Source organism: Vibrio sp. 10N.286.52.C3, assembly GCF_041468865.1.
In the GTDB taxonomy this organism is placed as follows: Bacteria; Pseudomonadota; Gammaproteobacteria; order Enterobacterales; family Vibrionaceae; genus Vibrio; species Vibrio crassostreae_C.
The window spans coordinates 1-57,003 of the sequence record NZ_JBFRJM010000064.1; the positions used below are offsets into that span (position 1 = coordinate 1).

Here is a 57,003-nt window from a genome sequence, read left to right on the forward strand (position 1 = left end):
CACATTTCAGGACGGGACAGACAAATAAAAAAGGGCTGATGCTTTCACATCAACCCTTCCATTATTTGCTTTATAACTCTATGAATCGTACTCGATTATAGACCTGCAGCGGCAAATACTTGGTTAACAATCTCTTGAGCTTCTGCTTCGATTGCTTTTAGGTGCTCTTCACCTTTAAAGCTTTCACAGTAGATCTTGTAGATGTCTTCAGTGCCTGATGGACGAGCAGCGAACCAACCGTTCTCAGTTGTCACTTTAAGGCCACCAATCGCAGCGCCATTACCAGGAGCATGCGTTAAACGAGCAGTAATCGCATCGCCAGCAAGCGTTTCAGCAGAAACCATCTCTGGAGAGAGCTTTTTCAGCACGTCTTTTTGTGCGCCATTTGCTACCGCTTGAATACGGTTGTACTTAGATTCACCGTGTTTAGCAGCCAGCTCTTCGTAGTACTCTTGTGGGTTCTTACCTGTAACGGCTGTGATCTCAGCCGCAAGTAGGCAAAGAATTAGACCATCTTTATCTGTTGACCAAGGCGTACCGTCTTTACGTAAGAAAGATGCACCTGCACTCTCTTCACCACCGAAACCAAACTGACCGTTGTAAAGGCCATCAACGAACCATTTGAAACCAACTGGCACTTCACAAAGTTCACGACCTAAGTCTGCTACTACACGGTCGATCAATGCGCTTGATACCAAAGTTTTACCAACAGCAACCTCTTTACCCCAACCTTCACGGTTACGGTATAGGTAATCGATACAAACCGCTAGGAAGTGGTTTGGGTTCATTAGGCCTTTAGGCGTAACAATGCCGTGGCGATCGTAATCAGGGTCGTTACCAAACGCTAGTGCGTATTCATCTTTAAGTGCAAGCAAACCTGCCATTGCGTATGGAGAAGAACAGTCCATACGAACTACGCCATCTTTATCTAGAGACATGAATTGGAATGAAGGGTCAACCGCTTCACTTACCAGAGTAAGATCTAGATTGTACGCTTTACCAATTTGACGCCAGTAATCAATACCGCTGCCACCCAGTGGATCAACACCAATCTTGATGTTTGCTTTCTGGATCGCTTCCATATCCACGACGTTAACCAAATCAGCGACGTATGGCGCGACTAGGTCAACTTCTTTTACTAGCTCAGACTGTTTAGCCTGTGCGATAGGCGTACGCTTAACACCTTGCATTTGCTCAGCAATGATCACGTTCGCACGGTCTTCAATCGCTTGAGTCAGTTCAGCTTCAGCTGGGCCACCGTGTGTCGGGTTGTATTTAATACCGCCGTCTTGAGGTGGGTTATGTGAAGGCGTGATAACAATGCCGTCGGCTTTTTTGTCATTCACTAGGTTGTGCGTAAGAATCGCGTGCGAGATACCAGGTGTTGGAGTAAAGCCGTTGTTTTCTTGAATAATAACTTCAACACCGTTCGCTACAAGCACTTCGATAACCGTAGAGAACGCAGGCTCAGATAGAGCGTGAGTATCTTTACCTAAGAAAAGAGGGCCAGTTGTACCTTGCTCGGCACGAACTTCAGCAACCGCTTGTGCAATTGCTAGAATGTGGTTTTCGTTAAATGTTGATTTGTCTGCTGTACCGCGGTGACCTGAAGTACCGAAAAGTACTTTATGATCTGGGTTCGTAGCATCCGGTTGCTGTAAGAAATAGTTAGCAACTAAAGCCGGGATATTATGAAGATCTTCCTGCTGAGCTTTCTGCCCAGCACGAGGGTGCATAGCCATTTTTCGACATCCTTATATATAAAATTTTAAAACAAAAAAACCTCATAATATCTTCTTATCCATGGATATTATGAGGTTTAAATCAGATTTCGTTAAATTGAACCTGTTACTTTTTCTATCAATTCTGCTTGGAAATTCATGCGGCTCATAAGCTGCTCAACCATCTGTCTTTTTCGGCTTGTATTGTTATTAGTAATAACCCAAAAAGGACTTTGTGGAATAGCTTTAGGCTTAGTCGTGTTGCCGTTTGCTAGCAACGTCGCTTCGTTATCTGCAAAGTAAACGCGCTTACGGCCTTTTACTTGAGTTGCTTCTGAAAAGCTTAAAGGGTCGATTTTATGCAGTGTTGATAACACAAGCATGAAACGATCAATGGCTTTCTTTAGTGATGCAAACTCATCTGATATTAGTAGTGAGCGCATTTCTTTAACGCCATCGAACTTCTCTGGAGTAAAGCCTACCTCTTTGCTAACAACGATACCTTTTGGCTCAACGATCTCTTCGATCGGAGCCATGCCTTGGCTATCAACCTGTAACAAGCGGCGCAGAATATCTGAAGCGCTTTCGCCAATACGTTCTGTCTGACCCGCAATAAAACGGTATAGGTCCTCATCAACCTCAATTGTTTTCATTCGCTTTTCACAATCTCAATGTTTAAACTCTGGGGGATTATAGCGAGATCCGCGCGGATACTCTACGTCAAACCCACCATGAATAAGATAAAAATGTCAGTACAGCTCAACTATAAAATTGAAGGTGAGGGTCACACCATTGTTTTGATCCATGGATTATTCGGTAATCTGGACAACCTTGGCTTGCTCGCTAGGGATCTAAAAGCCGATCATCAGGTACTTAGTATCGATCTCCGCAACCACGGTCAATCCTTCCATAGTGACACTCATAACTATCAAGCGATGGCACAAGACGTGGCTCAACTGCTGCATGATCTTAAGTCAGAAGACGTCACTGTGATTGGTCACTCGATGGGTGGCAAAGTAGCGATGGCACTGACACAACATCTTGCGCTGCATAAATTGATTGTCTTGGATATGGCTCCGGTCGCGTACACTCAGAGTCGCCACGACAACGTATTCGCAGGCCTGCAAGCCGTGATAGAAGAAGAGCCGACTTCACGCTCAGATGCACTCAAGGTTCTCGCAAAACATATCGAGATCGATGGCGTTCGCCAGTTTTTAACCAAATCTTTGTTCAAAACAGAGCAAGGCATCATGGAATGGCGCTTCAATGTTGCTTCGTTATTGAGCAACTACCCACATATTATTGGTTGGGAACCGATCGAGAAAACCTCGGTCAAAACCTTGCTCATTAAAGGTGGGGATTCAGATTACCTCACCGCAGAACATCAAGCAGCCGTTCAGCAGCAATTTTCTAACGCAAAAGCGCATGTCATTGCCAACACAGGTCACTGGCTGCATGCTGAAAAACCAGCAGAAGTACTTAGAGCAATTAGAAAATTCATCGCTTAACTGCGCTTTTTCGTGCAGATAAATGAGAGCTGTGTAATTACTGCAGATTAACTTTATCTCACAACAGTGATATAGTGCGCCCAAGCAAAATTGGTATATAAGGTTCCCATGCTTTACGACTACATGAACATCATCGAATCTGTTGGTTTAGATCTCCTGTTTGCCGCGATTTTCTTTTTAATCGGTATGGCAATTAAGGACGTTCTCAAGCAGGGAAATGTTCCTCCATTTGGTCGTCGCATCGTATGGTTAGTACTTTTCCTTGGCTGTGCGGGTTTTATCGCCAAAGGGATAATCCAACTAAGCTGGGAAGGAACTGGGATCTAACGATTCTCTTCCGAACTTTATTACACCGACAACAGACAAAATGAAAGGTAATGATTCTATGGCAAGTGTAGGTCTCTTCTTTGGTAGCGATACAGGTAACACTGAAGCTGTTGCTAAGATGATTCAAAAGCAATTGAGCAAACAGCTCGTTCACGTTCAAGACATTGCAAAAAGCAGCAAAGAAGATATCGATAACTTCGATCTACTGCTGCTTGGTATCCCTACGTGGTACTACGGCGAAGCACAATGTGATTGGGATGACTTTTTCCCAGAGCTAGAAGCTATTGATTTCTCAACTAAGCTTGTTGCTATCTTTGGTTGTGGCGACCAAGAAGATTACGCAGAATACTTCTGTGATGCTATGGGTACTATCCGTGACATCGTTGAAGCGAAAGGCGGTACTATCCTAGGTCACACATCAACTGAAGGCTACGAATTCGAAGCATCGAAAGGTTTAGTTGAAGGCGATGACAGCCAATTCGTTGGTCTATGTATCGATGAAGACCGTCAACCTGAGCTAACTGATGAGCGCGTATCTAACTGGGTTAAACAAATCCACGAAGAGATGTGCCTAGCAGAGCTAGAAGACTAATTCTCTAGTGGTTGTTAATTGTTACAGTTAATAACCATTATGTAGATATGAAAAAACCTCCTTATAGGAGGTTTTTTGCTATTTAAAATCTATTAATTAGCACTCAGCCTCTAATGCTTCATCATCATCTCTAAATTGCGGCTTCTTTCTTACATAGAGGGTGCGTTGAATTTCTGAAACCACATTACCCTGCTTATCTTTCACGTGAATAATAAATTCGGGGAAACACTTTTCACCGAGTTGCGTCTGACGATAGATATCGTCAAGCTGCCCTTGCCTTATCTCAAAATCTGCATACAAGTCCGATTGCCCCGGCTTGATGAAGTTAATGCTCGCTTCTTTATCCCAAACATAATATCGTTGACCTAAAATTCCCATTAACATCAATGAGTAAACGGGATCGGTAAGAGAAAAGATACTGCCGCCATATTGAGTACGATTGGCGTTCTTATTCCACCAGCGTAGCTTAAGTACTGTCTTAACAACCCTAAAGTCAGTGCTAATGTGGGCTATTCGAATACCCGCTCCCCAAAAGGGAGGCCAAATATTAAGAGCAAATTTTACAATGTTGGGTTTATATATTTTTGCGAGTTGCTTATTCATAACAACATTCCATGTTCATATCAGAAACACCGTCACCTTGACTGGTCGTACCTCCACTATAAGTGAGATACTTCCAATTTACAAAACAGATTGTGATGTCAGTAAGTAACCCTTTGAAGTTCGTGGTTTATTGTTATGCCTGACTAAACTATAATGGTATTAATATTGAATTCTGTTAATTGCTGCAGATCATCAACAGGAAAGTATATGTCAGACAATAATCAAGCGCTAAAAGATGCAGGTCTTAAAGTGACCCTTCCACGGCTCAAAATTTTAGAAGTATTACAACAGCCAGACTGCCAACATATTAGTGCTGAAGATTTATATAAGAAGCTGATCGACCTAGGTGAAGAAATCGGTCTTGCAACCGTTTATCGAGTACTTAACCAATTCGATGACGCTGGCATTGTAACTCGTCACCACTTCGAAGGCGGCAAGTCTGTATTTGAACTTTCTACACAGCACCACCACGACCACCTTGTATGTTTAGATTGTGGCGAAGTGATCGAATTCTCTGATGACATCATCGAAGAAAGACAGAAAGAGATTGCTCAGCGTTACAACGTGCAACTAACAAACCACAGTTTGTACTTGTACGGCAAAAGCATTAACGGAGATTGCAAAGGCAATCCAGACGCGCATAAAGCGAAGTAGTAATACAGAACGCTGGCTTAGGCCGGCGTTTTTTATATAGGGCATCATAAAGTATCCATGAAAAGAATCCCGCTAGTTAAGGCTTTTACTTTAATTGAGATGTTGGTTGTTGTAGTGATTATTGCAGTGCTTGCTATTGTTGCCCTTCCCCGTTTTCTTAACATTCAAACCGATGGCCGTATCGCTCTGTTTGACGCTGCTCAATCTCAATTTCAAACTGCGATCACGTTTGCTCACAGTAAATGGCTGGTCAGCGGCGGCGGCAACGCTGAAATGAATGACATGCCAGGTTTTGGGGAAGACGGAGACGGCAATGCTCAATTGGACATAAATGACGTCGGCTACCCACTCGGCGTCGATAAAGGCAACCCTATGGGGCAGCCTTACAACATAGGTCAAGGTGACCAAGGGTGTGTGTCAATATGGAATGCCATTATGACAACCGACCTGACCGCTACTACAGACCCGAACCAGTCCAACAATTTTGATTTTATTACCCGCCGTCAAAACCATAGTTTTGTTGCCAAAGACGGTACTCCTCAAAACAAACTCGCGCTTTGCTACTTCATCTACACTGGAGTCGATTTCGACAGCGATCCTGGTAATGCAGGTTATGTTTTCTGGTACAACTCACGCACGGGTGAAGTAACCCAACAAGACCCTAATAATCCCTAAAACTCTGGCTCTAGTGCTTAAAACGCTAGTTGGTCACTAGAAACACCTTGGTAATCAAATTTAAGACACAAAAAAACCGGCTCTAAGCCGGTTTTTTATTGGGTCGTTTTTAACAAACTAAATACTCAAGCATTAAGCTTCAGTTTTACCCCATGTGTCACGTAGACCAACCGTGCGGTTGAAGACTAGTGCATCTGCTTTAGAGTCTTTCGAATCCACACAGAAGTAACCTGTACGTTCAAACTGGTACGCTTGCTCTGCCACACCTTCTGCTAAGCTAGGTTCAACAAAACCATTTAGCGTAACAAGAGATTCAGGGTTTAGCGTTGCAGCGAAGTCATCAGCAGCGGCTGGGTTTGGCACTGTGAATAGACGATCGTACAAACGAATCTCAGCAGGCAGTGCTTTATCAGCAGATACCCAGTGGATAACGCCTTTCACTTTGCGGCCATCTGCAGGGTTCTTACCCAATGTTTCATTGTCGTAAGAACAGAAGATAGTCGTAATGTTGCCTTCTGCATCTTTTTCGATACGTTCAGCTTTGATCACGTAAGCACCACGCAGGCGAACTTCTTTACCTAGAACCAAACGCTTGTACTTTTTGTTTGCTTCTTCACGGAAGTCGTCACGTTCGATCCAAACTTCGCGTGTAAATGGAACTTCACGAGTACCCATTTCTGGCTTGTTCGGGTGGTTTGCAACCGTTAGCGTTTCTACTGTATCTGCTTCGTAGTTTTCGATAACGATCTTAACTGGATCCAGAACAGCCATTGCACGAGGTGCATTTTCGTTCAGATCATCACGGATGCAAGATTCAAGTGAACCGAACTCAATCATGTTCTCTTGCTTAGTTACACCAATACGCTTACAGAATTCACGAATCGAGCTTGAAGTAAAACCACGACGACGTAGGCCAGAAATAGTAGGCATGCGTGGGTCATCCCAACCTTGAACTAGGTTTTCAACCACAAGTTGGTTCAGCTTACGCTTAGACATCACTGTATATTCAAGATTCAGGCGGCTAAACTCGTACTGACGAGGTTGGCAGTCAATCGTGATGTTATCTAGAACCCAATCATACAAACGACGGTTATCTTGGAATTCAAGCGTACAGATAGAGTGCGTAATACCTTCCAGCGCATCAGAGATACAGTGAGTAAAGTCGTACATTGGGTAAATGCACCACTTGTCAGCCGTTTGATGGTGGTGAGCAAAACGAACACGGTAGATAACAGGATCGCGCATAACCATGAACGAAGAGCTCATGTCGATCTTAGCACGTAGACACGCTTTACCTTCTTCAAAGCCACCGTCACGCATTTTTTCAAACAACGCTAGGTTCTCTTCAGGGCTGCGGTCACGGTATGGGCTCGCTTTACCAGGCTCTTTTAGCGTGCCACGGTACTCACGGATTTGATCAGGACTTAGCTCGTCAACATACGCTAAGCCTTTATTAATTAATTCCACAGCATAAGCGTAAAGCGTATCGAAGTAGTTTGATGAGTAACAAATATCACCAGACCATTCGAAGCCTAACCAGCTTACATCATTCTTAATTGACTCAACGTATTCAACGTCTTCTTTTTCAGGGTTTGTATCATCGAAACGAAGATTACATTGTCCCTGGTAGTCCTGAGCAATACCAAAGTTCAAGCAAATAGATTTAGCGTGACCAATGTGCAGGTAGCCATTTGGCTCCGGCGGGAAACGAGTATGCACGCTACTGTGTGTACCATCCGCTAAATCTTTATCAATAATTTGGCGAATGAAATTCGATGGACGAGCCTCAGCTTCACTCATCTATAGCACCTCTATGTATTTAGTATTGTCAGAGAAAGTTATCTTTCGTCCCCAAGAAAACGGTCGCTTATAGCGCCAGTCAAAGATAGAAAGATCATTGTTGCTAATCATCCACAATTCTTAGCCTTTGCACAATAAGAACCGTCCGTTAATTGCGATTATTTCTGCTATTCGATGAAGAATAGAACGAACCGTGTTCGCTGGTCTTAAACTGCAGGCACAAAAAAGCCTCCCATGTGGGAGGCTTTCAATTTGACACTTACTTAAGAGTAACTTTACGTCTTAACTAAGTACTTCCCTTACTGTGGAAGTTTTACATCAGATAGGTCTTCGCCTGCACCAATAGCTTTCATTTCGCCAGCTACGATTTCAGCTAGTGGGCCTAGGATAACCTGTAGGTTGTTTTCACCTAGTTTAACCACACCTTTAGCACCAAGTTTCTTAAGAACAACTTCATCTGCAACAGAGCGGTCTTTAAGAGTTAGACGTAGACGAGTGATACAAGCGTCGATTGAAGTTAGGTTGTCGTGACCACCTAGAGCTTTCAGGTATTGACGTGCAAGGTCGCCCTTTGGTGCGTCGCCAGCAGGAGCTGCAACAGCTTCGTCATCATCTTCACGACCTGGCGATTTCAAGTTGAAAGCGCGGATTGCGAAAGAGAAAGTGAAGAAGTATAGAGCACCGAAGCCAAGACCGATTAGTAGTAGTACGAATGGTTTAGTTGCTAGACCCCAGTTCAATACGAAGTCGATAAGACCAGCAGAGAAACCGAAACCGTGCAGAGTACCAAACATGTTAGCAACTACTAGAGACAAACCTGTAAATACAGCGTGCATTGCGTATAGAGCAGGAGCTAGGAATACGAACATGAATTCTAGCGGCTCTGTGATACCTGTTAGGAATGAACAGAATGCAACTGAGAATAGTGCGCCACCAACTTGGCTACGTTTTTCAGCAGGAGCAGCTAGGTACATTGCAAGTGCAGCACCTGGTAGACCGAACATCATTACTGGGAAGAAACCGTTCATGAATACGCCAGCGCCTTTATCGCCGCCGAAGAAACGGTGTAGGTCGCCAGATTTAACTGTTTCAGTTACTTCTTTAACAGTTGCAACAATTTCTGGGTTAACTGAGTTAGCAAATTCAAATGTGTACTCTTGACCAACAACTAAAGTTTTAGCTAGAGCAGGGTCAACACAAAGTTGAGAGAAGCCTTCTGCAGCAACTACGATCTCTTGACAAGAGCCCATACCGAACCAGAAGTACGAGTTCAGTACATGGTGTAGACCTACTGGGATAAGTGCACGGTTAAGAGTACCGTAAACAAATTGACCGATAGCGCCAGACGTTGAAACTGCGTGAGCAAGTGCATCTAGACCAGATTGAACAGCAGGCCATACAACACCAAAGATTGCGCCAGCAACTAGAGCAAATAGACCAGCCATAATAGGAACTAGACGTTTGCCAGAGAAGAATGCTAGCCACTCTGGAAGACGAGTCGCGTGGAATGCATTGTAAGAGTGACCTGCGATGATACCTGCAAAGATACCGCCGAAGAATGACATATTTACACTAGCATCGATGTTTGTTGCGGTTGCTGTCAGAACAAAGTAAGCAACTGCACCAGCAAGACCTGCTGCGCCGTTACCGTCTTTAGAAAGACCAATAGCTATACCCAAACCAAACAATAATGGTAGTTGACTGAAGATTGCGTTACCAGCAGATGCCATGAATGCGATATCGAGTAAGTCTGGTTGACCCAGACGTAGCAGCAATGCCGCAATCGGAAGCGTTGCGATTGGTAGCATTAACGCCTTACCAAGCTTCTGCGCATATCCTAGAATATTCACCAGTTGTTTCCCCCTATAGGATTTTTTAGAATTCGTTTGAGAAACTTATTTTAGTCGCTCAATTTAGTCCTATTCAGTGTATTCAATTAATTTTGCTCCGCAAATTAAAACCTTACCATTTGTGATCCTAATCACCAGTTTTTACCAAATCCAGAGGTTTTTGCTAGCGAGATCATAAAACTTATTTTATCATTCAAAAAAATGAACATTTATGGATAAAATCCAAATCTAATCATTAGGCAAAAAGATGGTAACTCCGGGCTTATAGAGCACCGTGAATAATCATTATTGATGGACCTAAATGTATAATAAAAATCAATTGTTCATATGTTTTTCAACAACTTAAATCGCTTCTCATTTTGAAGCCGTTTGCCCATAAAAGATAAATCGTTACGTAAATGATGCTCGCAAACTAAGTCCGCATTTAGGTAACGAACGAATTTAAAAGATCTCACGAAATAAGGATTAGCTGACTATGTACGCGCTAAGTAACTGTAAAATTTACACTGGTAGTGATGTTCTAACCGATCATGCTGTTGTAATCGAAAACGAACTGATCAAAAAAGTCTGTCCTATCTCTGAATTGCCAGAAGGAATCGAGCTTCGCGACCTAGACGGAGCAAACCTAAGCCCAGGTTTCATTGACCTACAACTGAATGGTTGTGGCGGTGTAATGCTTAACGATGAGATCACTGCAGAAACCATGCAGATCATGCACAAAGCAAACCTGAAATCTGGCTGTACTAGCTTCCTACCAACGCTTATCACCTCTTCAGACGAAGATATGCGTGCGGTTATTACGGCAGCTCGTGAATACCATAACCAGTACCAAAACCAATCTTTAGGTCTGCACCTTGAAGGCCCTTACCTAAACGTTGCGAAAAAAGGCATCCATAGCGTCGATCACATTCGTAAATCTGACAACGAAATGATTGAGCTTATCTGTGAGAACCGTGACCTTGTTGCAAAAGTAACATTGGCTCCAGAGCTTAACGACCCTGAACACATCGAACGCCTGCACAAAGCTGGCGTTGTCGTTTCTATCGGCCACACCAACGCAACTTACGCAGAAGCGCGTCAAGGTTTCGAATCTGGTATCACGTTCGCCACTCACCTGTTCAATGCAATGACGCCGATGGTTGGTCGTGAGCCTGGCGTTGTTGGCGCGATTTACGATACTCCTGAGGTTTACGCTGGCATTATTGCCGACGGCTTCCACGTTGATTACGCAAACATCAGAATTGCGCATAAAATCAAGGGAGAAAAGTTGGTATTAGTGACGGATGCCACAGCTCCTGCAGGTGCTGACATGGAATACTTTATTTTTGTCGGTAAGAAAGTATATTACCGTGATGGTAAGTGTGTTGATGAAAACGGCACACTAGGCGGCTCAGCTCTGACTATGATTGAAGCAGTTCAGAATACAGTTGAGCACGCTGGTATCGCTTTAGACGAAGCTCTTCGCATGGCTACGCTATACCCAGCTACGGCTATCGGTGTAGAAAGCAAGCTAGGTCGAATCAAAAAAGGCATGGTTGCAAACCTAGCTGTATTTGACCGAGACTTTAACGTTAAAGCGACTGTTGTTAACGGACAATACGAGCACAATTAAGTATGAATGGCGGACAAATAGGTAACGTAGACTTAGTTAAACAACTAAACAGTGCGGCGGTATACCGACTTATAGACCAACAGGGGCCTATCAGTCGTATACAAGTGGCTGATGTAAGCCAACTCGCACCGGCAAGTGTTACAAAAATTACCCGCCAACTTTTAGAGCGCGGCCTAATTAAAGAGGTTGCGCAGCAAGCGTCTACTGGCGGTAGACGCGCTATCTCCCTAACCACAGAAGTAGAGCCTTTTCATTCTGTTGCTGTGCGTTTGGGTCGAGACTACATTCAAATAAGCCTGCATGACCTTGGTGGTCGTGAATTGGCTTTCCAACAGCAAGACCTGAATTATTCAGACCAATCAGACCTTACCCAAGGCTTGGTCAATAACCTCAAAGCTTTCATTGCTGAGCATCAACCAAAGATCGATCAACTGATTGCTATTGGTGTCACGCTTCCAGGCTTGGTTAACCCAACGACCGGTGTTGTTGAGTACATGCCGAATACCGACATCGATAACCTCGCATTAAGCGACATTATTCGCGATACATTCCATGTTGCTTGTTTTGTTGGTAACGATGTTCGTGGAATGGCGCTTGCTGAGCACTACTTCGGTGCAAGTAAAGATAGCCAAGATTCTATTTTGGTCAGTGTTCACCGTGGTACAGGTGCAGGTATTATCGTTAATGGTCAGGTTTTCCTAGGTCATAACCGTAATGTGGGTGAAATTGGTCATATCCAAATTGATCCGCTAGGCGAGCAATGCCAATGTGGTAACTTCGGCTGTCTTGAAACAGTAGCGGCAAACCCAGCTATCGTTGAACGCGTGCAGAAGCTGATTAAACAAGGCTATGAGTCTTCTTTAACAGAGCTTGAGCATATTACGATTCAAGACGTTTGTGACCACGCGATTAATGGTGATGAGCTAGCCAAGCAAAGCTTAGTTCGAGTAGGAAACCAGTTAGGTAAGGCTATCGCGATGACGATTAACTTATTTAACCCTCAAAAAGTTATCATTGCTGGTGATATTACCAAGGCACAAGAGATTGTTTTTCCTGCAATTAAGCGCAATGTAGAGAATCAGTCGTTAACGACTTTCCATAGCGGCCTGCCTATTGTAGCATCACAGATCGATAAACATCCTACGATGGGAGCTTTTGCTATGATTAAGCGCGCCATGCTTAACGGCGTGTTACTGCAGAAGCTTCTCGAAGACTAGAGAAAACAATTCTGATTTTCCGCGGGCCGTGTTTGTATAAACACGGCCCGTTTTTTTAAGCTAGGGAACTACAACAACAAGTTATGGAACTTATATTAATATCCACTGCGTTTATCGCAGGATTTATTGCTTTAAAGTGTCACCTTCCCCCATTAGTTGGTTTTTTGGTTGCAGGCTTTGGGCTTTTTGCCTTTGGCTTTGAAACCAATGACACCATCATTACTTTAGCTGACCTTGGTGTCACGCTGCTTCTATTTACTATCGGCTTAAAGCTCGATATCAAAACCCTACTCTCTAAAGAGATCTGGGCTGGCGCGACAATCCACAACCTTTTGTCCACTCTGTTTTTCGCCGTCGCCCTGTTTGGCTTTAAGTTCTTAGGTATTTCATCGCTAGCTGCCATGTCGGTAGAACAGATCGTTCTGCTCGGTTTTGCTCTTTCATTCTCTAGTACTGTATTTGCGGTTAAGACTCTGCAAGAGAAAGGCGAAATGAATGCGACCTACGGAACGTTAGCGATTGGTATCTTGGTCATGCAGGATATCTTCGCCGTAGTATTCTTAACGGCTTCTACGGGCAAAATACCTGAGTGGTATGCAATTGCTCTGTTTGCCCTACCCTTATTACGCCCACTGTTCTACAAAGTGCTCGATTGGGTTGGTCACGGTGAGATGCTGGTTCTTTCCGGCATCTTCTTCGCATTAGTCGTCGGTGCTGGTTTATTCCATTTGGTTGGTGTGAAACCAGATTTGGGGGCTCTTGTTCTAGGTATGTTACTTGCTGGTCACCCAAAAGCCTCTGAATTATCAAAGTCGCTGTTTAACCTTAAAGAACTTTTCCTTGTCTGTTTCTTCTTGAATATTGGTCTGTCAGAGCAACCAACCATTCAAGGCTTTATGCTCGCAATCTTGTTCTTGCTGATGCTGCCAGTGAAAGGTGTTCTCTACTTCTTGGTACTCAACCGCTTCAAGTTCCGTGTTCGAACGTCTCTACTTGCCTCGCTATCACTGTTTAACTATAGCGAGTTTGGCCTCATCGTTGGTGGTCTCGCCTTCAAGATGGGTTGGATGTCGGGTGATATCTTAGTTGCCGTTGCCATTGCAGTTTCACTGTCTTTTCTAATCGCTGCTCCTTTAAACCGAGCTGGTCATAAGCTTTATCAGCAGTCAGGTAAATGGCTAAAAGAGCATGCGTCAGAAAAGCTTCACCGACGTGATAAGCGAATTGACCCTGGTCGTGCCCAAGTGCTTATTCTAGGTATGGGCCGAATTGGTACCGGTGCTTATGACGAATTACGTACTCGCTATGGCAAGGTCAGCCTAGGTGTAGAAGTGCGTGAAGAAGCCGCGCACAACCACAGAAGCCAAGGCAGAAACGTGATTTCTGGCGACGCGACTGACCCAGATTTCTGGGAGCGAATTCTAGATACAGCAAACGTAAAGCTGGTGATTTTGGCAATGCCTCACCACCAAGGTAATCAAACCGCTTTAGAACAATTAAAGTCACGTAACTTTAAAGGCCAAATTGCGGCTATTGCTGAATATCCCGATCAACTCGAAACACTGAAAGAGAATGGCGTTGATGCGGCATTTAACATTTACAGCGAGGCTGGTAGTGGTTTTGCTCGCCACGTTTGCGAACAGTTAAATCCAAATATCAATAAAATCTAGTATTAGACAGTGTTCAACTAAACCTCTCAAAACTGCCTATTTTTCGCACTTTTGAGAGGTTTTTGTTTAAAAAACCAACCGCAATTAAACATCACACACCAAAAGCACATAAAAATTAGATAATTTCTAACAGAACACCCTTTATATTATTTTTTTGCTCACATCCGGTTGCTTTTTTTAGCCAGAATGGCAAATTGAATGCAGTTGATTTGGAAATTATTTAAAAGGAAGTTCTATGTGTTCAGTATTTGGCATTCTCGACATTAAAAGTGATGCCGCAGCACTTCGCCCTATTGCTTTAGAAATGTCTAAGAAGCTTCGTCACCGTGGTCCAGACTGGTCTGGTATCTATGCTGGTGAAAAAGCAATCCTTGCTCATGAACGTCTTGCTATTGTTGGCTTGAACAGTGGTGCTCAACCACTATACAGTCAAGACAAAAAGCACATTCTTGCAGTAAACGGTGAAATTTATAACCACAAAGAACTTCGTGCACGCTATGAAGATAAGTACCAGTTCCAGACTGATTCTGACTGTGAAGTTATCCTAGCGCTATACCAAGAGATGGGTGCAGACCTTCTAGAAGAGCTTAACGGTATTTTCGCATTCGTTTTATACGACGAAGAGAAAGACGAGTACCTAGTGGGCCGCGACCATATTGGTATCATCCCGCTTTACCAAGGTTACGATGAGCACGGCAACTACTACGTGGCTTCAGAGATGAAAGCATTGGTTGAAGTATGTAAGACGATCAGTGAATTCCCTCCAGGTAGCTTCTACTCTTCGAAAGATGCTGAACCTCAACGCTACTACATCCGCGATTGGAACGAGTACGCTGCGGTACAAGGCAACAGCACAAGCAAAGAAGAACTGACTGAAGCGCTAGAAGCAGCCGTTAAACGTCAACTAATGACTGACGTTCCTTACGGTGTACTTCTATCTGGTGGCCTGGATTCATCAATTACTTCAGCAGTTGCAAAACGCTTTGCGGCAATGCGTATCGAAGATGATGAGCAATCTGAAGCTTGGTGGCCACAACTGCACTCGTTCGCTGTTGGTCTTGAAGGCGCACCAGACCTTATCGCTGCTCGTGAAGTTGCGGACAAGATCGGAACTGTGCACCATGAGATGACTTACACTATTCAGGAAGGCCTAGACGCAATCCGTGACGTTATCTACCATATCGAAACTTACGATGTAACGACGATTCGTGCATCAACGCCAATGTACTTGCTGGCTCGTAAGATCAAAGCGATGGGCATCAAGATGGTACTTTCAGGTGAAGGTGCTGATGAAATCTTTGGTGGTTACCTGTACTTCCATAAAGCGCCAAACGCGAAAGAGTTCCACGAAGAGACAGTACGTAAACTGCTTGCTCTAAGCATGTTCGACTGTGCTCGTGCAAACAAATCGCTAGCGGCATGGGGTGTTGAAGGCCGTGTACCATTCTTGGATAAAGAGTTCATCGATGTCGCAATGCGTCTGAACCCTGAAGATAAGATGTGCGGTAACGGTAAGATGGAGAAACACATCCTGCGTGAGTGTTTTGAAGACTACCTACCAGATTCAATCGCATGGCGTCAAAAAGAGCAGTTCTCTGATGGTGTTGGCTACGATTGGATTGATACATTGAAAGCAACGGCTGAAGCAAAAGTAACGGATCAACAAATGGAAGCTGCTAAGTTCCGTTTCCCTTACAACACGCCAACAACCAAAGAAGGTTATGCTTACCGTGAAATCTTTGAGGAGCTATTCCCTCTAGAATCTGCGGCAGAGTGTGTACCTGGTGGTCCTTCAGTTGCTTGTTCATCAGCGAAAGCGATTGAGTGGGATGATTCATTCAAAAACTGTGTCGACCCATCAGGCCGTGCAGTACAAGCCGTTCACAACGATGCTTACAACGCTTAGAGCGTTTTGAACAAATCCTAAAGACTAAAAAAGGCGCATTATGCGCCTTTTGTTTTAAGCCTATTTTTATTACTGCAGTTATGCGCGAGCTTGTAGTGCTTCGTTCTCAATACTGATTGGAACGACTTGGCTGATCATTTTCACCAGCATAATCGATCGAGCCTCACCGTCTTTCTGATCGAAAATAGCTTCAACCCCAGCAAATTGGCCACTCTGAATCTTAACTACCTGTCCAGATTCAAACTCAACACAACAATCTTCCACTTCGTTACTGCAGCACTTCTCAAACTCTTTAAGTTCAAACACCAAGTCTCCTTGGACCTCGTGCGGCAGTGAACCGAACTTAATAAAGTCCACAACGCCACGTGTTGAACGAACGGTCGTGAAGCTAGGACCTTGCTCATAGTCGAAGCGAACAAAGATGTAAGACGGAAACAGCGGTTCTTTGACCTGCTTTTCTTTCCCTCTCACCACCTTTTCGACTTCTATTTGAGGGTAAAAGCACTCTACCCCCTGATTCTCTAAGTGCTGCTGAGCGCGTTTTTGATCACCACGCTTACAGTAAAGCAAATACCAACGTTTCATTTGACTAGCCATTTTATATTTTTAGATATTTTACCACATGCCTAAAACGGTTAAATCACCATTAATAAAATGAATCGTTGCTAACGAAAAATAATGCGTAGCAGACCAATTTATCAACAAAAAGTTATAGGTGTCGGAGTGGTTAAGCATTGTACAGAGATCATTTAGAGATCAAAAGACTCATTGTTGTAAGCATATGTATGCCCCACCTAATGCGCATGCCACTCCCTTAAAACTCAAAATGATACACCAGAGCAATATATCTAAAGATTTTAATTCAACACAACTTTAATGAAGGTTATTAACCAACCAACTCAAATCTGGAAAATTAGTTTGCAGCACATCTAAAATGGGCAACATTAAAAATAAAGATATTTAATATCAACATCTTAGTTAAACCAAGTTGTCGTGACCATAAAATAAGTCTATTGCAGACTTTTATCCCACTGTGTATACATGAATGACTATAAAATCTTTTAATACCTAAAATTAGTAAAACTTATGCCAAGCAACCACAACATCTTTGGCCACCCTAGAGGCCTATTTCTACTTTTTAGCACAGAGCTATGGGAACGTTTCTCTTACTATGCGATGCGTGCCATCCTTGTCTTATTTTTGACTGACACTACCCTCAACGGTGGACTGGGTTGGTCAACGAAAGACGCACTCGATCTCTACGGTATTTACACCGGCTTAGTCTACATCACACCATTAATTGGTGGCTGGATTGCCGATAACTACCTAGGTCAGCGTAAATCAATTATGATTGGCGGTGTATTGATGGCACTTGGCCAATTTACAATGGCTCTACCTAACGGCTTCATCGGTTTAGACCAAGTGAACGCGCTGTACCTTGGTTTAGCACTGCTAATCAGTGGTAACGGTATGTTTAAGCCGAACATCTCAACCATGGTTGGCGATCTGTACCAAGAAGGCGATAACCGCCGTGACGGTGCTTTCACCATTTTCTACATGGGCATCAACTTAGGTGCGCTGCTTGGTGGCTTAATTTCAGGTGCTGCTGTCGATTCATTCGGTTGGAAAGCAGGTTTCCTAGCCGCTGGTATTGGTATGGTTATTAGCTTGATCATGCAAGTGACAATGGCTCAGTCTTGGTTGGGCAACATCGGTTCTGTACCTGCTGCTGCAAGAGCGAAAGCACTAAACAAATCTAAAGAAAAAGCGCCACTGACCAAAGAAGAGTTCGACAGACTAAAAGTGATTCTTATCATGGGTCTGTTCGTGATTGTTTTCTGGGCGGGCTTTGAACAAGCTGGCGGCCTAATGAACATCTACACTCAACAATATACTGACCGTATGATTGGTGGCTTTGAAGTTCCTGCTGCGTGGTTCCAATCTTTGAACCCATTCTTCATCATTACACTTGCTCCAATCATTGCTGCGTTCTGGGTGAAACTGGGTAAGCGTGAACCCAACTCTCCTGTTAAGTTTGCAATGGCATTGTTCTTCTTAGCACTGGGCTTTGTGTGCATGATGGGCGCGGTAATGGAGCAAGGCGGTGACCTAACCGTGAAAACATCAATGCTATGGCTAGTCGGTGCTTTTTTCTTCCATACCCTTGGTGAGCTTTGTCTATCGCCTATTGGCCTGTCGTTGGTCACTAAGTTAGCTCCGCTTCGCCTAGCATCATTGATGATGGGTGCATGGTTTGGCTTCAATGCGGTGGCAAACTACGTGGCAGGCCTGGTCGGTTCTCACGTTGGTGAGCTTGGTGCTATGTCAATCTTCAGTGGTATTGCTATCACAGCAACGGTGAGTGCCATATTACTGCTGCTTTGTGCTGGTAAGCTTGTATCATGGATGCATGGTGTAGAAACCAACATGACGCTTGAAGCAGAACCAAAAGCAGAAACTTCGGTCGCTTAATAGCTAGATCGATTTCAAGAAGAAACATCAAGATCAAAAAGGGCTGCTCAATGAGCAGCCCTTTTGTTATCTATTCAATCGCCATATCAGTTAGCGATGAAGCGCCACTAGTTCAGCCATCATGTCGATGTGTGAGTCTCTGTCGTTCAGACACATAATGTAGCTAAAGTCCGAACCACCAGCGTCAATGAACGTCTCTTTACACTGGTCTGAAATCTCTTCCAACGTTTCCAAACAGTCAACCGAAAAGGCAGGCGCCATGATGTCGATCTTCTTGATGCCTTTACTCGGCAGTGACTCAAGTGTCTCGTCAGTGTATGGCTTCAACCACTCTTCTCGACCAAATCGCGATTGGTATGTCATGGTGATATCGTCCGCTAACAAACCTAACTCTGCCGCAAGCAGCTTTGTTGTCGCTTCACAATGCTGAGGGTAGATATCGCCTTCATCAGCCAGTCGCTTCGGAATACCGTGGAAAGAACACACTAAATGATCGGCTCTGCCATTTTTATCCCAATGACTGCGGACGCTTTCAGCCAATGCTTTTGCATAGCTTGGGTGCGCGTAGTAGTCGCGAATAAAGCGATAGCTCGGGATAACTGGCATCTGCTTAAAGGCTTTGGTCAAACCATCAGAAACCGCTGCTGTGGTTGTGCCAGAGTACTGCGGATACAGAGGCAGTACGATGATGTCCTCAACGCCCTGCTCCATCAGTTGCTCAACACCAGTCTTTAGGCTTGGGTTGCCATAGGTCATACCCAGTGCAACAGGCATCTCTAGTTTTTTCTGGAGCTTTTCAGCTTGTCTTTGAGAGTACACAAGCAGTGGTGAGCCCTCATCCATCCAGACAGACTGATACAGCTTAGCAACTTTAGGCGAGCGAATCGGTAAAATCACGCCATGTAATATAGGACACCAAAGCCAACGCGTTAGGTTTACAACTCGCTTATCGTGTAAGAATTCACTCAAAAATCGACGAACGCCAGCGGGGGTCGCCGCATCTGGCGTTCCTAAGTTCACCAGTAAAACGCCCTGCTTTTTATTATTTTCCATAGATACCTGAGACCAATATGTGATTTTCTGGAAAGTAATATACTAATCTGCATAAGTTTAAGATCATTGCGCCTCAATGAAAGTCTGAATAATCATTCTTCATATGAGATACACAACATCCACTCTCAATTGCTAGCCACTGCCATCGGGTCTGAACCGTTCTGAATCATGTGCAATCAAGTTATATAGATTGGTATCGTACTAAAAATTGAAACAAAAAAGCGACCCTTAAGGTCGCTTCCAATATATCAAATTCTAAAACTGGCTGTTAGCCAATTATGCTAGTGCTTTCTCAAGTTCTGCACTAACTTCAGCAACTTGCTTAGTACCGTCAAACTTAAGGTACTGAGTGTTACCTGCTTCAGCTTCTTTACCGTAGTAAGAGATTAGCGGAGCTGTTTGATCGTGGTATACACCTAGACGTGCACGAACTGTTTCTTCTTTGTCGTCATCACGTACCACTAGGTCTTCACCCGTTACGTCATCTTTACCTTCTTCTTTAGGCGGATTGTACACAGTGTGGTATGTACGACCAGAAGGAAGGTGAGCACGACGACCAGCCATACGCTCAACAATCACATCGTCAGCTACGTCAAATTCAACAACGTAATCAACAGCGATGCCCATTTCTTTTAGGCCATCAGCTTGTGGGATTGTGCGTGGGAAACCGTCTAGTAGGAAACCTTTCTCACAGTCATCTTGAGCGATACGCTCTTTGATAAGACCAAGGATAATTTCATCAGAAACTAGCTGACCAGCGTCGATTACTGATTTTGCTTGCTTACCAAGCTCAGTACCCGCTTTGATAGCAGCACGTAGCATGTCACCAGTTGAAATTTGAGGGATACCAAATTTGTTCATGATGAAGTTAGCTTGAGTACCTTTACCCGCGCCAGGAGCACCTAGAAGAATGATGCGCATGTTTAATCCTCTTATAAAATTATGATTTATACCGAAGCTCACTATCCCTCCATTCTTGCTCATTTTTAGGATGAACAGAAAGCGTTAAGTAACCATTGAGGCTAAGCAAAACTGTGAACAGAAGCAAAACGGTAAGTTTCGGTATAACGTTTAAAAATCATACAACTGGAGATAGTCGCTTCTTAGCCCCAGCTGATTAGGTCGAGCATTCTATCACATTAATATTCAATTTGGCTGAATTTACGACTAAAGAATGCATCGACAACATTTGTTGTGACGATAACGGTGACGTTGACCACGTTAGGTCAATTTTCAACGACGTTCATAAAAAAAAGCCCGCATTTGCGAGCTTTTTATTGTAATTGTTGGCTTAACCTAAAGTCGAAAGACTAACGCTTTGTTAGTAGCTCGTTGATTGCACCCAAGAATTGTGACGGATCTTCCATTGAGCCCTTTTCAGCCAGCATCGCTTGACCAAGTAGCAACTCAACCCAACGACCAAACGCTTGCTCGTCTGCTTCGTCAGCCATCTGTTTAACCAGTGCGTGCTCAGGGTTAATCTCGAAGATGTACTTCACTTCCGGTGCCGCTTGACCCGCAGCTTCAAGAAGCTTCGCCATTTGCGTGCCCATTTCGAAGTCGTCAGTCACAACAACCGCAGGTGTTGTTGCTAGCTTGAAGGTCGTACGAACTTCTTTAACACGACCACCTAGGTAAGATTGAGTGCGCTCTACAACAGATTTGAACTCTTCTTCTGTCTCTTTTTGCTTCTCTTTCTCTTCTTCACCTTCAAACTTGCTTAGGTCTAAGCCTGCTTTAGTGATCGATTGGAACTGTTTACCGTCGAAGTCAGTCAGGTAGTTCATTACGTACTCATCAATACGATCGTACATTAGAACCACTTCAATACCTTTAGCTTTGAACTGCTCCAAGTGTGGGCTGTTCTTAGCGGCAGCGTAGCTATCTGCTGTCAGGTAGTAAATCTTATCTTGGCCTTCTTTCATGCGCTCAACGTAAGATTCTAGGCTGATGGTTTGTTCAGCAGAATCCACTTCCGTTGACGAGAAACGAAGTAGACCAGCGATCTTCTCTTTGTTCGCCATATCTTCAGCCGGGCCTTCTTTCAATACTAGGCCGAACTCTTTCCAAAACTCTAGGTACTTATCATTGTCATTCTTCGCCATGCGCTCAAGCATAGTCAGTACACGCTTGGTACATGCGCCACGAAGAGACTGAGTTACCTTGTTGTCTTGCAGGATTTCACGAGACACGTTCAATGGCAGATCGTTTGAGTCAATCAAGCCACGAACGAAACGCATGTAAGATGGCATGAACTGCTCTGCGTCATCCATGATGAATACACGCTGCACGTAAAGTTTCAAGCCACTCTTGTGGTCACGGTTCATCATGTCCCAAGGTGCTTTCGCTGGGATGTAAAGCAGGCTTGTGTAATCGTTCTTACCTTCAACCTTGTTGTGGCTCCAGGTTAGTGGATCAGCAAAGTCGTGAGATACGTGTTTGTAAAACTCTTGGTACTCTTCTTTCTCGATATCAGACTTGTTACGAGTCCAAAGTGCTTGCGCCTTGTTGATCTGTTCCCAATGTTTCTCTTCGGTGTCTTTACCTTCGTCATCTTTCACTGCTGTGAAGATAGAAACAGGAATGCCGATGTGGTCAGAATATTTACCAATCACTTCACGCAGACGCCACTCATTTAAGAACTCTTTACCGTCTTCACGCATGTGCAGAACGATGTCAGTACCACGAGACTCTTTAGTGATGTCTTCGATTGTGTAATCGCCTTCACCTGCAGAGTGCCACTGAACAGCTTCATTGTTCGGCAGGCCAGCTGCACGTGTGCGAACCGTTACCGCGTCTGCGACGATGAATGCAGAATAGAAACCCACACCAAATTGACCAATCAGTTGAGAGTCTTTGCTTTGGTCTTCAGACAGCTTTGAGAAAAAATCTGCAGTGCCTGACTTAGCAATCGTACCTAAATGCTCAATAACGTTGTCGCGGCTCATACCGATACCGTTATCAGAAATGGTTAACGTGTTTGCTTCCGCGTTGAAAGAAAGTTTTACACCTAGATCTGCATCACCTTGGTAAAGGTCACCGTTCGATAGAGCTTGAAAACGAAGCTTATCAGCCGCGTCAGATGCGTTAGAGATCAGCTCACGTAGAAAGATTTCTTTATTTGAATACAGTGAGTGAATCATTAGATGAAGTAGTTGTTTTACTTCAGATTGAAAGCCACGAGTCTCTTTATTTTGCGTTGCCGTTTCGCTCATTTTTACTCCAAAACATCTATACTTTATGTTGAATAATCATAGGGGCGTAACACTTGATGCCACTCTTCTGTTCATTAACATGAGGATGACAAATGTAAATTCAAGGTCAAAAATCATAAAAACACTGTTTTTTTTATCTGTTTTTATTATCCTTGAGCCTGATAAATATAAAAGAACATAAAATAAGCCATGATTTGGTGAAGAATTAACGGAACTTCACCTGAGATTTGTCTATTTCGCCCCCCAAAACAATCCAAAATAGAAGAATTCAATGAGTAATATCGGCACAAAGTTTATTCTCGCACAACGGTTCGTATTCGACCCAAACAGCAATTCACTTGTCGATCAAATGAGCGACGGTGAAGTCGTACGTCTTGGTAGCAATGAAAGCCGCATTCTCTTGATGCTGTCAGAAAGGCCTAATGAAGTTATCACTCGTAATGAATTGCATGAGTATGTTTGGCGAGACCAAGGCTTTGAGGTGGATGACTCAAGCTTAACGCAAGCCGTATCGACTCTGAGAAAGATGCTCAAAGACTCGACTAAATCTCCTGAATTCGTAAAGACAGTACCGAAGCGCGGTTACCAATTTATTGCGACCGTTGAGCGCTCTGCGCCACTGTCATCAAATGATCAGCCAGTAGCCGCTGAAATTGCAGAAAATGACGTTGAACCTATCCTAACGTTTGCAACGCCTGCAGCGACTGAACAAGCAATCACTGACACATTTGAACCTGAGCCAATTACAAAAGTTCAACAAACTAAAGTGGCAGTAGAACCAGCAACCGCTCCTGTTGTAGCTCCGGCTAAAAGCACCAATAAATGGTTAACATTTTGGTTACTGCTTGCCGCTTTCATCATGCCGATTCTCGTTTTAACGTTTACTACCCCGGTGGAGTCCGAGTTCACGGTTTTGACTGAAGTGGATGGTGTAAAGGTTCAATCACCGGTTAACCACCCAGACCTCAGCAGTTGGCTGCCAGCAATAGAAAAGTGTGTATTAAGTTACAACACGAGTCACACTGGTGTGTTAAAGCCGGCTGAAGTGATCGCTACAGGAGGACAAACCAATAACCTTGCCCTCAATTACATTCACCCGCAAGATTACTCGAGCGAAAATGTAACCCTAAGAATTTACGCAAACCAGTCGGATGTAAACGACATTTGTAACGGTGGTAAGTAACATGAAATTAAAAGTATCGATTATCTTACTGGTTCTATCGGCATTTTTGAGTGGTTGGCTATATTGGAGCAGCAATGCAAAAGTAGAGCGCTTGCTCACTCAGCATGAATGGCAGTCGAGAATGGTGACGCTGATTAGCGATAACAAGCAAGCTGACTCAATAGGCCCACTTCGTAGAGTTGAACTATCATCGAATGCGAAATACCTACCAAATGGTACATATTTAAGAATGTCAGTGGTTAGACTTTACGGTAATCAAACTGAGCCTGCGAATGTCATCAACATCTCTGAAACGGGTCAGTGGGATATTAACGATAACTACTTACTGATTTCGCCAACGGAGTTTAAAGATGTGACCTCGGCTCAGCGCCAAGACTTTTCAGAAGAACAGCTAGAGCTGATCACTCAAGTCATTAAGATGGACGCAGAGCAAAGCCGCCGCATAGATATTGTTAACCCGAAGGCACTGCTACTGACTAGCTTAAATCATGGTTCTACCGTATTGTTTTCAAACTAAGATTGGATCGCTATTTACTGTTTATGAATAGCTGAATACCATGAAACGGTAAACCAATAGAAAAAAGGGGCATGAAGCCCCTTTTTTGTTAGCCGTTGGTATCAAATTACGGATGTAGCATTTTAAGGATTAACCATGAAAACGGAACAACCTAATCTGGCGCCAGCGAAAGAGACAGCAACAAAAGCCACAATCGCGATACACTATTGCCGTCAATGCAATTGGATGCTTCGCTCTAGTTGGTTATGCCAAGAGCTACTGCATACCTTCAGCGAAGAAATTGAACAAGTGAGCTTACACCCAGACACAGGAGGCAGGTTCGAAATCTTTTGTAATGGTGTGCAGATTTGGGAAAGAAAAGCAGATGACGGTTTTCCAGAGGCGAAAGTTCTGAAGCAAAGAGTACGAAACATCATTGCTCCAGACAGAGATCTCGGCCACGTGGACTCAAAATAAGCCTTTCACAGCCGATCCAATGATTTAAAGCTGACCACTCACGAGAACATCACCTTCAAGGCTAATGACTTTGAAGGTATTGTTTTCATAGATGCCATAGCTTGCCGCGTGTCCCTCTCGTGGGAATGTCACCGAGCTAGGGTTAAAGATAAAGATGTCATCTTGGTATTCGGCGACAGGAATATGGGTATGACCGTGTGCAATGATATCGCCCGCCTTCAACGCAGGGCGTTTATTGGTGTTGTACAAATGGCCATGCGTTAGGAAGATACGCTGGCCTGATTCTAATAGCACCCACGAGTAATCCATCATCATTGGAAAAGACAACAACATCTGATCCACTTCGCTATCGCAGTTACCACGAACAGCAATGATCTCTTGAGAAAACGCATTCAACTTATCTGCAACCGCCGGCGGGTTATACCCTTCTGGGATCGGGTTTCTTGGTCCATGATTCAGAATGTCACCCAATAGAACTAAATATTGCGCACCAGACGCTTGGTAGAGTTCTAATACCTTTTCTGTTGCTGGCAGCGAACCGTGTAGGTCTGAAGCAAAAAATAATTTCACACGTACTTCTCCATAAAATTTATGAGCCTATTGTACGTATCTAAATGCTACACGTCATCTCTCGCCATACCGTTGATCACGATATTATTGTAACTAACCATACCGACTATCTTGTTATCACGAACTACTGGCGCACGACTGATACCAAAGCGTTCAAACAGGCGAGCGCAATACTTTACGTTCATCTCAGCAGACACGCTTAGCGCTGGCTTGGTCATGATCTCATAAACATTGGTTCGCTTTGGAGATCGGTTCTTAGCCAGTACTTTCTTGGCAATGTCATTCATCAATACGATGCCGTATTCGTCATCTTCGTGGCGTTTATCGACAATGATTGCCTTCACTTTGTGCTTTTTAGCCATCTCTATCGCTTCTAACACCGTGGTTAGCCCATCGATAATCACATACGTATTGGCCATGACATCGCCTACTCGGATCTTTTCACTGGTACTCATAGCTCATCCTCCACAACCTTTGTTAACGTCTCGACTTGATGCGCAACCCCGACTGCGTCTTCGATATCGATCTGCACCGCTATACCTTGTCCTGACTCCTGGTCAAACTCACCGACTTCGCCAATAGTTTCAAGAATATGCCTCGCTAAGTGTTCCTCAACCACAAACAGCAACACATCTTTTTGTACCTCTAGCGTTAGGCCAAAGAAGGTGGTTTTTTGGTTTAAGCCTTGCCCTCTGGCGTTGTTAATCACCGTTGCTCCAGTCGCGCCCGCATCACGCGCGGCATCGAGCACAGTGTCGGTCTTGCTCTCTTCTACAAACGCTAAGATAAGTTTAAAGCGCATCTTTGCTCTCCTTAGAGGTGTGTAAACGGTTTAACCATTGTGTTATTTGGGCATAGCCCATCACTGAAATGATGGGAAATAAGCTGGCAAAGGCGATCAACCCAAAGCCATCAATAACAGGGTTTCTTCCTGGTACGGTTGAAGCGAGTCCAAGCCCGAGCGCCGTCACTAAAGGGACTGTCACCGTTGATGTAGTGACGCCACCCGAATCGTAGGCCAATGGAATAATGAGTTTTGGGGCGTAAAAGGTTTGAATGACCACGACGACATAACCAAAAATGATGTAGTAGTGGATCGGGTCACCCGCAACGATACGGTAGCTGCCCAGTGATATACCGATAGCAACGCCCAATGCCACGGCGATCCTCAGCCCATTGACGCTGATACTGCCACCGGAAACTTGGTTCGCCTTAATCGCTACAGCAATCAAAGAGGGCTCGGCTATCGTGGTGCTGAAACCAATACAAAACGCGAAAAGATAGACCCAGTAATAATCAAACCAAGCCAAAGCAAGACCAGAACTGATCTTAAACTCAGTCAAAAAACTTGGCTCGGTGAGTTGCATTGCCATCGTCTCCCCTAGAGGGAATAACGCGAGTTCCAATCCCATCAAAAAGAGTGATAAGCCAAGAATGACGTAGAAGAAACCGATCAGCACTTTGGCTAGGTTATTGACTGGCTTTCGTAATACCGCCAACTGAAAACCGAAGATGATGATCGCAATCGGGATCACATCCATCACAGTGCCGAGAAAGGTGTCGATAAATTGTTGAACACTGATCATGTCACCACCATCCCGTACACCATGACAAACATCATCGGCAGCAACGAAGCAAACGCGATCAACCCAAAACCATCTATCATCGGATTACGCCCTTTAATTGCCGAGGCTAAACCCACCCCTAACGCAGTTACTAATGGGACGGTGATCGTCGATGTCGTTACTCCACCAGAGTCATACGCAATTCCAATGATGTTTTCCGGAGCAAATGCAGTGAGCACGACCACTCCAATATATCCACCGATGATCATGTACTGGATTGGCCAACCTTTTAAGATTCTCAGCACACCGAGTAAAATAGCGATACCGACTGACAGTGCCACAGTAAAGCGCAGGCCATTGGCATACTGCTCCATTTCATCTAACGTATTGGGGATTACACCTCCCTCAGCTGCCACTTCTGCGGCTTCGGCAGCGACTGCGGTTAACGCTGGCTCGGCTATGGTGGTACCAAAACCCAAACAAAAAGCGAAGATCAATAACCAGAACACACTCCCCTTTCTGGCAAATGCTTGAGCCATCGATTCGCCGATTGGAAACAACCCCATTTCAAGGCCAAAGATAAAGAAAGTGAGTCCAAAAACGACGAGCACTAAGCCAGTCAGAATAGATAAAAGATGAGGAAGTGGCTCTTGTAAGACAGCAAGCTGGAAGAAAGCGATTACCGCCACGATTGGCAATAGATCCCTCAGGCTACCTAACATGGATCGAAACAAAGCAAGCACCGCCGTCATCGCAATTCCTTGTCGCTGATTATGAATTAATAATAATCATGGCAAATCCTTATCATTGCTTATGTGACAAATATTACGCAGTTGGTAACATATCCGAGTAAAGTGCATAAGTGTGATGACGGTACACATCCTGACTTGATGAATTTAATTTCACTCCTTTGTAAATTGAAAAAGGCGTAATTTGGGCATCACACGATTGAAACCTTATGATCGTTATAGTGATTTTTTCGTATTGATTGGCGACTAAAAACAAGCCATGTCTATAATTATGTTTAATAGGGAGATTGGTATGAAGATATTGTTAACGGGTGGTACTGGATTTATTGGCTCTGAATTGGTCAAGAGTTGGAACACTGACGACGTGACATTGCTGACGCGGAGTCCTGAAAATGCGAAGCAAAACCTAAATCACCTCAACCAGAACAACCTTCATTACATTCAATCCCTTGATGAGCTCAGTGATCTCAATGACTTTGATGTGGTGGTCAACCTCGCGGGTGAGCCGATTGCCGATAAGCGTTGGAGTACAGAACAAAAAGAGAGGATCTGTAACAGCCGCTGGCACATCACTGAAAAGCTGGTCGAATTAATTCATGCCAGTAGCAACCCGCCACACGCTTTTATTAGCGGTTCAGCCGTGGGTTACTATGGCGATCAACAGCAGCACCCGTTTGACGAGTCACTGCAAGTAGAAGATGAAAGCTTTCCTCATAAAGTCTGTGCCCACTGGGAAGAGATAGCCAAGAGAGCACAATCAGAAAGCACACGCGTGATACTACTGCGAACAGGGGTTGTACTTGGCGAGAATGGCGGCGCACTCAAGAAGATGCTATTGCCTTATAAACTCGGCGTCGGTGGTCCAATAGGTTCAGGTGAGCAGTACATGCCATGGATTCACATTCTCGATATGGTGAGAGCCATCAATCACTTGTTGTCTATCCCTCACGCTCAAGGGGAATTCAATATGTGTGCCCCTCACCCTGTGACCAACAAACTGTTCAGCAGCACGTTAGCGAAACAATTAGGCCGACCGAATTTCTTATTCACGCCGAAATGGGCAATGTCGATTCTCATGGGGGAATCATCTTGTTTGCTATTTGACAGCATTCGCTCCAAGCCGAAGAAACTCACTGAGATGGGATTCATCTTTAGTTACTCAAGAATCGAGCCAGCACTAAAAAACTTGTTACAACATCAAGACTAATTCTTTACCCTAGAGCGATAGAGACTCTAATAAAGGATTAAGTGTGAACAAGTCGATTCTGATTACCGGTTGCTCAACAGGTATTGGCTATACATGTGCTCATGCACTTCAAAAGCGTGGTTTTCATGTCATTGCATCTTGTCGTGATCCACAAGATGTTCAACGCCTTCAAGATGAAGGCCTCACCTGTATTCAATTAGATCTTTCCAACCAAGAAAGTATTGAGCATGGCGCCAAGCTTGCTATTGATCTCGCACCTAATGGATTGTATGGATTATTCAATAACGGTGCTTACGGTCAAGCAGGGGCGCTAGAAGACTTACCGACCCAAGGACTCAGAGAACAATTCGAAACCAACTTCTTTGGTTGGCATCATCTCGTCTGTCAGATCCTTCCGCACATGCGCGAGCGTGGCGAAGGTCGAATCGTACAAAACAGTTCCGTATTAGGTTTTGCAGCCATGAAGTATCGTGGTGCTTATAATGCTTCTAAATTCGCGATTGAGGGTTGGACAGATACCTTACGATTAGAACTGCATGGCAGCGGTATACAGATCTCATTACTGCAACCAGGGCCAATTGAGACTCAATTTAGAACCAATGCCTTGAAAGCGTTCAATAAATGGATCAACATTTCTGGCAGCGCCCACCAAGACGCTTACCAACAACAAAAAGATCGACTCGAAAAAGAATCATCGAATAACGCTTTTGTCCTGCCTCCAGAAAGTTGTATTGAGCCGGTATTCCATGCTCTCACCGCCGACAAACCCAAGCTAAGATACCGAGTTACGACCCCGACTAAAGTGTTCGCGGTATTGAAAAGGATTCTACCGAGTCGCTTGCTAGACCCTATTTTGAGAAAAGCTGCATAAATTACTAACTTTGAATGCAGAGTCGCAAACTTTAATGTAACGATGTAATTTTTCCGTAACAATAAGATGTCATGATTATCCTATCCCATCAGTTATTCCCAATTGATGGTTCTACTCTGGAAATCTCATGACTTTAAACCGCCTTAATTGGGTAGGTGTGGGTCTGGCAATTACGCTGTTTATACTGTTTTGAGTATCTCACGCAACGCCTCACTGACTACCTCGATGATAACGCTATGCCTTCCATGTTGAGATAACAACTCTATCAACATCGAAGCATAGCGTTTTTCTATTTTTGGTTCTTTTTATCCGAGATAACCGAGTTAGATCTTGAAGTTACCGACTAACCCCCCCATATTTGCAACGTATCCACAAAACAAACCTCAAGGAACGTAAATGCAATCTCCGCATATTGTTGAACTTAATGAGCAGAACTTTCGTCAAGTATTAGAAGGTTCGATGCAGACCCCTGTACTCATCCATTTTTGGGCACCAATGAGCCAAGAGAGCGCCCAAGTCATTCCTGAACTGCAAACTTTAACTCAGCAATACAACGGTGCCTTCACCTTAGCCCTGCTCAATTGCGAACAAGAGCAAGCTATTGCTAGCCAGTTTGGTGTTCAAGCACTGCCCACTATTGCACTGTTTGTTAATGGTCAGCCAGTCGATGGGCTCGGTGGCCCTCAAAGCATAGAAGCTATTGTCGATATGCTCAGCAAACACCTTCCTAGCCAAGATGAACTTGCTTTGCGTCAGGCTCTTGAGCAAATGCAAGCTGGCGAGCACACACAGGCACTAGCAGCAATGCAGCAACTTCCAGCAGAGCTGACGAATAAAGGTGAAGTAAAACTGGCGATCGCAGAGTGTTTGTTAGAAACACAACAATTTGACCTTGCTGAAACTCAGCTAGCAACTATCCCTCTTGAGTACCAAGACAACTACTACAAAGGCTTAGTTGCAAAGCTTGAACTTCATAAACAAGCAGCAGACAGCCCTGAAATACAAGCATTAGAAGCCGCTCTTCAGCAAAATCCGAGCGACGCTAAAACAGCATCTGAATTAGCATTGCAATATCACCAAGTGAACCGCAGTGAAGAAGCTATGGATCTATTATGGTCTTTCCTAGCCAAAGATCTTAATGCTCTCGATGGTGACATGAAGAAAGAGTTCATGGACATCTTGAGTGCGCTTGGACAAGGTAACCCAGTTGCCAGTAAGTACCGTCGACAACTGTACTCTCTGCTTTACTAGTTAAACCTAAAAAGCCGTAGATTAAACATCGAAAATTGACAATTCAATCAATTAGTTTATCGCATAATAGAATGTAAAATGGGCCATAAAATCAATTATTTATGGCCCATTTCTCGTTTATAAATTTGCTCAGAATTTAAATATGAGCCAGTATCAATACTGAACTATCAAAAACTCAAACTTGCAAAGGATTTTGTATGCCTATTGATACCTTGATTACTATCGGCGTCTTTACTGCCGTCGCACTGTTATTTATCTTCGCTGGCGTAAAAACCGTTCCACAAGGCAACAACTGGACCGTTGAACGCTTCGGGCGATACACACACACCCTTAAACCGGGTCTTAACTTAATCATTCCATTTATTGATAAAGTTGGACAGCGCATCAGCATGATGGAGCGTGTTCTCGACATCCCAGCACAAGAAGTCATCTCCAAAGATAATGCAAATGTGGTTATCGATGCGGTTTGTTTTGTTCAAGTTATCGACGCGCCTAAGGCAGCTTATGAAGTGAATGACCTTGAACATGCGATCCGTAACTTAACCCTCACCAATATCCGTACTGTGCTTGGCTCGATGGAACTGGATGAGATGCTGAGTCAGCGTGACATGATCAATACCAAGCTACTGAACATCGTTGATGAAGCGACAAACCCTTGGGGCGTAAAAGTCACCCGTATCGAAATTAAAGACGTACAGCCACCAGCAGACCTTACTGCTGCGATGAATGCCCAGATGAAAGCCGAGCGTAATAAACGTGCTGATATCTTAGAAGCAGAAGGTGTACGACAAGCTGAGATCTTGAAAGCAGAAGGCCACAAGCAATCAGAGATCCTGAAAGCAGAAGGTGAGAAGCAAGCGGCAATATTGCAAGCAGAAGCCCGTGAGCGTGCCGCAGAAGCAGAAGCTAAAGCGACAGAAATGGTATCAACGGCAATTGCTCAAGGTGACATGCAAGCGGTCAATTACTTCATTGCACAAGGTTACACCGACGCATTGAAATCTATAGGCCAAGCTGAAAACGGCAAGATCATCATGCTACCACTCGAAGCAACTGGCCTTATGGGTTCTGTAGCGGGTATCGCGGAGATGTTTGCACATAAGAATGACAAAGGTAGTAAGGACTAACTTATGGTCGAATTACTAGAACAAGTAAACCACTGGCATTGGTTAGCATTTGGTCTAGCACTGCTTGCGCTTGAGCTAATTGGAACCGCTGGTTACTTTTTATGGATAGGCATATCTGCCATGCTGGTCGGTGCCCTATTAGGAGCATTACCAATTGGTTGGCAGATGCAATGGCTGTCCTTTGCTAGCTTCTCTCTTATTACCACTTGGTTGTGGTGGAGAAGACAACTCTCGAATGACAAGCAATCGGATGCACGGCGAGAGTTAAACCAAAGAGAAAAGCAATTGGTAGGTCAAACCGTTATTTTAAGTGAAGACGTAAAGAAAGGTAGCTGTCGAATTAAGTTCGGTGACTCTTCTTGGTCAGCAAAGGCCAGTCAAGATATTCCATCTGGAACCGAAATTAAGATTGTCGCTTTAGACGGAATCGTTCTAATAATAGAACCTTTATAAACAAGAGCTATATGAAGCCTGCATTTTCAATAAATGCAGGCTTTTTCTATTTTTGAACCTTAATAATATTCGAATTATCATTGCGATAGATTGAATTGAAAAAAAAATAAGTTCTTATTTCGTAAAGCTAAAAAGTTTGATTGAGCTAAAAAGGTATAAGAAAGCCAGATTTCTTACCCAATATATATATGAATAGTTAACCTTACTCTCGCTTATTTATAATCATTAAAAATGTTAAGTCCGTCCAATTTTTGAAATTTTCTTTTCCTTGTCCATACTTTCAATTATCTCAATTAGAGATAAACCTAATGGAGTTTGTATGAGACATTTTTTAATAATTCTAACGGCTATTTTCAGCTTGTCATTTGGAAGCGCTCTCGCGAGCAGTCAGTCTCCTGGTAACGGAAACATGGGGCCTATCGTTAAGTGTTCAGATGGTAACGCAGTCACTCATGTACCACTGTTGATCTGTAAACATTACGGCGGAAAGGTGCTGTGATAGGTGCTGTGATAGGTGATTAAAGTCAGGCTAGTAATGAAATTGCTGCCTGACGATTATTTAGAACTGGAATAACCTAACTGCGGCCAGATAGATTATTCAAGATAGGACATTCCGTTGAAGTATCTCCAGGGCAGTCATGTACCCAAGATTGTAGCTGCACCTTCATCTTGTTTAACTCCGCAAGCTTCAACTCTATTTCATCTAACTTCTGAGTAGCCTTCTTCTTTACTTCGTAGCTTTGTCTGTTGGGATTCATTGCCAACTCAACCAGTGACTTACACTCATCGAGAGTGAAACCAACCATTTTAGCTCTCAAAACGAACTCTAACTGTTCGATATGAATCTCGCCATATTGCCTGTAACCATTTTCTGATCGGTGCGGTGGGCTCATCATGCCTTTACTTTCGTAAAAACGAATGGATTTCGCTGTTGTACCAACACGCTTCGCTACTTCACCAATATTCACAATCTTACCTGTAAGCCTAAAATGAAAAACCGCAGTACTGCTGTTATACAATACTGCGGCTGAAAAACATAGCTAGGGTGTAACGTTAGAAACTTACTCTTGTTCTAACAACCAAATCATAGTTTGAGATTTTTCTTCACTGTCTAGCTTATTGAACCAGTATGAAACCATTTCGATCTCTTTTGAGCCTTCTAGTAATGCTGGGTTAGCGTTCTTACGGTTCTTGAATGCCCAATCTGTTACTGCAGATTGCTCTTCTTTGGTTGCTTCACCATACCAGTAATTCACCATCTCTTGTGCTTGTGATGCTTTTGGCTCTTCAGCAACTACTGCTGCTACTGGAACAGCCGCGACTGGAGCAACCGCGATAGCTGTATGATTATTTGCACCGTTATAAATTGTGTCGATATACGCCTTTGGTACGATAAAAGTCGTGCTCATGACTGAGTTTTGGCCTTCAAGCGTAAATTCTAAATTCTTTTGTCTTGCTTGCTGAATATCAGCGTCACTTAATGGAAACTTAATATATTGAGTCTTAGTACAGTGCTCGCTGCAACTTTCTCTTGGTACTTGTCTATCTTCTAATTCTATCGTTTTACCAAAAAAACTAACCGTTTCGTACTCTTTGTAACTTTGGAAGTAACTCACGTCCATAGTAATTGAAGATTCTGGGGCAGTATTTGGTGTTACTTCTTTATTGTATGTAAAGTAAAGCGACGACTTGAGAATGTCTGCGCCTACATTTGCTCTATTTTCTGCTACGTAAGATTGACCGGTTACTTTAATGTAACCACCTTTGGGCTGCACATCAGCAACTGAGTCTGCAAAATTACTTTGTGAATCGAGTGAACTACAAGCTCCCAAAAATAATGATAATACAACTACACTAACTTTATTCATTATGACTAATTCCTTATGTTCACTATGGAAAAACGCTGGCAAAATAATTTACCAGCGTTTTGATTCTCTTTAACTATTTTAAGCTGATAACTTTAGCTTAGAAACCGTACTCAAGACCAACGCGAGTTACGATATCTGTATCAGCGTCGCCAACAGTACGACCCGCTACACGTAGGTAAGGTACGAAACCGTTGTGAACTGCCATTAGCTGACCAGAGATAGTGTTGCTATCTGAGTTAGCTTCTTTATTACCGTTAAGTTCAGATTCTAGGTTCGCTGCATAACCCAGTTTGAAACCAATTGGACCGTTCCAGTATTGACCAATAACAGAATAAGAATCTTGTGTTTGCTTGCGAATACCGTTGTCTAGCTCTTCGCCTTTAAATGCTGCCGCGATACCGAAGCCAGCAGGTAAGCTAGCTTCGAAACCAACAATGTATGCGAATGTATCATCATCGTAACCAGCTACTTCAGGAGCCTGTTCTGGGTTACCGGTTTCATCAAAAGACCAATCACCACCAGACGCGGCAACGACACGAGTACCAGATTCAACCGCACCCATTAATGTTACTTTCTCGAAGCTGTACTTAGCACTTGCGCCAACAAAGTTTGCGTCACGAGTTGCTGCACCACCACCGTTGTCGTTATCGTCACGACCAACAGAAGCTGCAAAAGAGAAACCGCCAAATTTAGCTGAATCGTAACGAACTTGGTTAGATTGACGATCGTAGTGACCGTTGATGCCGCCCCAATCGAATACAGAACCTAGACCAGGGTTAGAGAATGGCCAGTCGACGATTTCGTATAGTGGAGTAAGAACACGACCCACACGCAGGTTACCCCAAGAGCCAGAAGCACCAACGAACGTATCACGGAAACCAAGCACACCGCCTGAAACGCCGCCATGACCCCAGTCTGTGCTATCTACGTAGCCAGATTCAATCTGCATTGTGATTAATACGTCATCAAACATCTCTTTATGAGCACGGAAGCCGATACGAGATTCATTCTCTACAGCGTAACCAGTACTAGAGTCGTTGTTGTCAGTTGTGTTGTAGTTAACTAGAGAGATAGCTGCAACACCGTATACGTCAACGTTGAAATCAGAGTTGATACCAACTTCTTTCGCCATTACGCCTGTCGATAAAAGTGCAACGGATGCACCTAGTAGAGTACGTTTGAAAATTTTGTTTTCCATGGAATAAAACTCCTAAAAATGGATATAGCTGTTTGAATATTCCCCGCCTAAAGTTGGCCGCCGTAGAGAGAAATACCTTTTCTTGTTTGAGAACCCTAAACTCTGAATTCTCTATTTCCTTTCTGGTTATACACATCATGTGCATCCATGGCATTAAGACTAACTTCGCCCTCAAAAAGATCAATGAGAACTTAATTTTCATCTAAAAAAATATGAGTTGGTGCAAATTTAATAGGTACTTAGTGATCCAGATCGATAAATAGAAAAATCCTCACCAAAACAAAATCAATACCAATAAATTCAACAACTTGAGGTAATTATCACTTTGTAAAAATAGATATGACTCGCATTTTTGATACAACTACAATGGTATTTCATTAATGTTGAGCAGCGTCACTGTCCTGATTTTAGAGTTCGTATAGGAACAAAATTCTCAACAATTAAAAAGCCCTCATTTTTATATCAGAAACAAAAAAGGCACTCCCTTGAAAGGAGTGCCTTTGAGCTTTTTTTATCTGTATTTACTTACGAAATAAGGGCTATTAGATCTTCTTCTGTTCTTATTTCGATACCTAAATCTTGTGCTTTAGTTAATTTAGAACCCGCAGCTTCACCGGCAAACAAGATGTCCGTTTTCTTCGATACGCTACCCGTCACTTTCGCACCTAATGCTTGTAACGCAGCTTTAGCTTCACTTCGACCTAATTGCGACAATGAGCCTGTTAACACAACGACTTTACCTTCTAATGGTAGCTCTTGGTCATCGGCAGCTTCTTTGATGATTGGCCAATTCACACCTAGCTCTATCAGCTGATCGACGACCGCTCTGTTTTTCTCTTGTGAGAAGAAGCTGGTGATATGGCTAGCAACGATGTCACCAATATCTGACACTTCAACTAATTGTTCATGAGTAGCTGCTTGAACCAGTTCCAGCGTCCTAAAGTGTTGCGCTAAGTTCATCGCTGTCGCCTCACCGACTTCACGAATACCGAGTGAATAGAGGAAACGCGCTAACGTCGTGTCTTTAGCTTTATTCAACGCACTCACGACGTTCTGTGCCGATTTAGGCCCCATTCGGTCAAGAACAGTAATCACGCCAGCACTTAGCTTAAATAAATCAGCAGGTGTTTCGACCATTTCACGGTCCACAAGCTGCTCAATAACTTTCACGCCCAGTCCATCAACGTCTAGCGCCTTTCTAGAAACAAAGTGTTTAAGTGCTTCTTTACGCTGCGCCTGACAGACTAAACCGCCAGTACAACGCGCTACAGCTTCACCTTCTACACGCTCAACCGCAGAACTACATACTGGGCAAGCATCAGGGAAAACAATGTCTCTAGCCGTTTCAGGGCGACGATCTAGTACAACAGCCACAATTTGCGGAATAACGTCACCTGCACGGCGAATAATAACGCTGTCGCCTACCTTCACGCCTAAACGCGCAATCTCATCGGCATTGTGTAAAGTGGCATTGCTGACTGTCACGCCACCAACGAAGATAGGTTCAAGTTTAGCAACCGGCGTAATAGCACCAGTACGGCCCACCTGAAATTCAACGTCATTGAGCAGTGTAATCTCTTCTTGAGCTGGAAACTTATAAGCAATTGCCCAACGTGGCGCTCTAGCAACAAAACCAAGCACTTCTTGAGCCGCGATATCGTCGACTTTGATAACAACGCCATCAATCTCGTAAGCCAGAGCATCACGACGAGTCATAATATCTTGGTAATAGGCTTTCACGTCTTCGAGAGAGCTCAGTTGCTTAGTCTCGGGGCACATAGGTAAGCCCCAACCTTTAAGCTGTAAAAAGCGTTGGTAGTGACTATTTGATAGCTCAGCGCCTTGTACAACACCGACACTGTATGCGTAGAAAGCTAGCGGACGTTTCGCAGTAATACGAGAATCAAGCTGACGCAGGCTACCTGCGGCGGCATTACGTGGGTTAACAAATACTTTCTCGCCTTTCTTCAACGCCATCTCATTCAACTTATCGAAACCCGCTTTTGGCATAAACACTTCGCCACGAACTTCAATACGCTGCGGCCAGCCTTCACCTTGTAACTTAAGTGGGATAGAGCTGATCGTACGCACGTTTTCAGTGATGTTTTCACCCGTCGCACCGTCACCACGTGTCGCAGCCTGAACTAAAATACCATTCACATAGAGTAGGCTAACTGCAAGGCCATCAAGCTTAGGTTCACAACAGAAAGTCTTGAGGTTAGCGGTTGGCGCTCTATCAGACATTCGCTTATTGAACGCATCCAAATCTTCATCAGAGAAAGCATTGTCCAGAGAAAGCATTGGGATCTCATGAGTCACTTGAGTGAAACCATCGAGAGGCTGACCACCAACACGTTGGCTCGGAGAATCTACCGTCACTAGTTCCGGGTTCTCTTCTTCGATCTTTAGCAATTGCTGCATTAATCGATCGTACTCGACATCAGGGATCTCAGGGCTATCTTCTACGTAATAACGAACGGCGTGATAATGCAGAGTTTCTCTTAACTGCTCTAAGGTAACTTGAATCGATTCTTTCATATCATTCTCTATCGTGATTGAAATATCAAAAAGGGCTCCCTTAGGAGCCCTTTTCTATAAATATAGATTATTTACAAGGCTAAACAATACGGCTAGGCATTCGATGCCGTCATAAAGTCTCTGATTTGCTTGCGGTAGTCAGATAAACGGTTTGGTGTCATTAAGTTGCGTGACTCATCCAACACGTTTCCGCCCATATCGTCAGCAATTTTCTGCGCCGCACTCAGCATCACATTGAAGTTTTGATCAGCTTGACCATAACAAGGCAACGTCATAAAGAACGAAATACCTTTAGTCGTGAAGTCAGCAGGATCATCATGTTCTAGCGTTCCTGGCTGCATCATGTTTGCAACGCTGAAAATAACCTTTGGTGCATCTGTAGATTGTGCAAAGCAGTGGTAAATAGACATCTCACCATAAGTTAAACCGTTGTTCTCCATGCTGCGGAAAAGTTCAGTCCCAACGAATGGGATCTCTCCAGCACAGTGAACATTAAGAACGATCACTTCTAAACCAAGTTCTTCATCTGGTTTTGCTTCTTCAACAGTCGCACTTTGCGGAGTCACGACTTCTTTCGCAACAACGGGCTCTCTTTGAGTAAGCGTTTCGTTTGGAACGACTGGCTCATCAACTGTTTCAGAAGGCTCTTCAAACGAACCGTACTGCACTTTAAAGCCGGCATGGTTTTCTTTTTGCTCGTCAGTCAACTCAAAGCTTGGAACTTCAGGCTCAACGTCCTTCTCTTCCTCAATCACTTCAGGTTCACTTTCAACCTTAATTGGGTCTTCTACGCTGAAAGAAGGAAGATCATTTAATTCGATATCATCTTCGTAAGCTTCTTTCGCTTGTGGCGCTGTTAGCGGATCTGAGTCGATCAGCGGATCAGTATCAGAGGGTGAAACAGCAAAATCCGGCTCTTTACGTTCTTTTCGGATTATCTCAAAATCATCTTCTGGGGCGAATGAACGGTTTGGAATAGTTTCTGCTTCATCTAAGCTGTCGTTATCAAGCTTACCGAGCGGCTTATCTCCAAACTTTGCTTTCCCTTCTTTTTTACTCGTCCATAGACCATGGAACAATAATGCGGCGATAGCTAATGCGCCAACAATAATGAGTACAAATCGCAATTCCTGCATTTTTCGCTCTCAGCTTTCTTAGTCAACTAGCTATAAACACGCTGTCACTAAGTTGGGTTAATTTGGCTAATCTCACTACTCTATCAAAAGTAGCCACTGTTTTAGAACAACTTAATACAATTAGTTCCTTACATGGTGTGATTTTCACCACGCTTTTTTTCTTAATTTCGGTCGAGTACACTAGACATGTTTGCTATTTAACCAAATTCACATGTGACCTAATTTAAATATGACTATTGAATCTGTTCCCCGCTCCGGCTTTGGCTATTTTATTTTCGGAATAAAAATCGCTTTATCACCGAGCATTCGTAAGTTTGTACTAATGCCACTTATCGCGAACGTGTTACTCGTTGGTGGTGCCTTGTTTTATATCTTCTCCAACCTAAACACTTGGATTGAAGGTTGGATTGGTGCATTGCCAAGTTTCTTGTCGTGGTTGTCATACATTTTATGGCCATTACTTGTGTTAACCGTCTTGGCCACATTCTCGTATTTCTTTAGCACGCTCGCTAACTTCATTGCCGCACCGTTCAACGGTTTACTCGCGGAAAAAGTTGAAGAGTTGTTGAGCGGTAAAAAAGTTAATGACGATGGTTTACTTGATGTCCTCAAAGATACCCCACGTATATTAGCGAGAGAATGGCGCAAGCTTGTCTACATTCTGCCAAAAGCGATCGGTTTATTCCTACTTTTGTTAATTCCAGCACTAGGGCAAACCGTTGCTCCGTTTTTATGGTTCATTTTCACAGCATGGATGTTAGCGATTCAATACGCCGACTACCCGTTCGATAACCATAAAATCAAATTTGATGACATGAGAAACAATTTGAAACAAAAACAAGGTAAGAGCTACAGCTTTGGCGCGCTTGTTTCTGTGTTCACTACTATTCCAATTTTAAACCTGATTGTGATGCCCGTTGCCGTTTGCGGCGCGACAGCAATGTGGGTTGCTGAGTTTAAAGACCAAGCTCTACGTTCTCGTCTATAGTTCTCGTCTCTAACCCTTTCTACACTTCCTAGTTTCGCCTATCTTTTTGAAGTTCTGATTTCAATAAAGATAGGCGTCAATTCTGCTACATATCTATATGATATAACTTTTTAATCCTTTTACCTTTTTTTCAACTTGTTTAATCTAAATTCAAGCTGAACAAACATCGAAAGACACTAGACGGTAAAGTGATTGATATACTACGTTTAGTTCTGTCATTAAATGAAGGAATATCGCATGAGCAAGATCTACGAAGACAACACCCTAACGATTGGTAACACACCTCTAGTCCGCCTTAACAAAGTAAGCAAAGGTAACGTCCTAGCTAAGATCGAAGCTCGTAACCCAAGCTTCAGTGTTAAGTGCCGTATCGGTTCTAATATGATCTGGGAAGCAGAAAAAGCAGGTACGCTTAAGCCAGGTATCGAGCTTGTTGAACCTACCAGTGGTAACACAGGTGTTGCACTTGCATTCGTAGCAGCAGCACGCGGTTACAAACTAACGCTAACTATGCCTGAATCAATGAGCCTAGAACGTCGTAAGCTGCTTAAAGCGCTTGGCGCAAACCTAGTGCTGACTGAAGCACCAAAAGGTATGAACGGTGCGATTGCTAAAGCAGAAGAGATTGTTGCTTCAGACCCAGACAAGTACCTACTACTTCAACAGTTCAACAACCCAGCCAACCCACAAATTCACGAGCAAACGACTGGTCCTGAAATTTGGGAAGCAACAGACGGCGAAATCGACGTGTTTGTAGCGGGTGTTGGTACGGGCGGTACTATCACTGGTACGAGTCGTTACATTAAAGGTGAAAAAGGCAAAGCGATCACTTCAGTCGCGGTTGAGCCGGCTGAGTCTCCAGTGATTGCACAGGCACTTGCAGGTGAAGAAATCAAACCAGCTCCACACAAAATTCAAGGTATCGGTGCAGGTTTCATCCCTGGAAACCTAGATTTAGAGATTATTGACCGTGTTGAATCGGTAACTTCTGAAGAAGCGATTGAGATGGCTCAACGCCTAATGAAAGAAGAAGGTATTCTTGCAGGCATCTCATCTGGCGCGGCAGTTGTAGCAGCAAACAGAATCGCCGAACTACCTGAATTTGCAGGAAAAACTATCGTTACTGTACTACCAAGCTCTGGTGAGCGTTACCTAAGCACAGCCCTATTTGCTGGCATCTTTACGGAAAAAGAGAACCAACAATAATATGTGGTCAAATCAATTTTTCGTCCAAAAAAGCCCCGTTTAGGGGCTTTTTTGTTGATCCCTGCCCCACCTTTGGTAATATCAGGTCTGTTTTATTTTTCGCTTCAAAATAAAAGAAGCAATAAACAAATTCTGAAAGTCATGAGTACTCAGCAAAAGACGACCATGGCTGGATAAAAATTTATAACCAGTCTAAGTTCTAACACGAACATGGCGTACTAGCCTCTAGCGCATTTGGGCTAAAGCAGTTAAGCTAATCTGGTTACAAACTTACAAAAAATAAATTAATTGGGGTATATAAAATGTACGAGAAGCAAGTAGAAATCACAGCAGAAAACGGTCTTCACACTCGTCCAGCTGCACAGTTCGTTAAAGAAGCAAAATCTTTCGACGCTGACATCACAGTGACTTCTAACGGCAAAAGCGCTAGCGCGAAAAGCCTGTTCAAACTACAAACTTTAGGCCTAGTAAAAGGTACTAACGTTACTATTTCAGCTGAAGGTCCTCAAGCTCAGCAAGCAGTAGACCACCTAGTTGCTCTTATGGATCAACTACACTAATACGGTCTCCTTCTTTCAAAGCCATTTTGCATAGCAAAGTGGCTTTGTTCGAAATAGATAGGAATAAGCGCGACATTAGTCGACGACTTAAAGTCACACACTCTCCCGTTTACAGTTGAACAACTAAGGTAAGGCTATGATTTCAGGCATCCTAGCATCTCCTGGTATTGCTTTCGGTAAAGCACTACTACTTCAAGAAGATGAAATTGTCCTAAACACTCAATCTATCTCTGACGACCAAGTTGAAGCAGAAGTACAGCGTTTCTTTGACGCTCGTAACAAATCTTCTCAACAGCTTGAAGTTGTTAAGCAAAAAGCACTTGAAACTTTTGGCGAAGAAAAAGAAGCAATCTTTGAAGGCCACATCATGCTGCTTGAAGATGAAGAGCTAGAAGAAGAGATTTTAGCACTCATCAAGAAAGAAAAAATGCACGCAGACAACGCGATCCACACTGTGATCGAAGAGCAAGCTGTTGCACTAGAGTCTCTTGATGATGAGTACCTAAAAGAACGTGCAACTGATATCCGTGATATCGGTACTCGTTTCGTTAAAAATGCTCTAGGCATCAACATTGTATCTCTAGCAGATATCAATGAAGAAGTTATCCTAGTAGCTTACGACCTAACGCCATCTGAAACTGCACAAATCAACCTAGACTACGTTCTTGGTTTCGCTTGTGACATCGGCGGTCGTACATCTCATACTTCAATCATGGCACGTTCTCTTGAGCTTCCAGCTATCGTTGGTACTAACGATATCACTAAGCAAGTTAAGAACGGCGACATGCTTGTGCTAGACGCGATGAACAACAAGATCATCATCAACCCTTCTGAAGCTGAACTAGCAGAAGCTAAGAAAATCAAAGCAGATTTCGAAGCAGAAGCGGCTGAACTAGCAAAACTAAAAGATTTACACGCTGAAACTCTAGACGGTCACCGTGTAGAAGTTTGTGGCAACATCGGTACAGTAAAAGACTGTGACGGTATCCTGCGTAACGGCGGTGAAGGCGTTGGTCTGTACCGTACTGAATTCCTATTTATGGACCGTGACGCGCTTCCTACTGAAGAAGAGCAATACGTTGCTTACAAAGAAGTAGCAGAAGCAATGGAAGGCGAGTCAGTGATTATCCGTACTATGGATATCGGTGGCGACAAAGACCTACCATACATGGACCTTCCACAAGAGATGAACCCTTTCCTAGGCTGGCGTGCAGTACGTATCAGCTTGGATCGTCGTGAAATCCTACGTGACCAACTACGTGGCATCCTACGTGCGTCTGCACACGGTAAACTACGTATCATGTTCCCAATGATCATTTCTGTTGAAGAGATCCGTGAACTGAAAAAAGCAATCGAAGAGTACAAAGTTGAACTTCGCGCTGAAGGCCTAGCTTTCGATGAAGAAATCGAAATCGGCGTAATGGTTGAGACTCCAGCAGCTGCTGCAATCGCACACCACCTAGCGAAAGAAGTATCTTTCTTCTCTATCGGTACTAACGACCTAACGCAATACACTCTTGCGGTAGACCGTGGTAACGAAATGATTTCTCACCTATACAACCCACTATCTCCTGCTGTTCTTACAGTAATCAAGCAAGTGATCGACGCATCACACGCTGAAGGTAAGTGGACTGGTATGTGTGGTGAGCTTGCTGGTGATGAGCGTGCAACGCTACTTCTTCTAGGTATGGGTCTAGATGAGTTCTCTATGAGCGGTATCTCTATCCCTAAAGTTAAGAAAGTAATCCGTAACTCTAACTTCGCTGAAGTTAAAGCTATGGCTGACGAAGCACTATCTCTACCAACAGCTGCTGAAATTGAAGCTTGCGTAGAAAAGTTCATCGCTGAGAAAACTCAGTAATCGCCAATCGCTTAATAACGTTAGACGGCTAAAAATAGTCGTCTAATTTGTTAGATTGGTATAGTATATTCTACAGAATAAAACTAAACGTTAGGAGCATGACACAATGGGTCTGTTTGACAAACTGAAAAAGCTTGTATCTGATGACAGCGCTGATGCTGGTGCAATCGAAATCATCGCACCTCTTTCTGGTGAAATCGTAAACATCGAAGATGTGCCAGATGTAGTTTTCGCTGAAAAAATCGTTGGTGACGGCATCGCGATCAAACCAGCTGGCGACAAAATGGTAGCTCCAGTTAACGGTACTATCGGTAAGATCTTCGAAACTAACCACGCATTCTCTATCGAGTCTGACGACGGTGTTGAGCTTTTCGTTCACTTCGGTATCGATACTGTTGAACTTAAAGGCGAAGGCTTCACTCGTGTAGCTGAAGAAGGTCAATCTGTTAAAGCTGGTGACACTATCATCACTTTCGACCTAGCGCTTCTAGAAGAGAAAGCAAAATCTACGCTTACTCCAGTTGTTATCTCTAACATGGACGAAATCAAAGAGCTGAACAAGCTTTCTGGTTCTGTAACTGTTGGCGAAACTCCAGTTCTTAAAGTAACTAAGTAATCTCGATTACTTATCTGCTTTAATTAAAACGCTACCTAAGGGTGGCGTTTTTTGTGCCTGCTATATAGTTCTAATGCCAGATTACCAGCCGCTTTGGCCTTATACCTAACAACTACAAATCCCCTTCTTCTTTGGGCCTCTCACGAACAGAGATCCCTGACATCTCGCTCGGTTCGATTCTGGGATGACGATTAAACACTATGGTTTAAGCCTGAGTGATTGTTACTCAAACCGACCTCTTCTATACAGTTAGCTATAGAGTCACCAATACCCAACTCCCGTCATTCCCTACAGTGAGGCACGAACGTGATAGGGAATCTCGCTTTCCAATCAACTACCAACACCACAACTCCCCTCTCTTCTCCAAATTTCAGGCAATAAAAAACCCAGCCGAAGCTGGGTCTGTTTAGCGCTCATCTCTCACCACGAGCTAATTTGTGGAAGCCTAACGTCAACACTATCGGTCAACGTGGCTTTTCAATCGATTAACCTAGTAGGCTAAGTGCCGAGTTCGGTGCTTGCTTCGCTTGAGCAAGAATCGAGCTTGAAGCTTGAGAAAGGATCTGAGACTTAGTCATCTGAGTCGTTTCTTTCGCGAAGTCGGTATCTTTAATACGGCTCTTAGATGCGTTAACGTTCTCGTTAATGTTGTCTAAGTTGCTGATAGCGTGGTCGAAACGGTTTTGGAAAGCACCTAGCTCAGCACGGTGACTGTCTACATACTTAAGGGCCGCATCGATTACTGCTACAGACTCTTGTGCGCCGCCAACAGATGTTACGTCGATAGTATCAACCGTTACGTCTTTAGCTGCTTGAATACCTAGCTCGCCCGCAAGACCGCCAGAGAAAGACACATCGCCGCTCACTTTGTTGTTGCCTGTGAACATTTGTAGCTTGCCGTCTTCAGTAACAGACGCTTTAACAGAATCTTGCTGACCGTTGATGTAAGTCGCTAGCTCTTCGATGTCATCACCCGCTTTTGCGCTGATGTCGATTTCTTGTGCTTGGCCGAAGTTGTCAGTGAACGACAGTTTTAGGTCGTTAGAGCCCGCTTGAACGTTCCAGTCTTTGTCTTTCGCGTTCTCAGTTTGGTAGCTCTTACCACCCATCTGAGCGTTATCAGAGCGCATGTCTTTCAGTTGAAGCATTACAGCTTCACCGTTATCCGCACCGATTTGGAATGATTTAGTACCGTGAGTACCGTTAAGCAGCTTGTTACCACCAAAAGACGTCGTTTCCGCGATACGGTTCAGTTCGTCGTTCAGTGCTGTTACTTCTTCTTGAATCGCTACACGCTCAGATTTTGAGTTTGAGCCGTTTGAAGATTGTAGAGACAAATCACGCATACGTTGCAGGATGTTAGTCGTCTCGTTCATTGCACCTTCAGCAGTTTGTGCAATTGAGATACCGTCGTTCGCGTTACGTACAGCAACATCAAGGCCACGACTTTGAACGTTCAAACGGTTCGAGATTTGTAGACCCGCAGCGTCATCTTTTGCGCTGTTGATTTTTGAGCCAGAAGCTAGACGCTCCATTGATGTTTGTTGTGCGCTGTTTGCATTGTTTAGGTAACGTTGCGCTGTCATCGCTGAAACGTTTGTATTTACATTCACTGCCATGGTGACTTCTCCAATTGATTTTCCGGTATAGCGGTTTCCGACGTCTCGGAAAACCAAGTAGTTATCTCTAAGTTACTTTTAATAACGGCGTGATTGGCGAAACCTTTAGGAAAAAAACAACAAATTTAAAGAAATAGCGGTAAAACAGAAGAAAGCGTGACTGGTCGTAAAATTATCGAAAAAAGATGAGAAAATCGCTAAAGTTGCCGGGAAGTCAGTCGAGTGAGAAATTGTATTTTTATTCGCCAAAAAGCACCGGCCAAGCTGAAATGCTTTTATAAGATTGTAGGTAATTCATTAACCTAATAACGTTAAAGCTAGATTCGGCGCTTGCTTGGCTTGAGCGAGTATCGTTGTGCTCACTTGCTGCAGTATTTGTTTCTTGAGCATTTGAGTGGTTTCTTTGGCGTAGTCGGTATCTTTGATTCGACTGTTTGATGTCGCCAAATTCTCATGAACGTTTTCAAGATTGTTAATGGCATGATCAAAGCGGTTTTGCATTGCCCCTAATTCAGAGCGATGGCTATCGACATACTTCATCGCCGTATCCAAAATAGAGACGGCGCGCTGAGCACCACCCACATCCGTTACATTGATGTCATTAACTGACTCGTAATAGCCCGCTGACATCGAAAGCTCACTGGCTAATGAACCTGAAAAAGAGATGGTACCCGCGGTATCTTCACCTGACATATAAATCTGAAGTTGTCCGTCATCATTAACAGAAGCCGATAAGAGATCCGTTTGACCATTAATGTAAGTCGCCAACTCTTCGATATCATCGCCCGCTTTCGCGTTGATGGTGATCTCTTGTGGCTGACCAAAACGATCGGTAAACGACATCGTCATATCATTCTGGTTTGATTTCACTTCCCATGAATCACTGGCCATGCCATTAGCAACGTAGCTAAAGCCGCCCATGTTGATGTCATCAGTACGCATGCTTTTCAAACCAATCTGCACAGCTTCGCCCGAACTGCCGCCGATTTGAAACGAGGTGTGCCCAAAACTGCCGTTAAGGAGTTTTTTACCACCGAATGAAGTGGTTTCGGCAATTCGATTCAGCTCGTCATTTAACGCGGTGACTTCTTCTTGAATAGCGATTCGTTCCGATGAACTATTCGAGCCGTTACTCGCTTGTAGGGATAAGTCTCGCATGCGCTGCATGATATTAGTGGTTTCATTCATCGCCCCTTCTGCAGTCTGCATAATGGAGATACCGTCGTTAGCATTTCGAACAGCAACATCAATGCCACTCATCTGTGCTTCTAATCGATTTGAGATCTGTAAGCCAGCCGCATCGTCTTTTGCACTATTAATACGGCTCCCTGAAGCTAAGCGCTCCAAAGATTGGTTCAGCATGTTATTAGCGTTAGAGAGGTTTCTCTGAGCCACTAACGCCGAGACATTCGTATTGACAGTTATAGCCATAGACCTTCGCTTACAAAAAGATGAATAAAACTCACGATTGCTCTTATATCGACCAGTTCATATAAAGCTTTAATAAAAAAGGAGCCCTGAGGCTCCCTTTCTTTGCTGCAGATGAGGTGATTTACTTAATCGTTAATACACTCAACATGTCAGTTGAAGGTGCAAAGTAGTAAGCGCCAGTCACTGCTTTGGTAAAGCGAAGCAGTTGGTCTGTTTTGCCATCTGTTGCGCCGTACATGCTCTCTAACATCGCATCGAAGTTATGACGAACGTTACAGTAAGCAATGAACAATAAGCCGTGGTCGCCCGTAGCAGTACCGTAAGGTAGGCTCTGGCGAACAATCTTAAGCCCCTTGCCTTCTTCTTTGATATCCACACGGCCAACGTGAGACGCCGCAGGAACATCATCTAACTCAATTGAATCAGGTTTAGTTCGGCCAATCACTTTCTCTTGTGCCGATACATTCAAACGATTCCAAGCTGGCAGGTTATGCACAAAACGCTGCACCATTACATAACTACCACCAGCGAATTCACCCTCAGGCACAATAGCGACTTCAGCACGTTGTGCGTCTTTCGGGTTTTCAGTGCCATCAACAAAGTCTGTCATGTCACGAGAGTCTAGGAAGCGATAACCATAAGTTTCATCAACCACTTCAACATCAGCTGCTACTTCAGATAACAATTTACGCAAGATAAAGAAGTGCAGATCATGTCGGTTTGAATGACAGTGAATCAGAACGTCAGACAGTGTGCTCGGTGCTGTGATATCACCTTCACCCAGCACAGGGAAGTCGATCAAATCAGCGGGCGCTGCTTGCTCGAACCTATCCCAAAAAGCTTTTGAGAACGCAACCGATGCCGTTAAGTTCGCATCAGGCTGAGTTTGGTTTAGTTCGTCGATTAGAGTCGGAAGCTTTTGAATTTCTGCTAGTACATTAGCAGTATTAGCGTTCACTTTAAGTTGAACGTAAAGCGCGAAAGGCCCAGCTTCAGGCAAAATAGCACTTTGAACGTTAGGCTGCTCATTTGAAACATTAAGCATAGATTATTCCTTCCAGTTTTAGCTTCTAAGTATAATTGTGAATGGGACAAATGTTTTGATGAGAATCAGTCTTCGAGCTCAACCACTTTAAAGCAATCCCTTGCAGCATGGCTATTGGTTAGATAAAGCGCTAACCACAGCAGCAACAATAGGGTGATGCCATTTGACCAACGGAACCATCCGTTATCCAAATAGATTAAATAAATCGTATGGGAGCCCTGTGCCAAGATAGCCATCATGGTAACCCAACGTCCCCATGACACGACTTTGTTAAGGCGCTTTCTATCTGGCGATCTTAGCCCAAATAACCACATCAGCAGCAAACTAGGCACACTCAACGCGATCCCGACATAAAACATCTGATGGTCTGGGTAGATTATCTCAAGAATATCGGTTCCCGATTCTCGGCTTGCGCCTGCAACAATGAAAACGACCAAGGCTTTCGCAAGAAACAACCAACCTAGCCAGAGCAAGATTGGAGCTTTCAAAAAGCCGTGCTTGTCGTATTGTTCTATGGAGTACCGCACAAATCTCACTTTCACTTATTTTCAAACCAACACTTTAACGCAAATCATTCATACTTAACTAGCTTTGCGTTATCTTAGTAGCCAATCCGTTTTAATTGTCGAACTCAGTATGAAAAACAAAACTAATACGCCCTCTGTTGAATCTCAACAGGAAGCACTGAAGATAGCCAAAGCGACTCAAAAGCCAGCTCAAACCAAAGAACAAACTAAACTGATTGCTCAGGGTATCGAGAAAGGCATCGCACTGTACAAGAAACAGCAAAAAGAACGCAGCCGCCAAGCCGATAAAGCGAAGAAGCGCGTACAGAAAGAAAAACAGACTCAACAAGCTAATCAACACCAAGAAGACACGATCGAAACAAGTGTTGAAACAACATCAAATCACGCCAGTAAATTGCCGTGGCTATTATTGTTCGCTAGCTGGATAGGCTTCGCGATTTATTTGATGAAATAACAGGATAAGCGTATGAAAAAGGAATTAATCGCTTTGGCTATGAGTAGCGTGTTACTCGGTTGCACGACACCGACATCAACGCCTCATAGCGAAGCTGCCAACGTGCAAATGGATTACCATGGCGTGATTAATATCGATAAATGTCAGTATAAAGGGGAAGTCACAGGCAGCGAAGGCCATTGGTACAACTACCTGTTTTACCCAAATGACACATTGATTCAAGGCGCCATGAATCAACTCAAGTCGAATACGATTGAGCTAGGCGCAGATACCGTGATATTCACACTTCCCCAAGATTTTTCCACATCCGTGACTATGCTGGGAACTGCCTATCTGTGTAAGTAAATAGAAACGTAATGGGGTAGCTCACAACTCATATTAGCGAGATGCTCCCTACTATTTCTATTCTAAAAAAGAAAGCCAGCTTTCGCTGGCTTATGCACTAAATCCAAGGCTTGTTGCTATATCGCCTTTACGCTGGATAACCCATTGACTGTCAAATGGCCCCCAGTCGGATAACTGGTAATAGCCATCATTATGACGTCGCCCATCTTGAACAAACATAAGTTCGATACCGATCCCCGGTAACGCCTTGAGTACATCTTGAATAGTACGACGAGGCCACCCCGTTTTTTCGATGAGTTTAGGCACATTTGGCCTATCAAGGCTTTCCACTAACAATGCTAAATATAGCCGCCTTGCAAAAACAGGACTCAACTCCATTGACACCTCCTATATATGTGCAGCTCAATTATTTCTTTTTTCGCTGACAACATGTTGAGGCTGATCAATAAGTCTCCAATAGTGACATTTTCTTACGCTTTTTTTTCACTCTATGAAATATTCATCACTCTATTTTGTCTGAGTTGCTGCTTCCTGATAGGATTCAACTCATAACAATGAAATAAAATCACTCAAAGGAAGAATAATGACTATCACCATGTTTGGTATCCCAAATTGCGACACCATTAAAAAAGCAAAGAAATGGCTCGAAGCTGAAGGTATCGAGTTCGAATTTCACGATTATCGCAAACAAGGCATCACAGAAGAGCTAGTAACAAGCTTCTGCTCTGAGCTAGGTTGGGAGCTTGTGCTAAACAAACGTGGTACGACTTATCGCCAACTTTCTCAAGAACAGAAAGACACCCTAACAGAAGAAAAAGCGGTGACTTTGCTTGTTGAACAACCTGCCATGATCAAGCGCCCAATCTTAAAAGTTGAAGGTAAGCTTCACATCGGATTTAAAGCCGACCAATACGCGGCTATTTTTGCTTAGATCGTTGTATTTACATAGACAGACAACTGGACGTTGATCATTGAATCAGCTTCTAAAAATTAATGACTAGACGTTTTATTTAAACAAGGAATTCAAGGATGACAGATAGCCCAACTTTGGCTCTGGCAAAAGACCTAATCAGCCGTCAATCGGTAACACCAGAAGATGCAGGCTGCCAAGACCTGATGATTGAACGCTTAAAAGCACTCGGTTTTGAAATCGAAGTGATGGTATTTGAAGATACGACCAACTTCTGGGCTCGTCGTGGTACTGAAGCGCCTCTGTTTGCTTTTGCTGGTCACACTGATGTGGTACCTGCAGGCCCAATCGAACAGTGGAACACTAAGCCATTCGAACCGACTATCGTAGACGGTTTCCTACATGGCCGTGGCGCTGCTGATATGAAAGGCTCTCTGGCTTCAATGATTGTTGCCGTCGAGCAGTTCATTGCCAAACACCCAGACCACACAGGCTCAATTGGTTTCCTGATCACTTCAGATGAGGAAGGTCCTTTCATCAACGGTACTGTACGTGTTGTTGAAGCATTAATGGCGCGCGGTGAAAACATCGATATGTGTATCGTTGGTGAACCATCGAGCACTGAGTTCGTGGGTGATGTCGTGAAGAACGGCCGTCGTGGCTCTATCACTGGCGACCTAACGATTAAAGGCACACAAGGTCATGTTGCCTACCCTCACCTAGCAAACAACCCAGTACACAGCTCTCTGCTTGCTATTAATGAGCTAGCAACAACTGAGTGGGATAAAGGTAATGATTACTTCCCGCCAACCAGTTTCCAAATTCCAAATGTGAGTGCGGGTACTGGTGCTTCAAACGTGATCCCTGGTGAGTTTAATGTTCAGTTTAACCTACGCTTTAGTACAGAGTTAAGCAACGACATCATCGTTGAGCGCATCACAACGACACTCGACAAGTATGATTTCGAATACGACCTAAGATGGACATTCAATGGCGACCCGTTCTTAACAGACGCAGGTTCACTGCTTGATGCTATTGTTGATGCAGTGGGTCACGTCAATGATGTGAAACCAGCACTGCTAACGACTGGCGGTACATCTGATGGTCGCTTTATTGCACGTATGGGCGGACAAGTGGTTGAACTAGGCCCTGTGAATGCAACGATTCACAAGGTTAACGAATGCGTGAAGGTAGCCGATTTAGAAAAGCTAACTGACATGTACGAAAGAACATTAGTGAACCTATTCGCTAAATAGTCTTTCATCAGCGATTCATAGCATCCAATTATTGAGAGACTCGTTATGACACCAGAGCAGCTTACCGGACAATCAGATTCTCATCTAGAGCCTAGCCTGATCGGCACCAAGACCTTCTTGGTCCACAGTGAGGTTAAGAATGACCTGAATAATTTGATTGAAGCTGCTCAGCTCGCTGGTTTTAAAATGGAGATTGCCAGTGGCTTTCGCGACTATGAAAGGCAATCTCTGATTTGGAACCGTAAGTTTTCTGGCGAAGCTCCGATATTAGATTCAGAAAGCCAACCTCTTGATGCTTCAAAACTGACCGAACAACAAAAGCTATCGGCTATCCTGAGATGGTCTGCGCTTCCCGGCGCGAGTCGTCATCATTGGGGTTGTGACTTCGATGTCTTTGCTCGTAACCACTTACCTGAAGGCATACATCTGCAATTAGAACCATGGGAATACCTTACAGGCCACCAGCAATCGTTTTACCAATGGCTATCAGTTCATGCTGCACAATTTGGTTTCTTCTTTCCTTACAGCCAAGATTTGGGTGGTGTGGCGATCGAACCATGGCATATCAGCCATCGCAAAGTATCGGAGTCGTGTTTATCACAGTTATCTCCGACTTTACTTGGCAAGCAACTCCAATCTAAGCCAGTATTAGGGTATGAGATTATTATGGAGCAGCTAGACGAGATCTATGCACGCTTCGTAGCGAATATCAGTCATTAGGAGCGCTTATGTTGGAGTGGCTTACAAACCCTTGGGTTATCATCATCATCGTAGTTAGCGTTGTTGTGGGTAACATCGCAGCGCTCAAACAGACAGCCAATATGGATCTGACGGGGCGTGGTAAAACTGAGCGAGATTTAGATAAGCTCAATCGCTCGGATAAACTTAACCAAGAGAAAGCTGAAAAAGAAGAATCCAAAGACAATAAAGACGCATAGCCTTTTGCTTTGGCTAATCAGCTTGATTGACCAATTTTGATTGACCAATGTAGCCTGATGACAACGAATACAATAAAAAAGAGGACACAGTGTGTCCTCTTTTTTATTTGCTTTTGCTAATCACAAGGCTGATTTAACTCAGCTTGTGACGGCTTGAATGACTACTCAGCTTTCGCTTCTTTGTCATCTTTGGTTTGGTCAGCAATATGCGCTAATACCGGAACCATAGACTTAAGCAGCTCTTCTTCTACTGGCTTACCTGATGGATCCGTTACGTTGATTGACGTACGGTTGCCAAGGTCACCAAATAGGAAGTTGTAAGTGCCTGGCGCTAAGTCGATAGGCTGTAGGCCAATTTCTTCCCAGAACTCATCATCTGGTGCTGCGTACTTCGCCTTCACCGTACCCTGAGATTGATTGCGTTCTTCAAGCTCAAAGCCCATTTCAGGCAACAAGTTAGGCAGACGCTGCCAGAATACATTGTATGGCGTACGAGCAATAATCACAGGGAAACCACTACGGTCAGCACCCATTGAAATTGGAATACGCTTCACCAACTCTTGCGCTTTCAGCGCCGCTTCAGCACGAAGGTTTTCATCGTACTTAGCCATAACTAGGTTGGTCAGGAACGCGTTGTAACGCTCTTTATTGGTTGCCGTTACTGTTTTCTCTTCAGTACCTTCACGCCAATCAATCAGATTAATCTTGAAGCCATGACGGTTGTTTGCTTGGAAGCGAGAGATAGAGTAACGACTACCAATCTCTACGTCTTCATCTTCAGAAACCCAAGTTACCCAATCGGTCTCAATCTCATTCTCTGATTGCTCACGAATACCAATACCACGTTGAGCCAGCATATCTACAGCCGTTTGCCACACGCGGTCTGCCTCTTCTGCGCGAAGAAGCCATAGTGTCACTTCACCGTTTTGACGCTCAGCACGAGCACCCGGAATCAGTTCAAGAACCTGTTGCGGTGGACGAATATCCACTTCACGACCAGTACCACCACTGAATTCACCGCTTGGGATGTCAAAATTTGGGTAGAACTGAGGCTGAGCATCTACAGGCAATTGCCATTGTGAAAACTCAGGTGTTTCTAAGTATTCGAAATCATCTTTGGCTTGGCGACGTTGAGTCGGGTTGCCAGAACATGCTGTAAGAACGAAAACAGCCAGTGACCCAATCACTAGCTGGTGAGAATACTTCATTTATACTCCTAAATGCCGAAGGTTCGCTTCGGCATCACTTCATACGTTTTAGTAAATGCACGCTTCAGTCATTGCTTGAGCAACAACAGGTTGAGCTGGCTCTGACAGTTCAGTCAGCGGTAGACGTAAGCCACCTTCAGCAATCAGACCCATTTTATGAACCGCCCATTTTACGGGAATAGGGTTAGACTCAACGAACAAATTCTTATGTAGAGGCATCAAACGCTCATTGATCGCTTCCGCTTCTTCAAACTTACCTTCTTTTGCTAGCTTGAACATGGTTGCCATATCAGCGGCTGCAACATTGTTCGTTACAGAGATCACGCCATCGCCACCACGCTTAACAAATTCTAGGCCTGTTAAGTCATCACCACTTAGTAAGATAAAGTCTTCGCCACAAAGTTCACGGTGAATTGCAATTCTGTCGAGATCACCCGTCGCATCTTTCAGTGCAACGATGTTTTCGATCTCAGCAAGACGAGCAACCGTTTCTGGCAACAAGTCTACCGCAGTACGACCTGGAACATTGTATAGAATTTGTGGAACGTCACTGACTTCAGCAATCGCTTTGTAGTGTTGGTACAAACCTTCTTGAGTCGGTTTGTTGTAGTAAGGCGTTACGCTCAGGCAACCAGCAATACCAGAACCATTCAACAAACGGCTGAATAGAACAGATTCATGAGTTGCATTTGCACCTGTACCAGCGATAACGGGAATACGACCATCAGCAAATTCAACGATCTTGTTGACGACTTTGACATGCTCTTCAATAGTGAGTGTTGAAGACTCACCTGTTGTGCCAACCGCAACCAGACCATCACTACCTGCAGCAATATGGTGCTCAACTAACTTTTTAAGGCTGTCGAAATCCACTTCACCATCTGTATTAAATGGCGTAACTAGCGCAACGATACTTCCTGAAAACATGTCTATCTCCCTTAATTTATTCTTTTTGCATGTTACTGTAAGCCAATCAATAAACACAAGACATTAAAGTGGCTTACCGGCAACATCTGCATTAAATATTGTCGTATGTTTGAGGTAAAACGACTTCTAACGGCGTTCTACCTAGAATTTGGGTAACCTGCACTCAATCTAGCGGATAGCACATCACTGGATGTCAGTAACAAGTAAGCTGTGCTCTCATCGCTCTATCTCATTTTTTAACGCGCTCGATATTCTTATCATTGGTTGCATGTTCGAAGCAAGGTCGCACATAAAAAGCCCCGCACGCACGCTTATTCCACGAGCTAACTGTGCTAACATGCATGAATCAATGGAATATAAAGAGACGTGATTTTATGACTCAACATCTAGTAATCACAGCTGTGGGCACTGATCGCCCAGGTGTATGCAACCAAGTGGTTCATTTAGTCACCCAATCAGGCTGTAACATTATTGATAGCCGTATCGCCCTGTTTGGCGAAGAATTTACGCTTATCATGCTGCTGTCTGGAAAGGCAAACAACATTACCCGCGTTGAAACCACCTTGCCCTTGCTTGGACAAGAGCACGACTTGATTACGATTATGAAGCGAACCTCAACTCATGATGTTATTGAGAACTCTTACACAGTAGAGGTGTTCGTTGAGTCAGACGATAAAATCGGACTTACTGAGCAGTTTACCCAGTTCTTCGCAGACCGAAACATCGGCCTCGATTCGTTAAGTGCACGAACCATCAATAAATCTAAGGTTCAACTCGACAACGACCAATTCCATATCTCTATTACCGCTTCTGTGCAATCAGAATGTAACTTGATGCAGCTACAAGAAGAATTCGATTCGCTGTGTCAGAGCCTATCAGTCCAAGGCTCGCTCAACTTTATCAAAAACAGTCTTTAAAAAGGAAATGTCATGAATACGCTAACGGCTGGTGTTCCAGCACCTGCTTTTTCTCTTCCAGATCAAGATGGCAATATCGTATCTCTTGGTGACTTCAAAGGTAAAAAAGTACTTTTCTATTTTTACCCTAAAGCAATGACTCCAGGTTGTATTGTGCAAGCGGAAGGCCTGCGTGATATCAAAACACAGCTTGATGACCTAAACGTGGTTGTTCTAGGTGTGAGTGTTGACCCAGTAAAACGTCTACCAAACTTCGTTGAGAAGAAATCTCTAAACTTCACCCTGCTATCTGATGAAGACCACAGCGTTGCTGAACAGTTTGGCGTTTGGGGCGAGAAAAAATTCATGGGTAAAATCTACGACGGTCTGCACCGTATTAGCTTCCTAATTGATGAAGAAGGTCAGATTGAACATGTCTTCAACAAGTTCAAGACTAAGACTCACCACGAAGTGGTTCTAGATTACTTCAATCAAGAAGCTTAAGGGCGATTTGAGTGAGTTAATGACTTAGATTCACCACTCTCTAAGGCAAGAGCAACACTCATTAAGCTAATGATTAAGCTAAGAGCAAAAAGGCCGAACATCATGGATGTTCGGCCTTTTTCTATAACATGTCCCGTCCTGAAATGTG

General features: G+C 43.8%; 58 protein-coding genes. 32 read left to right on the forward strand and 26 right to left on the reverse strand.

All coding sequences use genetic code 11. The annotated features are described in order from the left end of the window. Positions 1–95: 95 nt before the first annotated feature. Together pgm and seqA are read right to left on the reverse strand one after the other, a co-directional pair. Positions 96–1,742 carry a phosphoglucomutase (alpha-D-glucose-1,6-bisphosphate-dependent) gene (pgm, locus tag AB4138_RS19930; RefSeq protein WP_061034159.1) on the reverse strand — a complete coding sequence of 549 codons (1,647 nt, stop codon included), beginning with the start codon at positions 1,740–1,742 and terminating at the stop codon, positions 96–98. Between the two features lie 92 nt (positions 1,743–1,834). After that, the gene (seqA, locus tag AB4138_RS19935) at positions 1,835–2,374 is read right to left on the reverse strand and encodes a replication initiation negative regulator SeqA (protein WP_017061953.1); all 540 of its coding nucleotides are present in this window, start codon (positions 2,372–2,374) and stop codon (positions 1,835–1,837) included. 93 nt (positions 2,375–2,467) lie between these two features. Between seqA and AB4138_RS19940 the strand changes: the two genes are divergently transcribed. The 3 genes from AB4138_RS19940 (at position 2,468) to fldA (ending at position 4,148) form a co-directional block, all read left to right on the forward strand. Continuing rightward, complete coding sequence (locus tag AB4138_RS19940; protein ID WP_017061954.1) at positions 2,468–3,229, forward strand: alpha/beta fold hydrolase; 762 nt, start codon at positions 2,468–2,470, stop codon at positions 3,227–3,229. Positions 3,230–3,337: 108 nt separating this feature from the next. Further along, on the forward strand, positions 3,338–3,556 hold the full coding sequence (locus AB4138_RS19945; protein WP_004737900.1) for a DUF2788 domain-containing protein: 219 nt from the start codon (positions 3,338–3,340) through the stop codon (positions 3,554–3,556). 58 nt (positions 3,557–3,614) lie between these two features. Continuing rightward, a complete protein-coding gene (fldA, locus tag AB4138_RS19950) occupies positions 3,615–4,148 on the forward strand; it encodes a flavodoxin FldA (protein ID WP_010436745.1) in 534 nt (177 codons plus the stop codon). Between the two features lie 96 nt (positions 4,149–4,244). Here fldA and AB4138_RS19955 read toward each other — a convergent pair whose 3' ends face one another. Then, positions 4,245–4,751: a DUF4442 domain-containing protein gene (locus AB4138_RS19955; RefSeq protein ID WP_372307426.1), complete on the reverse strand. Its 507-nt coding sequence runs from the start codon at positions 4,749–4,751 to the stop codon at positions 4,245–4,247. Positions 4,752–4,958: 207 nt separating this feature from the next. Between AB4138_RS19955 and fcrX the strand changes: the two genes are divergently transcribed. Together fcrX and AB4138_RS19965 are read left to right on the forward strand one after the other, a co-directional pair. Further along, a complete protein-coding gene (gene fcrX / locus AB4138_RS19960; RefSeq protein ID WP_017061956.1) occupies positions 4,959–5,405 on the forward strand; it encodes a ferric iron uptake transcriptional regulator FcrX in 447 nt (148 codons plus the stop codon). A gap of 57 nt (positions 5,406–5,462) precedes the next feature. Next, positions 5,463–6,080, forward strand: a complete 618-nt coding sequence (locus AB4138_RS19965; RefSeq protein WP_032547229.1) for a prepilin-type N-terminal cleavage/methylation domain-containing protein — start codon at positions 5,463–5,465, stop codon at positions 6,078–6,080. A gap of 132 nt (positions 6,081–6,212) precedes the next feature. On the opposite strand, the gene glnS is transcribed toward AB4138_RS19965, so the two are convergent. Both glnS and nagE read right to left on the reverse strand, forming a co-directional pair. Further along, the gene (gene glnS / locus AB4138_RS19970) at positions 6,213–7,880 is read right to left on the reverse strand and encodes a glutamine--tRNA ligase (RefSeq protein ID WP_017063407.1); all 1,668 of its coding nucleotides are present in this window, start codon (positions 7,878–7,880) and stop codon (positions 6,213–6,215) included. Positions 7,881–8,179: 299 nt separating this feature from the next. Next, on the reverse strand, positions 8,180–9,730 hold the full coding sequence (gene nagE, locus AB4138_RS19975) for an N-acetylglucosamine-specific PTS transporter subunit IIBC (protein WP_032546287.1): 1,551 nt from the start codon (positions 9,728–9,730) through the stop codon (positions 8,180–8,182). Between the two features lie 475 nt (positions 9,731–10,205). Here nagE and nagA point away from each other — a divergent pair, with 475 nt between their 5' ends. From nagA to asnB, 4 genes are all read left to right on the forward strand, one after another. Beyond that, on the forward strand, positions 10,206–11,342 hold the full coding sequence (gene nagA / locus AB4138_RS19980) for an N-acetylglucosamine-6-phosphate deacetylase (RefSeq protein ID WP_017062193.1): 1,137 nt from the start codon (positions 10,206–10,208) through the stop codon (positions 11,340–11,342). A gap of 2 nt (positions 11,343–11,344) precedes the next feature. Further along, positions 11,345–12,559 (forward strand): ROK family protein, encoded by a 1,215-nt coding sequence (locus tag AB4138_RS19985; RefSeq protein WP_017062194.1) that lies wholly within the window; start codon positions 11,345–11,347, stop codon positions 12,557–12,559. A gap of 83 nt (positions 12,560–12,642) precedes the next feature. Beyond that, entirely contained in the window at positions 12,643–14,229 is a 1,587-nt protein-coding gene (locus AB4138_RS19990; RefSeq protein WP_017062195.1) for a cation:proton antiporter family protein, read from the forward strand. Between the two features lie 235 nt (positions 14,230–14,464). Next, on the forward strand, positions 14,465–16,135 hold the full coding sequence (asnB, locus tag AB4138_RS19995; RefSeq protein ID WP_372307429.1) for an asparagine synthase B: 1,671 nt from the start codon (positions 14,465–14,467) through the stop codon (positions 16,133–16,135). Between the two features lie 78 nt (positions 16,136–16,213). Here the strand turns inward: asnB and rfaH are convergent, their stop codons facing one another. After that, positions 16,214–16,720, reverse strand: coding sequence for a transcription/translation regulatory transformer protein RfaH (gene rfaH / locus AB4138_RS20000; RefSeq protein ID WP_017068990.1), 507 nt, complete (start codon positions 16,718–16,720; stop codon positions 16,214–16,216). Between the two features lie 501 nt (positions 16,721–17,221). Between rfaH and AB4138_RS20005 the strand changes: the two genes are divergently transcribed. Continuing rightward, on the forward strand, positions 17,222–18,607 hold the full coding sequence (locus AB4138_RS20005) for a peptide MFS transporter (RefSeq protein WP_102393253.1): 1,386 nt from the start codon (positions 17,222–17,224) through the stop codon (positions 18,605–18,607). A gap of 90 nt (positions 18,608–18,697) precedes the next feature. Here AB4138_RS20005 and hemH read toward each other — a convergent pair whose 3' ends face one another. The 3 genes from hemH to htpG form a co-directional block, all read right to left on the reverse strand. Continuing rightward, positions 18,698–19,660 (reverse strand): ferrochelatase, encoded by a 963-nt coding sequence (gene hemH, locus AB4138_RS20010; protein WP_017068992.1) that lies wholly within the window; start codon positions 19,658–19,660, stop codon positions 18,698–18,700. Between the two features lie 276 nt (positions 19,661–19,936). Further along, positions 19,937–20,581 (reverse strand): adenylate kinase, encoded by a 645-nt coding sequence (adk, locus tag AB4138_RS20015; RefSeq protein WP_017062200.1) that lies wholly within the window; start codon positions 20,579–20,581, stop codon positions 19,937–19,939. Between the two features lie 389 nt (positions 20,582–20,970). Continuing rightward, positions 20,971–22,875, reverse strand: coding sequence for a molecular chaperone HtpG (gene htpG / locus AB4138_RS20020; protein WP_017062201.1), 1,905 nt, complete (start codon positions 22,873–22,875; stop codon positions 20,971–20,973). Between the two features lie 271 nt (positions 22,876–23,146). Here htpG and AB4138_RS20025 point away from each other — a divergent pair, with 271 nt between their 5' ends. The 3 genes from AB4138_RS20025 (at position 23,147) to AB4138_RS20035 (ending at position 25,031) form a co-directional block, all read left to right on the forward strand. Continuing rightward, positions 23,147–24,058 carry a transcriptional regulator gene (locus AB4138_RS20025; RefSeq protein ID WP_017063403.1) on the forward strand — a complete coding sequence of 304 codons (912 nt, stop codon included), beginning with the start codon at positions 23,147–23,149 and terminating at the stop codon, positions 24,056–24,058. A gap of 1 nt (position 24,059) precedes the next feature. Beyond that, on the forward strand, positions 24,060–24,575 hold the full coding sequence (locus AB4138_RS20030; protein ID WP_102393250.1) for a regulatory protein ToxS: 516 nt from the start codon (positions 24,060–24,062) through the stop codon (positions 24,573–24,575). Positions 24,576–24,710: 135 nt separating this feature from the next. Then, positions 24,711–25,031, forward strand: a complete 321-nt coding sequence (locus tag AB4138_RS20035; RefSeq protein WP_017062204.1) for a SelT/SelW/SelH family protein — start codon at positions 24,711–24,713, stop codon at positions 25,029–25,031. Between the two features lie 24 nt (positions 25,032–25,055). Here the strand turns inward: AB4138_RS20035 and yfcE are convergent, their stop codons facing one another. Genes yfcE through AB4138_RS20060 form a run of 5 tightly spaced genes read right to left on the reverse strand, consistent with a single transcriptional unit; the run spans position 25,056 to position 27,918 of the window. Continuing rightward, on the reverse strand, positions 25,056–25,601 hold the full coding sequence (gene yfcE, locus AB4138_RS20040; protein ID WP_017068995.1) for a phosphodiesterase: 546 nt from the start codon (positions 25,599–25,601) through the stop codon (positions 25,056–25,058). Between the two features lie 47 nt (positions 25,602–25,648). Next, positions 25,649–26,056: a CBS domain-containing protein gene (locus tag AB4138_RS20045; RefSeq protein WP_017062206.1), complete on the reverse strand. Its 408-nt coding sequence runs from the start codon at positions 26,054–26,056 to the stop codon at positions 25,649–25,651. Next, complete coding sequence (locus AB4138_RS20050) at positions 26,053–26,403, reverse strand: P-II family nitrogen regulator (protein WP_017062207.1); 351 nt, start codon at positions 26,401–26,403, stop codon at positions 26,053–26,055. The genes AB4138_RS20045 and AB4138_RS20050 overlap by 4 nt, the downstream gene beginning before the upstream one ends. Then, complete coding sequence (locus tag AB4138_RS20055) at positions 26,393–27,187, reverse strand: DUF1538 domain-containing protein (RefSeq protein WP_017062208.1); 795 nt, start codon at positions 27,185–27,187, stop codon at positions 26,393–26,395. The genes AB4138_RS20050 and AB4138_RS20055 overlap by 11 nt, the downstream gene beginning before the upstream one ends. Then, positions 27,184–27,918 carry a DUF1538 domain-containing protein gene (locus AB4138_RS20060; RefSeq protein WP_017072437.1) on the reverse strand — a complete coding sequence of 245 codons (735 nt, stop codon included), beginning with the start codon at positions 27,916–27,918 and terminating at the stop codon, positions 27,184–27,186. The genes AB4138_RS20055 and AB4138_RS20060 overlap by 4 nt, the downstream gene beginning before the upstream one ends. Before the next feature lie 289 nt (positions 27,919–28,207). Here AB4138_RS20060 and AB4138_RS20065 point away from each other — a divergent pair, with 289 nt between their 5' ends. From AB4138_RS20065 to AB4138_RS20090, 6 genes are all read left to right on the forward strand, one after another. Next, positions 28,208–29,122: a TIGR01777 family oxidoreductase gene (locus AB4138_RS20065; protein ID WP_372307432.1), complete on the forward strand. Its 915-nt coding sequence runs from the start codon at positions 28,208–28,210 to the stop codon at positions 29,120–29,122. A 43-nt stretch (positions 29,123–29,165) separates the two neighbouring features. After that, positions 29,166–29,993, forward strand: a complete 828-nt coding sequence (locus AB4138_RS20070) for an SDR family oxidoreductase (protein WP_017061923.1) — start codon at positions 29,166–29,168, stop codon at positions 29,991–29,993. 396 nt (positions 29,994–30,389) lie between these two features. Then, positions 30,390–31,244, forward strand: coding sequence for a co-chaperone YbbN (locus AB4138_RS20075; RefSeq protein WP_017061924.1), 855 nt, complete (start codon positions 30,390–30,392; stop codon positions 31,242–31,244). Between the two features lie 197 nt (positions 31,245–31,441). Continuing rightward, entirely contained in the window at positions 31,442–32,371 is a 930-nt protein-coding gene (locus AB4138_RS20080) for an SPFH domain-containing protein (protein ID WP_017063395.1), read from the forward strand. A gap of 3 nt (positions 32,372–32,374) precedes the next feature. Next, entirely contained in the window at positions 32,375–32,824 is a 450-nt protein-coding gene (locus AB4138_RS20085) for an NfeD family protein (protein WP_372307434.1), read from the forward strand. A gap of 319 nt (positions 32,825–33,143) precedes the next feature. Continuing rightward, on the forward strand, positions 33,144–33,323 hold the full coding sequence (locus tag AB4138_RS20090) for a hypothetical protein (protein WP_017061927.1): 180 nt from the start codon (positions 33,144–33,146) through the stop codon (positions 33,321–33,323). A gap of 76 nt (positions 33,324–33,399) precedes the next feature. Here the strand turns inward: AB4138_RS20090 and cueR are convergent, their stop codons facing one another. The 5 genes from cueR to zipA all read right to left on the reverse strand — a co-directional run bounded on the left by cueR (position 33,400) and on the right by zipA (position 39,564). Then, positions 33,400–33,792 (reverse strand): Cu(I)-responsive transcriptional regulator, encoded by a 393-nt coding sequence (gene cueR / locus AB4138_RS20095; protein WP_017061928.1) that lies wholly within the window; start codon positions 33,790–33,792, stop codon positions 33,400–33,402. Positions 33,793–33,885: 93 nt separating this feature from the next. Next, the gene (locus AB4138_RS20100) at positions 33,886–34,692 is read right to left on the reverse strand and encodes a DUF2057 family protein (protein WP_102320158.1); all 807 of its coding nucleotides are present in this window, start codon (positions 34,690–34,692) and stop codon (positions 33,886–33,888) included. Positions 34,693–34,789: 97 nt separating this feature from the next. Next, the gene (locus tag AB4138_RS20105) at positions 34,790–35,890 is read right to left on the reverse strand and encodes a porin (protein ID WP_372307437.1); all 1,101 of its coding nucleotides are present in this window, start codon (positions 35,888–35,890) and stop codon (positions 34,790–34,792) included. A 525-nt stretch (positions 35,891–36,415) separates the two neighbouring features. Then, positions 36,416–38,428: an NAD-dependent DNA ligase LigA gene (ligA, locus tag AB4138_RS20110; RefSeq protein WP_372307440.1), complete on the reverse strand. Its 2,013-nt coding sequence runs from the start codon at positions 38,426–38,428 to the stop codon at positions 36,416–36,418. 92 nt (positions 38,429–38,520) lie between these two features. After that, positions 38,521–39,564, reverse strand: coding sequence for a cell division protein ZipA (zipA, locus tag AB4138_RS20115; protein WP_017061932.1), 1,044 nt, complete (start codon positions 39,562–39,564; stop codon positions 38,521–38,523). 229 nt (positions 39,565–39,793) lie between these two features. Here zipA and cysZ point away from each other — a divergent pair, with 229 nt between their 5' ends. From cysZ to crr, 5 genes are all read left to right on the forward strand, one after another. Continuing rightward, positions 39,794–40,552, forward strand: a complete 759-nt coding sequence (cysZ, locus tag AB4138_RS20120) for a sulfate transporter CysZ (protein ID WP_029235129.1) — start codon at positions 39,794–39,796, stop codon at positions 40,550–40,552. A gap of 237 nt (positions 40,553–40,789) precedes the next feature. Continuing rightward, complete coding sequence (cysK, locus tag AB4138_RS20125) at positions 40,790–41,758, forward strand: cysteine synthase A (protein WP_017061934.1); 969 nt, start codon at positions 40,790–40,792, stop codon at positions 41,756–41,758. 302 nt (positions 41,759–42,060) lie between these two features. Then, positions 42,061–42,318, forward strand: a complete 258-nt coding sequence (locus AB4138_RS20130) for an HPr family phosphocarrier protein (RefSeq protein ID WP_004734263.1) — start codon at positions 42,061–42,063, stop codon at positions 42,316–42,318. A 136-nt stretch (positions 42,319–42,454) separates the two neighbouring features. After that, entirely contained in the window at positions 42,455–44,179 is a 1,725-nt protein-coding gene (ptsI, locus tag AB4138_RS20135) for a phosphoenolpyruvate-protein phosphotransferase PtsI (protein ID WP_372058934.1), read from the forward strand. A 106-nt stretch (positions 44,180–44,285) separates the two neighbouring features. Continuing rightward, positions 44,286–44,795, forward strand: a complete 510-nt coding sequence (gene crr, locus AB4138_RS20140; protein ID WP_004737851.1) for a PTS glucose transporter subunit IIA — start codon at positions 44,286–44,288, stop codon at positions 44,793–44,795. A 485-nt stretch (positions 44,796–45,280) separates the two neighbouring features. On the opposite strand, the gene AB4138_RS20145 is transcribed toward crr, so the two are convergent. The 4 genes from AB4138_RS20145 to AB4138_RS20160 form a co-directional block, all read right to left on the reverse strand. Continuing rightward, complete coding sequence (locus tag AB4138_RS20145; RefSeq protein WP_102300543.1) at positions 45,281–46,414, reverse strand: flagellin; 1,134 nt, start codon at positions 46,412–46,414, stop codon at positions 45,281–45,283. A 297-nt stretch (positions 46,415–46,711) separates the two neighbouring features. Continuing rightward, positions 46,712–47,845, reverse strand: a complete 1,134-nt coding sequence (locus AB4138_RS20150) for a flagellin (protein ID WP_372307443.1) — start codon at positions 47,843–47,845, stop codon at positions 46,712–46,714. Between the two features lie 121 nt (positions 47,846–47,966). Beyond that, positions 47,967–48,890 (reverse strand): Dyp-type peroxidase, encoded by a 924-nt coding sequence (locus tag AB4138_RS20155; protein WP_372074687.1) that lies wholly within the window; start codon positions 48,888–48,890, stop codon positions 47,967–47,969. A gap of 65 nt (positions 48,891–48,955) precedes the next feature. After that, complete coding sequence (locus AB4138_RS20160; protein WP_017060696.1) at positions 48,956–49,417, reverse strand: DUF2919 domain-containing protein; 462 nt, start codon at positions 49,415–49,417, stop codon at positions 48,956–48,958. Positions 49,418–49,526: 109 nt separating this feature from the next. On the opposite strand from AB4138_RS20160, the gene AB4138_RS20165 reads away from it, so the two are divergent. Further along, positions 49,527–49,871: a DUF2956 domain-containing protein gene (locus tag AB4138_RS20165; RefSeq protein WP_372113534.1), complete on the forward strand. Its 345-nt coding sequence runs from the start codon at positions 49,527–49,529 to the stop codon at positions 49,869–49,871. 12 nt (positions 49,872–49,883) lie between these two features. Beyond that, positions 49,884–50,216, forward strand: a complete 333-nt coding sequence (locus tag AB4138_RS20170; protein ID WP_065585044.1) for a DUF4156 domain-containing protein — start codon at positions 49,884–49,886, stop codon at positions 50,214–50,216. A gap of 90 nt (positions 50,217–50,306) precedes the next feature. Here the strand turns inward: AB4138_RS20170 and AB4138_RS20175 are convergent, their stop codons facing one another. Then, positions 50,307–50,594 carry a helix-turn-helix domain-containing protein gene (locus AB4138_RS20175; protein WP_004734273.1) on the reverse strand — a complete coding sequence of 96 codons (288 nt, stop codon included), beginning with the start codon at positions 50,592–50,594 and terminating at the stop codon, positions 50,307–50,309. A gap of 205 nt (positions 50,595–50,799) precedes the next feature. On the opposite strand from AB4138_RS20175, the gene AB4138_RS20180 reads away from it, so the two are divergent. From AB4138_RS20180 to AB4138_RS20195, 4 genes are all read left to right on the forward strand, one after another. After that, positions 50,800–51,147, forward strand: a complete 348-nt coding sequence (locus AB4138_RS20180; protein WP_017060699.1) for an ArsC family reductase — start codon at positions 50,800–50,802, stop codon at positions 51,145–51,147. A 98-nt stretch (positions 51,148–51,245) separates the two neighbouring features. Beyond that, positions 51,246–52,382, forward strand: a complete 1,137-nt coding sequence (dapE, locus tag AB4138_RS20185; protein ID WP_017060700.1) for a succinyl-diaminopimelate desuccinylase — start codon at positions 51,246–51,248, stop codon at positions 52,380–52,382. Between the two features lie 45 nt (positions 52,383–52,427). Next, entirely contained in the window at positions 52,428–53,102 is a 675-nt protein-coding gene (locus tag AB4138_RS20190) for a M15 family metallopeptidase (protein ID WP_017063385.1), read from the forward strand. Positions 53,103–53,110: 8 nt separating this feature from the next. Beyond that, positions 53,111–53,320 (forward strand): DUF2897 family protein, encoded by a 210-nt coding sequence (locus AB4138_RS20195; RefSeq protein WP_017060702.1) that lies wholly within the window; start codon positions 53,111–53,113, stop codon positions 53,318–53,320. 161 nt (positions 53,321–53,481) lie between these two features. Here the strand turns inward: AB4138_RS20195 and bamC are convergent, their stop codons facing one another. Together bamC and dapA are read right to left on the reverse strand one after the other, a co-directional pair. After that, positions 53,482–54,528 (reverse strand): outer membrane protein assembly factor BamC, encoded by a 1,047-nt coding sequence (bamC, locus tag AB4138_RS20200; RefSeq protein ID WP_372112389.1) that lies wholly within the window; start codon positions 54,526–54,528, stop codon positions 53,482–53,484. Positions 54,529–54,576: 48 nt separating this feature from the next. Continuing rightward, positions 54,577–55,455, reverse strand: coding sequence for a 4-hydroxy-tetrahydrodipicolinate synthase (dapA, locus tag AB4138_RS20205; protein ID WP_017060704.1), 879 nt, complete (start codon positions 55,453–55,455; stop codon positions 54,577–54,579). Between the two features lie 374 nt (positions 55,456–55,829). Here dapA and AB4138_RS20210 point away from each other — a divergent pair, with 374 nt between their 5' ends. Together AB4138_RS20210 and bcp are read left to right on the forward strand one after the other, a co-directional pair. Then, on the forward strand, positions 55,830–56,372 hold the full coding sequence (locus tag AB4138_RS20210) for a glycine cleavage system protein R (RefSeq protein ID WP_017060705.1): 543 nt from the start codon (positions 55,830–55,832) through the stop codon (positions 56,370–56,372). Positions 56,373–56,384: 12 nt separating this feature from the next. Beyond that, positions 56,385–56,855, forward strand: coding sequence for a thioredoxin-dependent thiol peroxidase (gene bcp, locus AB4138_RS20215; RefSeq protein WP_017060706.1), 471 nt, complete (start codon positions 56,385–56,387; stop codon positions 56,853–56,855). Positions 56,856–57,003 lie beyond the last annotated feature (148 nt).

Excerpts from the sequence above, each read along its gene's own strand:
- pgm (WP_061034159.1), bottom strand. The coding sequence starts at position 1,742 with ATGGCTATGCACCCTCGTGCTGGGCAGAAAGCTCAGCAGGAAGATCTT.
- seqA (WP_017061953.1), bottom strand. The coding sequence starts at position 2,374 with ATGAAAACAATTGAGGTTGATGAGGACCTATACCGTTTTATTGCGGGT.
- AB4138_RS19940 (WP_017061954.1), top strand. The coding sequence starts at position 2,468 with ATGTCAGTACAGCTCAACTATAAAATTGAAGGTGAGGGTCACACCATT.
- AB4138_RS19945 (WP_004737900.1), top strand. The coding sequence starts at position 3,338 with ATGCTTTACGACTACATGAACATCATCGAATCTGTTGGTTTAGATCTC.
- fldA (WP_010436745.1), top strand. The coding sequence starts at position 3,615 with ATGGCAAGTGTAGGTCTCTTCTTTGGTAGCGATACAGGTAACACTGAA.
- AB4138_RS19955 (WP_372307426.1), bottom strand. The coding sequence starts at position 4,751 with ATGAATAAGCAACTCGCAAAAATATATAAACCCAACATTGTAAAATTT.
- fcrX (WP_017061956.1), top strand. The coding sequence starts at position 4,959 with ATGTCAGACAATAATCAAGCGCTAAAAGATGCAGGTCTTAAAGTGACC.
- AB4138_RS19965 (WP_032547229.1), top strand. The coding sequence starts at position 5,463 with ATGAAAAGAATCCCGCTAGTTAAGGCTTTTACTTTAATTGAGATGTTG.
- glnS (WP_017063407.1), bottom strand. The coding sequence starts at position 7,880 with ATGAGTGAAGCTGAGGCTCGTCCATCGAATTTCATTCGCCAAATTATT.
- nagA (WP_017062193.1), top strand. The coding sequence starts at position 10,206 with ATGTACGCGCTAAGTAACTGTAAAATTTACACTGGTAGTGATGTTCTA.
- AB4138_RS19985 (WP_017062194.1), top strand. The coding sequence starts at position 11,345 with ATGAATGGCGGACAAATAGGTAACGTAGACTTAGTTAAACAACTAAAC.
- AB4138_RS19990 (WP_017062195.1), top strand. The coding sequence starts at position 12,643 with ATGGAACTTATATTAATATCCACTGCGTTTATCGCAGGATTTATTGCT.
- asnB (WP_372307429.1), top strand. The coding sequence starts at position 14,465 with ATGTGTTCAGTATTTGGCATTCTCGACATTAAAAGTGATGCCGCAGCA.
- rfaH (WP_017068990.1), bottom strand. The coding sequence starts at position 16,720 with ATGAAACGTTGGTATTTGCTTTACTGTAAGCGTGGTGATCAAAAACGC.
- AB4138_RS20005 (WP_102393253.1), top strand. The coding sequence starts at position 17,222 with ATGCCAAGCAACCACAACATCTTTGGCCACCCTAGAGGCCTATTTCTA.
- hemH (WP_017068992.1), bottom strand. The coding sequence starts at position 19,660 with ATGGAAAATAATAAAAAGCAGGGCGTTTTACTGGTGAACTTAGGAACG.
- adk (WP_017062200.1), bottom strand. The coding sequence starts at position 20,581 with ATGCGCATCATTCTTCTAGGTGCTCCTGGCGCGGGTAAAGGTACTCAA.
- htpG (WP_017062201.1), bottom strand. The coding sequence starts at position 22,875 with ATGAGCGAAACGGCAACGCAAAATAAAGAGACTCGTGGCTTTCAATCT.
- AB4138_RS20025 (WP_017063403.1), top strand. The coding sequence starts at position 23,147 with ATGAGTAATATCGGCACAAAGTTTATTCTCGCACAACGGTTCGTATTC.
- AB4138_RS20030 (WP_102393250.1), top strand. The coding sequence starts at position 24,060 with ATGAAATTAAAAGTATCGATTATCTTACTGGTTCTATCGGCATTTTTG.
- AB4138_RS20035 (WP_017062204.1), top strand. The coding sequence starts at position 24,711 with ATGAAAACGGAACAACCTAATCTGGCGCCAGCGAAAGAGACAGCAACA.
- AB4138_RS20045 (WP_017062206.1), bottom strand. The coding sequence starts at position 26,056 with ATGAGTACCAGTGAAAAGATCCGAGTAGGCGATGTCATGGCCAATACG.
- AB4138_RS20050 (WP_017062207.1), bottom strand. The coding sequence starts at position 26,403 with ATGCGCTTTAAACTTATCTTAGCGTTTGTAGAAGAGAGCAAGACCGAC.
- AB4138_RS20055 (WP_017062208.1), bottom strand. The coding sequence starts at position 27,187 with ATGATCAGTGTTCAACAATTTATCGACACCTTTCTCGGCACTGTGATG.
- AB4138_RS20060 (WP_017072437.1), bottom strand. The coding sequence starts at position 27,918 with ATGACGGCGGTGCTTGCTTTGTTTCGATCCATGTTAGGTAGCCTGAGG.
- AB4138_RS20065 (WP_372307432.1), top strand. The coding sequence starts at position 28,208 with ATGAAGATATTGTTAACGGGTGGTACTGGATTTATTGGCTCTGAATTG.
- AB4138_RS20075 (WP_017061924.1), top strand. The coding sequence starts at position 30,390 with ATGCAATCTCCGCATATTGTTGAACTTAATGAGCAGAACTTTCGTCAA.
- AB4138_RS20080 (WP_017063395.1), top strand. The coding sequence starts at position 31,442 with ATGCCTATTGATACCTTGATTACTATCGGCGTCTTTACTGCCGTCGCA.
- AB4138_RS20085 (WP_372307434.1), top strand. The coding sequence starts at position 32,375 with ATGGTCGAATTACTAGAACAAGTAAACCACTGGCATTGGTTAGCATTT.
- AB4138_RS20090 (WP_017061927.1), top strand. The coding sequence starts at position 33,144 with ATGAGACATTTTTTAATAATTCTAACGGCTATTTTCAGCTTGTCATTT.
- AB4138_RS20100 (WP_102320158.1), bottom strand. The coding sequence starts at position 34,692 with ATGAATAAAGTTAGTGTAGTTGTATTATCATTATTTTTGGGAGCTTGT.
- AB4138_RS20105 (WP_372307437.1), bottom strand. The coding sequence starts at position 35,890 with ATGGAAAACAAAATTTTCAAACGTACTCTACTAGGTGCATCCGTTGCA.
- ligA (WP_372307440.1), bottom strand. The coding sequence starts at position 38,428 with ATGAAAGAATCGATTCAAGTTACCTTAGAGCAGTTAAGAGAAACTCTG.
- zipA (WP_017061932.1), bottom strand. The coding sequence starts at position 39,564 with ATGCAGGAATTGCGATTTGTACTCATTATTGTTGGCGCATTAGCTATC.
- cysZ (WP_029235129.1), top strand. The coding sequence starts at position 39,794 with ATGACTATTGAATCTGTTCCCCGCTCCGGCTTTGGCTATTTTATTTTC.
- cysK (WP_017061934.1), top strand. The coding sequence starts at position 40,790 with ATGAGCAAGATCTACGAAGACAACACCCTAACGATTGGTAACACACCT.
- AB4138_RS20130 (WP_004734263.1), top strand. The coding sequence starts at position 42,061 with ATGTACGAGAAGCAAGTAGAAATCACAGCAGAAAACGGTCTTCACACT.
- ptsI (WP_372058934.1), top strand. The coding sequence starts at position 42,455 with ATGATTTCAGGCATCCTAGCATCTCCTGGTATTGCTTTCGGTAAAGCA.
- crr (WP_004737851.1), top strand. The coding sequence starts at position 44,286 with ATGGGTCTGTTTGACAAACTGAAAAAGCTTGTATCTGATGACAGCGCT.
- AB4138_RS20145 (WP_102300543.1), bottom strand. The coding sequence starts at position 46,414 with ATGGCAGTGAATGTAAATACAAACGTTTCAGCGATGACAGCGCAACGT.
- AB4138_RS20150 (WP_372307443.1), bottom strand. The coding sequence starts at position 47,845 with ATGGCTATAACTGTCAATACGAATGTCTCGGCGTTAGTGGCTCAGAGA.
- AB4138_RS20155 (WP_372074687.1), bottom strand. The coding sequence starts at position 48,890 with ATGCTTAATGTTTCAAATGAGCAGCCTAACGTTCAAAGTGCTATTTTG.
- AB4138_RS20165 (WP_372113534.1), top strand. The coding sequence starts at position 49,527 with ATGAAAAACAAAACTAATACGCCCTCTGTTGAATCTCAACAGGAAGCA.
- AB4138_RS20170 (WP_065585044.1), top strand. The coding sequence starts at position 49,884 with ATGAAAAAGGAATTAATCGCTTTGGCTATGAGTAGCGTGTTACTCGGT.
- AB4138_RS20175 (WP_004734273.1), bottom strand. The coding sequence starts at position 50,594 with ATGGAGTTGAGTCCTGTTTTTGCAAGGCGGCTATATTTAGCATTGTTA.
- AB4138_RS20180 (WP_017060699.1), top strand. The coding sequence starts at position 50,800 with ATGACTATCACCATGTTTGGTATCCCAAATTGCGACACCATTAAAAAA.
- dapE (WP_017060700.1), top strand. The coding sequence starts at position 51,246 with ATGACAGATAGCCCAACTTTGGCTCTGGCAAAAGACCTAATCAGCCGT.
- AB4138_RS20190 (WP_017063385.1), top strand. The coding sequence starts at position 52,428 with ATGACACCAGAGCAGCTTACCGGACAATCAGATTCTCATCTAGAGCCT.
- AB4138_RS20195 (WP_017060702.1), top strand. The coding sequence starts at position 53,111 with ATGTTGGAGTGGCTTACAAACCCTTGGGTTATCATCATCATCGTAGTT.
- bamC (WP_372112389.1), bottom strand. The coding sequence starts at position 54,528 with ATGAAGTATTCTCACCAGCTAGTGATTGGGTCACTGGCTGTTTTCGTT.
- dapA (WP_017060704.1), bottom strand. The coding sequence starts at position 55,455 with ATGTTTTCAGGAAGTATCGTTGCGCTAGTTACGCCATTTAATACAGAT.
- AB4138_RS20210 (WP_017060705.1), top strand. The coding sequence starts at position 55,830 with ATGACTCAACATCTAGTAATCACAGCTGTGGGCACTGATCGCCCAGGT.
- bcp (WP_017060706.1), top strand. The coding sequence starts at position 56,385 with ATGAATACGCTAACGGCTGGTGTTCCAGCACCTGCTTTTTCTCTTCCA.